Source organism: Neorhizobium sp. T6_25, assembly GCF_002968555.1.
Classification (GTDB): Bacteria; Pseudomonadota; Alphaproteobacteria; order Rhizobiales; family Rhizobiaceae; genus Neorhizobium.
The window spans coordinates 1-57304 of record NZ_PVBL01000014.1; the positions used below are offsets into that span (position 1 = coordinate 1).

General features: G+C 59.1%; 57 protein-coding genes, 1 tRNA gene and 1 pseudogene (1 of these 59 cut by a window edge). 30 read left to right on the forward strand and 29 right to left on the reverse strand.

All coding sequences use genetic code 11. The features are described 5' to 3' along the window. A pseudogene (locus C5L10_RS18780) lies at positions 1-117 on the reverse strand (SAM-dependent methyltransferase); the annotation flags it as partial. Between the two features lie 699 nt (positions 118-816). Here C5L10_RS18780 and C5L10_RS18785 point away from each other — a divergent pair. From C5L10_RS18785 to C5L10_RS18825, 9 genes are all read left to right on the forward strand, one after another. Further along, a complete protein-coding gene (locus tag C5L10_RS18785; protein ID WP_037088200.1) occupies positions 817-1251 on the forward strand; it encodes a DUF2948 family protein in 435 nt (144 codons plus the stop codon). A 67-nt stretch (positions 1252-1318) separates the two neighbouring features. Beyond that, positions 1319-2632: a histidinol dehydrogenase gene (gene hisD / locus C5L10_RS18790; RefSeq protein WP_105430930.1), complete on the forward strand. Its 1314-nt coding sequence runs from the start codon at positions 1319-1321 to the stop codon at positions 2630-2632. A gap of 3 nt (positions 2633-2635) precedes the next feature. Next, entirely contained in the window at positions 2636-3109 is a 474-nt protein-coding gene (locus C5L10_RS18795) for a UPF0262 family protein (protein ID WP_105430931.1), read from the forward strand. Between the two features lie 2 nt (positions 3110-3111). Beyond that, positions 3112-3591, forward strand: coding sequence for a low molecular weight phosphatase family protein (locus tag C5L10_RS18800; protein WP_105430932.1), 480 nt, complete (start codon positions 3112-3114; stop codon positions 3589-3591). Between the two features lie 152 nt (positions 3592-3743). Continuing rightward, a complete protein-coding gene (gene infA, locus C5L10_RS18805) occupies positions 3744-3962 on the forward strand; it encodes a translation initiation factor IF-1 (RefSeq protein ID WP_004435948.1) in 219 nt (72 codons plus the stop codon). A 25-nt stretch (positions 3963-3987) separates the two neighbouring features. Continuing rightward, positions 3988-4608, forward strand: coding sequence for a Maf-like protein (locus C5L10_RS18810; protein WP_105430933.1), 621 nt, complete (start codon positions 3988-3990; stop codon positions 4606-4608). A 130-nt stretch (positions 4609-4738) separates the two neighbouring features. Continuing rightward, the gene (gene yacG, locus C5L10_RS18815; protein WP_105430934.1) at positions 4739-4948 is read left to right on the forward strand and encodes a DNA gyrase inhibitor YacG; all 210 of its coding nucleotides are present in this window, start codon (positions 4739-4741) and stop codon (positions 4946-4948) included. A 164-nt stretch (positions 4949-5112) separates the two neighbouring features. Then, positions 5113-5188 (forward strand) — tRNA-Phe (locus C5L10_RS18820). A gap of 198 nt (positions 5189-5386) precedes the next feature. Next, positions 5387-5755 carry a PH domain-containing protein gene (locus C5L10_RS18825; protein WP_105431044.1) on the forward strand — a complete coding sequence of 123 codons (369 nt, stop codon included), beginning with the start codon at positions 5387-5389 and terminating at the stop codon, positions 5753-5755. A gap of 312 nt (positions 5756-6067) precedes the next feature. Here C5L10_RS18825 and C5L10_RS18830 read toward each other — a convergent pair whose 3' ends face one another. Then, on the reverse strand, positions 6068-7204 hold the full coding sequence (locus tag C5L10_RS18830; protein WP_105430935.1) for an acyltransferase: 1137 nt from the start codon (positions 7202-7204) through the stop codon (positions 6068-6070). A 339-nt stretch (positions 7205-7543) separates the two neighbouring features. On the opposite strand from C5L10_RS18830, the gene C5L10_RS18835 reads away from it, so the two are divergent. From C5L10_RS18835 to C5L10_RS18905, 15 genes are all read left to right on the forward strand, one after another. Beyond that, positions 7544-8344 (forward strand): DUF1796 family putative cysteine peptidase, encoded by an 801-nt coding sequence (locus C5L10_RS18835; RefSeq protein ID WP_105430936.1) that lies wholly within the window; start codon positions 7544-7546, stop codon positions 8342-8344. Between the two features lie 456 nt (positions 8345-8800). Continuing rightward, positions 8801-10585: a hypothetical protein gene (locus tag C5L10_RS18840; RefSeq protein ID WP_105430937.1), complete on the forward strand. Its 1785-nt coding sequence runs from the start codon at positions 8801-8803 to the stop codon at positions 10583-10585. After that, positions 10582-11274, forward strand: coding sequence for a WbqC family protein (locus C5L10_RS18845; RefSeq protein ID WP_105430938.1), 693 nt, complete (start codon positions 10582-10584; stop codon positions 11272-11274). Before C5L10_RS18840 ends, C5L10_RS18845 begins: the two co-directional genes overlap by 4 nt. A gap of 452 nt (positions 11275-11726) precedes the next feature. Further along, positions 11727-12824, forward strand: a complete 1098-nt coding sequence (locus C5L10_RS18850) for a bifunctional 2-polyprenyl-6-hydroxyphenol methylase/3-demethylubiquinol 3-O-methyltransferase UbiG (RefSeq protein ID WP_105430939.1) — start codon at positions 11727-11729, stop codon at positions 12822-12824. Beyond that, on the forward strand, positions 12821-13642 hold the full coding sequence (locus C5L10_RS18855) for a phytanoyl-CoA dioxygenase family protein (protein WP_105430940.1): 822 nt from the start codon (positions 12821-12823) through the stop codon (positions 13640-13642). Before C5L10_RS18850 ends, C5L10_RS18855 begins: the two co-directional genes overlap by 4 nt. Then, entirely contained in the window at positions 13639-14586 is a 948-nt protein-coding gene (locus C5L10_RS18860) for a glycosyltransferase family 2 protein (protein ID WP_105430941.1), read from the forward strand. Before C5L10_RS18855 ends, C5L10_RS18860 begins: the two co-directional genes overlap by 4 nt. Before the next feature lie 393 nt (positions 14587-14979). Then, a complete protein-coding gene (locus C5L10_RS18865; RefSeq protein ID WP_105430942.1) occupies positions 14980-15609 on the forward strand; it encodes a class I SAM-dependent methyltransferase in 630 nt (209 codons plus the stop codon). A gap of 2 nt (positions 15610-15611) precedes the next feature. Next, on the forward strand, positions 15612-16277 hold the full coding sequence (locus C5L10_RS18870) for an acetyltransferase (protein WP_105430943.1): 666 nt from the start codon (positions 15612-15614) through the stop codon (positions 16275-16277). Between the two features lie 161 nt (positions 16278-16438). Beyond that, positions 16439-17215, forward strand: a complete 777-nt coding sequence (locus C5L10_RS18875; RefSeq protein ID WP_245448043.1) for a hypothetical protein — start codon at positions 16439-16441, stop codon at positions 17213-17215. Beyond that, positions 17142-17612 (forward strand): GtrA family protein, encoded by a 471-nt coding sequence (locus C5L10_RS18880; protein ID WP_245448044.1) that lies wholly within the window; start codon positions 17142-17144, stop codon positions 17610-17612. The genes C5L10_RS18875 and C5L10_RS18880 overlap by 74 nt, the downstream gene beginning before the upstream one ends. Before the next feature lie 406 nt (positions 17613-18018). Next, positions 18019-18906: a glucose-1-phosphate thymidylyltransferase RfbA gene (gene rfbA, locus C5L10_RS18885; protein ID WP_105430945.1), complete on the forward strand. Its 888-nt coding sequence runs from the start codon at positions 18019-18021 to the stop codon at positions 18904-18906. Next, positions 18903-20039, forward strand: a complete 1137-nt coding sequence (gene rffA / locus C5L10_RS18890; protein WP_105430946.1) for a dTDP-4-amino-4,6-dideoxygalactose transaminase — start codon at positions 18903-18905, stop codon at positions 20037-20039. The genes rfbA and rffA overlap by 4 nt, the downstream gene beginning before the upstream one ends. 22 nt (positions 20040-20061) lie before the next feature. Further along, on the forward strand, positions 20062-21156 hold the full coding sequence (rfbB, locus tag C5L10_RS18895) for a dTDP-glucose 4,6-dehydratase (protein ID WP_105430947.1): 1095 nt from the start codon (positions 20062-20064) through the stop codon (positions 21154-21156). 213 nt (positions 21157-21369) lie between these two features. Further along, a complete protein-coding gene (locus C5L10_RS18900) occupies positions 21370-22044 on the forward strand; it encodes an AAA family ATPase (RefSeq protein ID WP_105430948.1) in 675 nt (224 codons plus the stop codon). Beyond that, a complete protein-coding gene (locus C5L10_RS18905; RefSeq protein ID WP_105430949.1) occupies positions 22041-22328 on the forward strand; it encodes a hypothetical protein in 288 nt (95 codons plus the stop codon). The genes C5L10_RS18900 and C5L10_RS18905 overlap by 4 nt, the downstream gene beginning before the upstream one ends. Before the next feature lie 253 nt (positions 22329-22581). On the opposite strand, the gene C5L10_RS18910 is transcribed toward C5L10_RS18905, so the two are convergent. Then, on the reverse strand, positions 22582-23487 hold the full coding sequence (locus C5L10_RS18910) for a nucleotidyltransferase and HEPN domain-containing protein (RefSeq protein ID WP_371411955.1): 906 nt from the start codon (positions 23485-23487) through the stop codon (positions 22582-22584). A 780-nt stretch (positions 23488-24267) separates the two neighbouring features. Further along, positions 24268-24531: a hypothetical protein gene (locus tag C5L10_RS18915; protein ID WP_105430950.1), complete on the reverse strand. Its 264-nt coding sequence runs from the start codon at positions 24529-24531 to the stop codon at positions 24268-24270. Positions 24532-25328: 797 nt separating this feature from the next. Between C5L10_RS18915 and C5L10_RS18920 the strand changes: the two genes are divergently transcribed. Further along, a complete protein-coding gene (locus tag C5L10_RS18920; RefSeq protein ID WP_105431047.1) occupies positions 25329-25742 on the forward strand; it encodes a hypothetical protein in 414 nt (137 codons plus the stop codon). A 535-nt stretch (positions 25743-26277) separates the two neighbouring features. On the opposite strand, the gene C5L10_RS18930 is transcribed toward C5L10_RS18920, so the two are convergent. From C5L10_RS18930 to C5L10_RS18965, 8 genes are all read right to left on the reverse strand, one after another. After that, a complete protein-coding gene (locus C5L10_RS18930; RefSeq protein WP_105430951.1) occupies positions 26278-27321 on the reverse strand; it encodes a sn-glycerol-3-phosphate import ATP-binding protein UgpC in 1044 nt (347 codons plus the stop codon). After that, the gene (gene ugpE, locus C5L10_RS18935; protein WP_105401597.1) at positions 27321-28169 is read right to left on the reverse strand and encodes a sn-glycerol-3-phosphate ABC transporter permease UgpE; all 849 of its coding nucleotides are present in this window, start codon (positions 28167-28169) and stop codon (positions 27321-27323) included. The genes C5L10_RS18930 and ugpE overlap by 1 nt, the downstream gene beginning before the upstream one ends. Before the next feature lie 9 nt (positions 28170-28178). Then, positions 28179-29060, reverse strand: coding sequence for a sn-glycerol-3-phosphate ABC transporter permease UgpA (gene ugpA / locus C5L10_RS18940; RefSeq protein WP_105430952.1), 882 nt, complete (start codon positions 29058-29060; stop codon positions 28179-28181). A 65-nt stretch (positions 29061-29125) separates the two neighbouring features. Beyond that, entirely contained in the window at positions 29126-30430 is a 1305-nt protein-coding gene (gene ugpB / locus C5L10_RS18945; RefSeq protein ID WP_105430953.1) for a sn-glycerol-3-phosphate ABC transporter substrate-binding protein UgpB, read from the reverse strand. Between the two features lie 104 nt (positions 30431-30534). Continuing rightward, a complete protein-coding gene (locus tag C5L10_RS18950) occupies positions 30535-31356 on the reverse strand; it encodes an inositol monophosphatase family protein (protein ID WP_105431049.1) in 822 nt (273 codons plus the stop codon). Positions 31357-31385: 29 nt separating this feature from the next. Beyond that, the gene (locus C5L10_RS18955; RefSeq protein WP_105430954.1) at positions 31386-32447 is read right to left on the reverse strand and encodes an ABC transporter ATP-binding protein; all 1062 of its coding nucleotides are present in this window, start codon (positions 32445-32447) and stop codon (positions 31386-31388) included. Beyond that, complete coding sequence (locus tag C5L10_RS18960) at positions 32444-34675, reverse strand: iron ABC transporter permease (protein WP_105430955.1); 2232 nt, start codon at positions 34673-34675, stop codon at positions 32444-32446. The genes C5L10_RS18955 and C5L10_RS18960 overlap by 4 nt, the downstream gene beginning before the upstream one ends. An 81-nt stretch (positions 34676-34756) precedes the next feature. Continuing rightward, the gene (locus C5L10_RS18965) at positions 34757-35785 is read right to left on the reverse strand and encodes an ABC transporter substrate-binding protein (protein WP_105430956.1); all 1029 of its coding nucleotides are present in this window, start codon (positions 35783-35785) and stop codon (positions 34757-34759) included. Positions 35786-35976: 191 nt separating this feature from the next. On the opposite strand from C5L10_RS18965, the gene C5L10_RS18970 reads away from it, so the two are divergent. Next, positions 35977-36978 carry a substrate-binding domain-containing protein gene (locus C5L10_RS18970; protein ID WP_105430957.1) on the forward strand — a complete coding sequence of 334 codons (1002 nt, stop codon included), beginning with the start codon at positions 35977-35979 and terminating at the stop codon, positions 36976-36978. Positions 36979-37018: 40 nt separating this feature from the next. Here the strand turns inward: C5L10_RS18970 and C5L10_RS18975 are convergent, their stop codons facing one another. From C5L10_RS18975 to C5L10_RS19005, 7 genes are all read right to left on the reverse strand, one after another. Further along, on the reverse strand, positions 37019-38878 hold the full coding sequence (locus C5L10_RS18975) for a DUF2264 domain-containing protein (protein ID WP_105431050.1): 1860 nt from the start codon (positions 38876-38878) through the stop codon (positions 37019-37021). A 63-nt stretch (positions 38879-38941) separates the two neighbouring features. Beyond that, positions 38942-40222: a sugar ABC transporter substrate-binding protein gene (locus C5L10_RS18980; RefSeq protein ID WP_105430958.1), complete on the reverse strand. Its 1281-nt coding sequence runs from the start codon at positions 40220-40222 to the stop codon at positions 38942-38944. Positions 40223-40253: 31 nt separating this feature from the next. Then, a complete protein-coding gene (locus C5L10_RS18985) occupies positions 40254-40985 on the reverse strand; it encodes a DUF624 domain-containing protein (protein ID WP_105430959.1) in 732 nt (243 codons plus the stop codon). A gap of 20 nt (positions 40986-41005) precedes the next feature. Next, on the reverse strand, positions 41006-42115 hold the full coding sequence (locus C5L10_RS18990; protein WP_105430960.1) for an ABC transporter ATP-binding protein: 1110 nt from the start codon (positions 42113-42115) through the stop codon (positions 41006-41008). A gap of 9 nt (positions 42116-42124) precedes the next feature. Further along, entirely contained in the window at positions 42125-43297 is a 1173-nt protein-coding gene (locus tag C5L10_RS18995; RefSeq protein WP_105430961.1) for a glycoside hydrolase family 88 protein, read from the reverse strand. Positions 43298-43301: 4 nt separating this feature from the next. Beyond that, the gene (locus C5L10_RS19000; protein ID WP_040125532.1) at positions 43302-44138 is read right to left on the reverse strand and encodes a carbohydrate ABC transporter permease; all 837 of its coding nucleotides are present in this window, start codon (positions 44136-44138) and stop codon (positions 43302-43304) included. 3 nt (positions 44139-44141) lie between these two features. After that, positions 44142-45140 carry a carbohydrate ABC transporter permease gene (locus C5L10_RS19005; RefSeq protein ID WP_205837070.1) on the reverse strand — a complete coding sequence of 333 codons (999 nt, stop codon included), beginning with the start codon at positions 45138-45140 and terminating at the stop codon, positions 44142-44144. A gap of 172 nt (positions 45141-45312) precedes the next feature. Between C5L10_RS19005 and C5L10_RS19010 the strand changes: the two genes are divergently transcribed. The 3 genes from C5L10_RS19010 (at position 45313) to C5L10_RS19020 (ending at position 49283) form a co-directional block, all read left to right on the forward strand. Then, positions 45313-47094, forward strand: coding sequence for a heparinase II/III family protein (locus C5L10_RS19010; protein WP_105430963.1), 1782 nt, complete (start codon positions 45313-45315; stop codon positions 47092-47094). An 11-nt stretch (positions 47095-47105) separates the two neighbouring features. Further along, complete coding sequence (locus tag C5L10_RS19015; RefSeq protein WP_105430964.1) at positions 47106-47894, forward strand: discoidin domain-containing protein; 789 nt, start codon at positions 47106-47108, stop codon at positions 47892-47894. Positions 47895-48227: 333 nt separating this feature from the next. After that, positions 48228-49283 carry a Fic family protein gene (locus tag C5L10_RS19020; protein ID WP_105430965.1) on the forward strand — a complete coding sequence of 352 codons (1056 nt, stop codon included), beginning with the start codon at positions 48228-48230 and terminating at the stop codon, positions 49281-49283. Between the two features lie 267 nt (positions 49284-49550). Here C5L10_RS19020 and C5L10_RS19025 read toward each other — a convergent pair whose 3' ends face one another. Next, a complete protein-coding gene (locus tag C5L10_RS19025; RefSeq protein WP_105431051.1) occupies positions 49551-50288 on the reverse strand; it encodes a FadR/GntR family transcriptional regulator in 738 nt (245 codons plus the stop codon). Between the two features lie 279 nt (positions 50289-50567). Between C5L10_RS19025 and C5L10_RS19030 the strand changes: the two genes are divergently transcribed. Next, a complete protein-coding gene (locus C5L10_RS19030) occupies positions 50568-52223 on the forward strand; it encodes a DapH/DapD/GlmU-related protein (protein ID WP_105430966.1) in 1656 nt (551 codons plus the stop codon). A gap of 23 nt (positions 52224-52246) precedes the next feature. On the opposite strand, the gene C5L10_RS19035 is transcribed toward C5L10_RS19030, so the two are convergent. From C5L10_RS19035 to C5L10_RS33730, 9 genes are all read right to left on the reverse strand, one after another. Further along, a complete protein-coding gene (locus tag C5L10_RS19035) occupies positions 52247-52432 on the reverse strand; it encodes a hypothetical protein (RefSeq protein ID WP_105430967.1) in 186 nt (61 codons plus the stop codon). Positions 52433-52632: 200 nt separating this feature from the next. Then, complete coding sequence (locus C5L10_RS34930; protein ID WP_105430968.1) at positions 52633-52932, reverse strand: GCG_CRPN prefix-to-repeats domain-containing protein; 300 nt, start codon at positions 52930-52932, stop codon at positions 52633-52635. A 214-nt stretch (positions 52933-53146) separates the two neighbouring features. After that, the gene (locus C5L10_RS19045; RefSeq protein WP_205837071.1) at positions 53147-53548 is read right to left on the reverse strand and encodes a hypothetical protein; all 402 of its coding nucleotides are present in this window, start codon (positions 53546-53548) and stop codon (positions 53147-53149) included. A gap of 128 nt (positions 53549-53676) precedes the next feature. After that, positions 53677-54438, reverse strand: a complete 762-nt coding sequence (locus C5L10_RS19050; RefSeq protein WP_105430969.1) for an ABC transporter ATP-binding protein — start codon at positions 54436-54438, stop codon at positions 53677-53679. Continuing rightward, a complete protein-coding gene (locus C5L10_RS19055; protein ID WP_105430970.1) occupies positions 54435-55475 on the reverse strand; it encodes an iron ABC transporter permease in 1041 nt (346 codons plus the stop codon). Before C5L10_RS19055 ends, C5L10_RS19050 begins: the two co-directional genes overlap by 4 nt. Then, on the reverse strand, positions 55472-56494 hold the full coding sequence (locus C5L10_RS19060) for an ABC transporter substrate-binding protein (RefSeq protein ID WP_105430971.1): 1023 nt from the start codon (positions 56492-56494) through the stop codon (positions 55472-55474). Before C5L10_RS19060 ends, C5L10_RS19055 begins: the two co-directional genes overlap by 4 nt. Before the next feature lie 160 nt (positions 56495-56654). Continuing rightward, positions 56655-56891 carry a hypothetical protein gene (locus C5L10_RS19065; protein WP_105430972.1) on the reverse strand — a complete coding sequence of 79 codons (237 nt, stop codon included), beginning with the start codon at positions 56889-56891 and terminating at the stop codon, positions 56655-56657. 181 nt (positions 56892-57072) lie between these two features. Next, a complete protein-coding gene (locus C5L10_RS33725) occupies positions 57073-57261 on the reverse strand; it encodes a hypothetical protein (RefSeq protein WP_172717080.1) in 189 nt (62 codons plus the stop codon). Between the two features lie 5 nt (positions 57262-57266). Beyond that, on the reverse strand, positions 57267-57304 hold the 3' portion of the coding sequence (locus C5L10_RS33730; RefSeq protein ID WP_172717081.1) for a hypothetical protein. 130 nt of this gene lie beyond the right edge of the window; only the last 38 of its 168 coding nucleotides appear in the window; the start codon falls outside the window, past its right edge; the stop codon is at positions 57267-57269.

A 57304-nucleotide genomic window follows, 5' to 3' on the forward strand; every position in this document is an offset into this window, starting at 1 on the left:
CCGGAACAGGCCGAGATGGTCGCCAAGCACGACAAGAACGCCGGACACGCCAGCGCCGAGATCGCCCACCAGCCGACCGACAAGTGCATCGAGTTTCTGCATATCAGGTTCCTGCATGGCACCCTCCATAGATACGCCAGCCCCAGCCCGATGTGTTTTAGCCAAAGCGATGCTACGCCGGGGCGGCACACCGTCAATGAAGCATTCGGACTAGACGACCGATCAGAAGGCTTAACTCCCTGTCTAACGGCAATCCGTTCCGGGCCTCAAATGCCCGCTGACAGCGTAAAGCTGCCGGTCCGCGCACCACCCCATCGCCCTCTCTTGGGCGAGAGATGACCGGCAGGCGGAGTGTGTTCCGGCATCTGCGATGCCCCCAGGCCCCCGGGCCTAGACGGCATTTGTCGTCGTGTTTCGTCAACGACTTGGCAGATTTCTCGCCTCGTCGACATCCCCGCGGTCAAGGTGCCGGGCGATAATGGCCGCATCATCGGATGGGAACCGGGTTCGCGAACCGGCTGCCTCACCAAGGTTCGAAAGCGCCCGTTTCCGATGAGGTTGTCAAAGCGGGGGGTGGAGGGCGCGGAAATCCTCCGCAAACCGCAAGAGACGATCGGGGTAGGCGCAAACCTAACTCACATCACTACCCAATGCTCCTGCCTGCCCCATCCCCCTTCAACCGTGCCGACACATCCGTCGGTGCGGATAAAGGTGCGTTCTGTCTTGCGCTCCGCCGTTGCTTCTTGCCTCGCCACATCCTATCTCAAGTCCAGGAACTTTCGCGTGATACGCGCCTCTGGATGGATATTGGAAGCGATGACCGACTTGAAGCTGCTGGCCCTCGATACGGACGACCTAGGCGTCATTTCCGCCCATATGCAGGATGCGGTCTTCAAGGTGGGCGACGTGCGCTGGTCGCAGCCCGAGCGCAACTTCTCGCTCGCGGCGAACCGCTTCGTCTGGGAGAACGCCGCGGCCAAGCAGCGCAAGGGGTTCGAACGCCGCCGTGCGGCGATCGTCTTCAAGCGGGTCGAGGCGGTGCGCTCTACCGGCATCAACCGCGGCCGCAAGGACGAGGTCCTGTCGCTGCTGGCGATCACCTTCTCGCAGAAGGGTGACGGCCCGGAAGGCACGATCGAACTGGTCCTGTCCGGCAAATCGACGATTGCGCTCGACGTCGAATGCATCGAAGTTGCTCTTGCGGATGTCGGCGGCGCATGGGAAACGGCATCGAAGCCCCGTCATCCCTGATCTGGCCCCTTTGCCCGAACGGCCCGACCGGGATAACATCGTTTTTTGAGCTGGAAGGGATACCCGCTTGGCAATCTGGTTGGATCAGGCGTCGCAGGACTTTGAGGCGAAGTTTTCCGCATTTCTCTCGACCAAGCGGGAGGTCTCGGAGGACGTGAACGCGGTGGTACGCGCCATCATCGACGATGTGCGCGCCCGCGGCGACCAAGCGCTGATCGATTACTCCGCCCGTTTCGACGGCATCGACCTCGCCAAGGTCGGAATAAAGGTGACCGAGGCCGAGATCGACGCAGCGCTTGCCGCGACCGACCGGAAGGTCATCGATGCCCTGAAGTTCGCCGCCGAACGCATCGAGCGCCACCATGCCCGCCAGATGCCGAAGGACGATATCTACGAGGACGCGATCGGCGTCGGTCTGGGCTCCCGCTGGACGGCGGTCGAGGCGGTCGGGCTCTATGTTCCGGGCGGCACCGCGAGCTATCCGAGTTCTGTGCTGATGAACGCGGTGCCGGCGAGGGTCGCCGGCGTGCCGCGGGTGGTCATGGTCGTGCCGGCGAATGGCGGAACGATCAATCCGGCCGTACTGGCCGCCGCCCGCATCGCCGGCGTCACCGAGATCTACCGCATCGGCGGCGCCCAGGCCGTGGCGGCACTCGCCTATGGCACCGAGACGATCGACCCGGTCGCAAAGATCGTCGGCCCCGGCAATGCCTATGTGGCGGCTGCCAAGCGCCATGTCTTCGGCACCGTCGGCATCGACATGATCGCCGGTCCCTCGGAAGTCCTCGTCATCGCCGACGGCGAAAACGATCCGGACTGGCTGGCGGCCGACCTGCTCGCCCAGGCCGAACACGATGCCGGCGCGCAGTCGATCCTCGTTACCGATGATGCCGGGCTCGGCAAGGCGGTGCAGGCGGCCGTCGAACGCCAGCTGAAGACCCTGTCGCGCTCTCAAACCGCAGCGGCCAGCTGGCGCGATTTCGGCGCCGTCATCCTGGTGCCGGACCTGCAGGCGGCGTTGCCGCTCGCCAACCGCATCGCCGCCGAGCACCTGGAGCTTGCCGTTGCCGATCCCGACGCGCTGCTGCCCGGCATCCGCAATGCCGGCGCGATCTTCATCGGTCGCCATACGCCTGAAGTGATCGGCGACTATGTCGGCGGGTCCAACCATGTGCTGCCGACCGCGCGCTCGGCGCGGTTCTCGTCCGGCCTTTCGGTGCTCGATTTCGTCAAGCGCACCTCTATTTTGCGGCTTGGGCCTGATCAGCTCCGCCAGCTTGCGCCCGCGGCGATCACGCTTGCTCATTCCGAAGGCCTCGATGCCCACGCCCGTTCCGTTGCGATCCGCCTGAACGGCTTGCCCCTCGACGACGAGGGCTGACGGATGGGGTCCGCGGTCTACCGTCTCTGCGATGTCGTTCTGGACGACTCGATCGGGCGCTCGACGCCCGATGTGGAACACGAGCGGGCGGTCGCCATCTTCGACCTCGTCGAGGAAAACTCCTTCGAGCCGCTCGGCCATGCCGGCGGCCCCTACAAGCTGAAGCTCTCGCTCGTCGATGCCAAGCTGATGCTCGGCATCACCACGGACAAAGATGAGCAGGTCGCGACCCATATCCTGTCGCTGACCCCCTTCCGGCGGATCATCAAGGATTACTTCATGATCTGCGAGAGCTATTACGAGGCGATCCGCTCCTCGACCCCGAGCCGCATCGAGGCGATCGACATGGGCCGCCGCGGAGTACACAACGAAGGCTCGCAGACGCTGATGGACCGGCTGGACGGCAAGATCCGCGTCGATTTCGATACCGCGCGGCGGCTCTTCACGCTGGTCTGTGTGCTCTATTGGCGTGGTTGAGCATGGAAGCCGTGCTCGCCCTGGAGACAAAAGCCAAAAGGCCGGGCGCCGTTCTCTTCATGTGCGGCTTCAACGCCATCCGTTCGCCGATGGCGGAGGCCATTGCAAAGCGGCTGCTGCCACCCGATATCTACGTCCAGTCGGCGGGCGTGCGCTCCGGCGAGCGCGATCCCTTCGTGGATGCGGTACTGGAGGAGGTCGGGCTTTCGATCGGCCGCCATCAGCCGCGTACGCTGGAGGAGCTCGAGGACGATTTTTTCGACCTGATCGTCACGCTGACGCCGGAAGCCCACCATGCCGCGCTGGAACTGACCCGTTCAAATGCCGTGGATGTGGTCTACTGGCCGACCATGGACCCGACCGCTGCGACAGGCACCCGCGACCAGATGCTGGATGCTTATCGGGAGGTTCGCGACCATCTCTGGAAGTTGATCGACGAGCGCCTTTCCGGCATCAGCCGGCATCCGGCCGAGACCGCCTGAAACCGCTCGTCGCAGGCCGCTTGAACCGACATTGAGAATAGCGCTCAAGCGAGGTTCACAAAGCGGACATGATTGTGTAGTTTCCGCGCAAATTTCCGGGCGGGCGCAAAAAGCGTCCCCGGCCCAACCCAACACAGGAAGAAAAACTATAGATGGCTAAAGAAGAAGTCCTCGAATTCCCGGGCGTCGTGACCGAACTCCTGCCCAACGCGACGTTTCGCGTAAAGCTGGAAAACGAACACGAGATCATTGCCCACACCGCCGGCCGCATGCGCAAGAACCGTATCCGCGTTCTGGCCGGCGACAAGGTGCTCGTCGAAATGACACCTTACGACCTGACCAAGGGCCGCATCACCTACCGCTTCAAGTAATCCTCATCATCCGCGGCGGGCTCTCATGGCGCTGGAACAAAAGCTGATACTGGCCTCCGGTTCTCCGCGCCGCCTCGACCTCCTCAACCAGGCCGGCATCACGCCGGCGCGGCTGATGCCGATGGATATCGACGAGACGCCGAAGAAATCCGAACATCCGCGTTCGCTTGCCCGCAGGCTTTCGACCGAAAAGGCCGAAGCGGCGTTGGCGGGGATCAGAAACGATCCGGCCTGGCGGCACAGCTATATCCTGTCCGCCGACACGGTCGTCGCCGTGGGCCGCCGCATTCTCGAAAAGACCGAATATACGCAGGAGGCCTCGTCCGCCCTGCACCTGCTCTCGGGACGCGGCCACTGGGTCTATACCGGCATCTGCCTCATCACCCCCGGCGGCCAGTTCCGCCAGAAGGTGGTGCAGACCAAGGTGCGCTTCAAGCGGCTTTCCAGCCGCGAGATTGAAAACTATATCGCGTCCGGGCAATGGCGCGGCAAGGCGGGCGCCTACGCGATCCAGGGTATCGCTGGAGCGTTCGTCCAGAAACTCGTCGGCTCCTACACCAATGTCGTCGGCCTGCCGCTTTTCGAGGTGACTGGACTTCTGGCCGGCGAAGGCTTCGACGTGGTGGCGGCCTGGCCGGAGGGCTGATAGAGGCGGGTCCGGACGGCGCAGGCCGATCGAGCAGGCCGAAAGGTGCTTTGGCTGCGCCCGCAGGGTGTCATCGGCGTTGGGAGGCTGCCGGATGCGCCATGCCCCTGTAGAAAGGAGTATTCAAAAGATGACATCAGAACCGATCAAGACCGGCGGCAAGGTCGAGCCGCTCAGGAAGACGAGGCCCTGCCCGGAATGCGGCAGGCCGTCGGCGCGCGACCATTATCCCTTCTGCTCCGACCGTTGCCGCACGCTGGACCTGTCACGCTGGCTGACGGGCGCCTACGCCATTCCTGTCTCCGACGACGAGACCAAGGCCGACAGTTCGGACGATTGAGCCGGGAGGTCGCGCCTGTTTTTGTTCAGGAAATCGCGATTTTCGCAAACCTGTCAAAAAAGTGGGCTCTGGCGCTGGACATGGCCGAACAAGATGTTATAACCCCGCTCGCTCCGGGGGAAACGCCCCCGCCGGTCCCGACCGGAAGGCTTCAAAGCCTCGATGCCCGGATAGCTCAGTTGGTAGAGCAGCGGATTGAAAATCCGCGTGTCGGTGGTTCAAATCCGCCTCCGGGCACCATTTTATCTCAAAGAAATCAAGTGTTTGGCGCAGTTGGGCTTATCAGCATGTTGCAAAAGATTCCCAATGATTTCAACGGGTGTGCAGGTGGTGCAAACAAGTCCGTGCAACACGAGACCGATTAGCCATGCGGCGGGCGACCTTGCCGGCGACGCGCTTCACTCCTACCTTTCCACGAAAAAACGAGGGATGGGTGATATGGGTATCTTTGACGGCCTTCTCGGGCATGGATCGACGGTAGACCCAAACGACCTGAAGCGCCGCCTAGACGGGGTCTTGATTGAGGGCGAAACGCCGCAATTGGTCTTCAAGGTGATTCGCGACTTCTTCGTCTTCACTCAGTCCCGCATCATCCTCGTCGACATCCAGGGCATCAAGGTCGACTACACGTCGATTCCCTACAAGGCGATCACCCGCTTCTCGGTCGAAACGGCTGGGACGTTCGATCTCGATTCTGAGCTCAAGATTTGGGTTTCCGGCTCCAGCGCGCCTATCGCCAAGACACTTAAGAAGGGCACGGACGTCCGTGGCATTCAAAGAGCGCTGGCGAGTGGAGTGCTGAAGTAGGCGGGTCGGGTCTAAGCTGGATCCCGAAGCCTTACGCCACCGTCTATGAATTCGATCCCTGCTGTATCGAGGGCTGTCCTCGATCGCTTGGAGGTAGTCGAAGCATTTCTGATAGTCGGCGCGCGTCCGGGGAGCCAGTTCGGTGCGTGACCTACCCATTCCGGTATTTGGTGATCACTATTCCCAGAGTAACCTGGTTTGGCCCGCACCTGTTCCTTGATGTCTAAATCAGTCGGCAATCCATGAATCAGATTAAGCTCAAGTTAGGACCCCAAAGGGGCCACATGCGGCAATCCGTCCACTGCCTAGAACCTAAGCGGTTGGCCCCTTCGCCAGCATTCTCAGCCGTATCGCTCCAACGAACCGCATGACGAATGATGCGGCCGCCTTGCCGATTGATCGGGAGATTCTGACAGCGACATTGTTTATCGCTATCATAGGCAGAGCCACAACTATCGAGACGACAACCACGAGGACGCCGATCGCCAGTTTTAGTGGTTCCGAGAATCCGAAGTTTCGCGTCAGAGGTTCACCAATCAGCAACATAACCGGGCCGTGCACGAGATAGAGCGGGAAGGATATCTCTCCCAACATCTGCGAGAAGCGGCATGAGAGAACGTTATTGACTGGGGTCGACGCAACGCATCCGAGCGTTAGGGCCAAAGCCGCGAGCATGTTCCACTTGTCGGCAATCGACAGCAGAAACGCCGGCGCGCATCCGCCTATCAAGAGAAGGGCAACAGCTACTGCTTCAGGTATCCTCTGTACCCATTCGCGTTGAATGGCGAACGCGATGACGGCGCCGAACAAAAATAGAGAAGAGAGCCGGAATGCGTCCGTTGCTCCGCGATCCATGATCAGATAGGCGATAAGCAATATTGCTACCATCCCCTGAGGGCGGCGAGCAATGGTGAGCAGGATCGCAAAAAGCAGCAGCGATCCGAAGAGCTCTATGCTCATCGTCCAAAGGGCCCCGGCGTATGTCCATCGCAGGCTGTAATTGAAGAACACATCGAACAGTGAGAACTGCACGACGTGAGCTAGTGTCGTGTCAAAGTCGAGAATGCGGCCCCAGGGCGCCATTCTCTGATCCGCAGGAGCCAAGAGCCCCAACTCGATCACTACGTGCACTGCAAGACAGAGGGTCAGGATAGGAATGGCTAACCGGAAATATCTCGAAGCAGCACTCGCTATGAGGATGCTGTTGTCGTTCGACGCCAGATACCCGATCGACAGCGAGATTCCCGATACTGCAAAAAAGATCAGCACCGCGAACGGGCCGTTGAAGGGCAAGAGATGGCGCAGAAATTGGCCGCTAGCTGCAGTGACGGGCAAACCTTCGGAGAACACGTGATAAAGTACGACGAAAACGGCCCCCCATCCGCGTAGGCCGTCCAGAACCGGAAGCCGGCTGCTTTTGCACGGCTCAACAACCGTCTCGTAGCTCATCGAAAATCCCGCATAACAAGACGTCTGCTTATGCCGGTTCCCTTCACCAACATCAATCCCAAAAGGGCATTCCAATTAGCGTCATCACTGCCCGCAGTACGCAACGGTAAACAAGGTGGGATCTCATCCTGATCGTTGTGCTATACTGCACAGATCCGCGGCTACAAAATCGCGTGTCAACGAAGGCTGCAAGGATCTCTGAATTCGTCTACGATTGCTCGATCGTCTAGCCGTCAGAGATGGCGAGAAACCGTCGACAGGGGCGATAGGCACTAAGCGCAGGCGAGCCGAAGGCGTGGGCTTGACGCCACCTATTTGGAGTGTATTGCTGGGTCTTCAATGGAAGAGAGCGTGCTTGGGATGGGCGGGACGCTAATAGTGTCTATGGGCTACAACTGTTACGTTAGTTGGACTCTCAGAAAGATCGGGATTCAGAAAGGCTCTTACCCGATAGATTGGGTAAATAGCTTCCGCTTCTCGCGCCTTCTTGATTTCATTGACGAGTTCTCTATCGACAGCTTAAAGGGTTTCGAGCCGTCCCCCATAGATGCAGACGCCGCAAGCGGAACCTCTTACTACATCACAAGATATGCCATGCGCTTCCCTCATGAGCATGACGTAAATCCGGAGATCAGCATCCGGGAGATCGGCGAGAGATACGCACGACGCTTCGATCGTCTAAAGGCTCATTGTAAGGCGGCGTCCCACGTTGTCTTCTTACGGACGAATGCCGTCAGGTCATACAATCTAGCGCCTGAAGATGTCGATGAATATTCGCCAGATGTGGTTTTGAAAGCTGCCAGGGTTCTCCGCGATTTAGCAGGACACAACAGGTTCACGTTGGTGATTTTGCGAGAACGCCTTGAGGTTCCCGCCATCGATGCCCCGTTCGTCGCTCAAGCCGATCTTTTGGTGCCCTTTGAAAACGGATTCTACGACGCTGACGTGAGTCAGCCGCGTAAATCAGACGCCTTCGATTTCTTTAGAAACGGGCTGACCCCCATCCAGAAGGCTAGGTCGACGGCCGAAGTTAAGAAGGCACTGGTTGGCCTATCCGCGACATCGCAAATGAGGCCTGATCGCGCGCAAGGATTTCGTTGGCTCGATCTTCTCCAAGGACACCGGTCACGAAAATCTTGAGGGTACCGGAAAACTCAGAAGTGCTCCGGACGTTTGATGCCGATTCCTACAGCCGCGCAGCCGAGCGGCTGCGGATAGGCGACGTAAAGGCTTCCGCTTCGATGTCGCTGCGCCGTAGCCAAATTGCAAACTTGCTTCATGAATGTCGGGGATGATCGACCGTTCGGCGTTCTCGTCCCCGGCGGCCCTCCACTGTGATGTCACTACCGGTACATGAAGGGCGCAGATTCAACCTGTACCGTTAACGCTCACTCCGCGAAAAGCCATTCTTCCCCCTAATCGAATGGATGGAATCATCAATGGAAACGCAGTAAGAGGTCTCACCTACTCAGGATGGAGCCGGTGATCGTGGGTAGACAGATATGAGTTCCTTCAGTCGATCGTTGAGCAGTGAGTAGTCGAGTGCCCCTAAGAGAAAAGAACAATAGTTCGGTTGTGGCCCTTTCGCGCTATGCAATGATGATCGTCACTGTGATGGGCACGCTCGCGATCCTGAGCTGGATTCTCGGATATACGTCCTATGGACTCGACTTTACTGATGAAAGCTCTTACATAGTTTGGATGTCAAACCCGTTCAACTACCAGGTTTCGGCATCACAATTTGGTTTCATCTATCGTCCTCTTTATATCCTTGTGGGTGGTGATATCGCCGCCCTGAGGCAAGCCAACATAGTAATCACCTTCGGACTGGGATGGGCTTTGGCTCATACCTACCTGACGTCACTGGCGCCTGAGGTTCAACGAGGACGCGTCGCTCTGCATGTCACTGCCGCAGGGTTGGGTGTCAGTTCGCTCATCCTGTTCGATACTTGGTTGGCTACCCCAAATTATAACAGCCTCGCATTTCAGGCACTCCTGACCACTGCGATCGGTCTGCTTCTAGCCGAAAAAGCAAACACTCATAAGAGCTCAGCGGGATGGATCATTATTGGTATTGGTGGTTGGTTGGCCTTCATGGCTAAACCAAGCACGGCAGTTGCATTGGCGGTCGGTATCTTCATTTGTCTCCTGGTGTCACGCAAGCTCTCGCTTCGATTGATGTTGCTTATGGCGGCGACTACTGTCGGCCTTCTTCTGTTTAGCGCACTGATGATTGACGGATCTATATCGGGGTTTGCAAAACGACTGCAGCTTGGGGTCGATTTTGCCACATATCTCGGTGGCGGTCATACCGTGAGACAGATTCTACGGATCGACAATTTTCGAGTTCGTACGCCGGGCCAACTAGCGATTCTTTTTGTCGGATTGTCGACACTCGCGGCGATTTGGGGTGCCTTGTCAGAAAAACCGAAAGGAGTGATCGCTTCCCTATTCATATCTGCTGGATTTTTTGCCGCCACTGCATTACTGGCCTTTGGCCAGGTTCGCGCAACTGCTGGTCTGGGAGAATTTGAGGGACTTTTGACGTTTGGGGTTGTATTTGCCGCCGTTTTGACGGGTCTAATATTCGGCAGACCGAAGCCCTTGATAAATATCTCCGCGGCGCAATGGGCCGTGGCCCTCCTCTTTCTTGTAATGCCTCACCTTTATGCGTTTGGAACCAACAGGAATTATTGGGAGAATGGAGCCTGGGCGGGAATCTTCTGGCTGCTTGCGGGTACAACGCTGCTGCGGCCAGTTGTTCGTAAACGTGGAAGCTGGTCATTTGCGTTACCGCTTGCGCTGGCTGCTCAGACTGTCACGGCAGTTCTCCTGCAGACGGGGCTTGAGCAGCCACAGCGCCAAACTCAGCCACTCAGACTCAACGAAACTACTTTGGAAATCGGGCCGCATCGATCCGCATTGGTACTATCAGCGGGGTCCGCGACTTATATAGCTGACGCCGTGGCTGCTGCTCAAAGCAGCGGCTTCAAACTCGGCACTCCCGTTATCGATCTATCAGGCCAGTCCCCTGGCATCCTTCATGCTATCGGGGCCGAGAGCATCGGCCAGGCTTGGACCATAGGCGGATATCCGGGCAGTCTTAAGCTGGCCAAAGCAGCGCTGGAACATGTTGCGTGCGAAAGGATTGCAGCAGCTTGGATTCTGTTCGAGCCCGGCGGTCCGCGCAGCATTCCGGTGGAACTGATGCCGAGTTTGGGAGCAGCTTTTCCTGAAGCCTACCAGCAGGTAGGTACCTGGCGAACAGCCCCAGGTGCAGGCGGCTATGATGGTAGCCGTACTCAAGAGCTTTACAAACCGACGGCACCGAGTGAGGTTTTGAACGCCTGTCGAGCTATTCGAGCGAAGGAAATGAAGTGAAGAAGGTGGCCATCGTCCAGTCAAACTATATCCCGTGGAAGGGTTATTTCGATATGATCGCTGCTGTGGATGAGTTTATCCTCTACGACGACATGCAATATACGCGGCGTGATTGGCGCAATCGCAATCAGATCAAGACGCCACAGGGGGTTCAATGGCTCACGGTCCCCGTTCAAGTTAAGGGAAGGTACCACCAGAAAATCCGAGAAACTGAGGTAGAAGGCTCCGAATGGGCGAGCGTCCACTGGAAGAGTCTGATCCAGAACTATCGACGTGCTCCACATTTTGAGGAAATTGCTATGTGGCTGGAGCCCCTTTACCTAAATGAACCGCCAAGCTACCTTACCCCGCTCAATCGTCGATTCATCGAAGCAATCTGCAATTATCTCTCAATCCAAACTACAATTTCCCACTCATGGGACTACACTTTAGTAGATGGAAAAACGGAGCGTCTGGCTGCGCTTTGTGCTCAAGCGGGTGGCACGGAGTACGTATCTGGCCCCGCGGCAAAAGACTACGTAGATGAGGAAGTCTTTCAAGAACGAGGAATAAAGCTTACATGGTTTGACTATGCCGGCTATCCTAGGTACCCCCAGCTCTGGGGTGAATTCGTTCATGGAGTGACGATCCTCGATCTTCTCTTTAACTGTGGAAGGGACTCGCGAAATCACATGAGGTACTTAAAATGACTCTGTCACAGCGTCAAATTTCGGGCCCGCTGATGAATTGCGATGCTCGAGGATGGCGTAGCTGATTCGGCACCGCTAAGTTTCGAGACTTTTGCCAATTCCCCGGAACTAAGGAACGAGGGGTGATCGGCGCTTCGCCATGTGAATACCGTGGGTGAGGAATTTGATCCTGCGTGAGAGCCGTGGGTTGACACTTGGACCGTTCGCGTGCGTTTCCGGTGCCGCAATACTCTTTAGAGCGTTCGTGTGCGCGCGAGGAAAGAGGAAAGTGTACCGGCTATTGGCGCCAACCTCCCACATTTTTAAGGCTTGCGCGTGGTGGCAAGATTGCGATATTGCGGACCGCTAGCAAGCATTGCGGGGGACTTCGCTTGACGGAATATTTTTCTAGCTGTCCCGCATGTGGATCAGCAGATTGTAGGAATCTACCCATTCCGCATGCAGCCCGCTCGATGGTTAGCGACGGCAAGGTGGTATCGAATCCTCTTGAGCGCAGTTCTTGTAACAACTGCGGCCATGGCTTCCACGCAAAGAATTTTTCAGAAGAGCAAATAAAAGAGATTTATGGTGCCGATTATTCGATCGGCCTGCGAGACCCGGTAGCGGAGGCTGCGCGCTCTGCCGAATATAGCCGTCAGATAGAAGCTTTCTTGACGCATCAGCTGGGGAATGAAGCAAATTTCGCCAAAATCATAGAGTTTGGATGTGGCAGCGGTACGTTGCTCAGTCAGTTGACCGATAGGCTTGGCGCTCAAATTGCGACCGGCGTGGAGCCTAGTTCCCGGGTAGCCGCGAATGCGCGTTCTAACGTGGGAGATCGAATCTCCATCCACCAGGGTTTTGCTGAGCAGTTCGAGGAGGCCGCCCCCGATTACAATCTTTGCCTGTCAGTTAACGTGATCGAGCACACACGTAATCCCCGCGGTTTTTTACAAGCATGCCGGCGCGTCATCCATAAGACGGGAAATATTGTCGTCATTTGTCCCGACGGAGAGATTGTGGGGTCGGAATTGCTCTTTTACGATCACATTTCCAACTTTACACCCGCTTCCTTGGCGATGATGGCGGCGGGCGCAAACCTGCGGATTGTCGCAAACTCCCCTTTAACGGGCGGCCTGCAGGGCTTTAGGGTTTACCTGCTGCGGTTCGGCGACGCTGACCTTGACAATCAGGCTCGCGGCTTCGAGGTTCTTTCTCAAGAACGCGTAGAGTATGTCAACACCTGGAGCAAGGTACAAGACACGACCAGCGGGGCGCTCAAGGGCCGGAAGTATGGCGTCTTCGGCACGGGTGAGTATTCAGACCTTCTTCATGCCTATAGCCCCTCCGTGATCGAAAACGCAGAGTTTTTTGTAAGGGATCAACCGGTAGAGGCGGATTTCTATGGTAAACCCGTTGTATCAGTCAAAGACTTCTTAAGCCTTCCAAGATTGCCTCTGATTGCGGCTGTGCATGAGCGAAGCTGGCCGCTTGTCCGAGATCGTTTTAGATCGGAGGATGTCCAGATCTTTCATTCTCTCGAAATCGCAAGGCAGGATCTGATCCCATGACGGAAATTTCTCGCTACGGCGTTATTGCGGCCACTGAAGCAAACGACATTTACGATATCCTGGCCGAGGAGGTCAGGCTACTGGGATACACCACGCTAGATTCCGGATTGACCGCGTCTCAGCTCGATGAACTCTCGCGGTTGTTCAATACAGCGGAGTTAGAATACGATACCGAGGCATCAGGACAAGGTTATGATCTTAACAAGATTAGCGAGCGTGATACGATTCGCCTCCTTCCGATGGTACGCCCCAAGTTCTGGGAGGTCGTTTTCAATCGGCCACTTCATGACTTATTGTCGCGGCTCCTTGGCGGTTACTTTATCCTGAACCAAGTGAACGGCCTGATAAACCGTGGCCACCAAAGCAAATATCACCAGGCCCAGTATCACAGAGATTTGCCGTATCAACATTTCACTAGCTCTCGGCCGCTCGCTATCAATGCACTCTTTGCATTAGACGACTTTACCATCGACAATGGCGCCACACGCGTGATCCCTGGAACCCATCATCGTGAAGCGTTTCCACCTGACGAAGTGGTTCGGCGTTTGGAGACCCATGTGACCGTCAAACGAGGAACGTTCATTGTCTTGGACTGCATGGTTTACCACGCGGGCAGCACCAATAACACCGACAAAAATCGTCGCGCCATCAATCACGTCTTCACGATTCCTATGCTGCGTCAGCAATTCCATATTCCTTCTGTGCTGGGCGAAGCTCCAGATTTTACAGACCAGCAAAAGAAAATACTGGGTTACGGCCTGGAAGAATTCCGTTCAGTTGGGGACTGGTTCAAGTCTCGGTTGCCGAAAGTCAAATGAGTTCCATGACACGCAAGTTATCCATTGTTACCACCCTATTTAGGTCAATGGACACTATCGATGAGTTCATCCAACGTGCCTTGGCTGCGGGAGAAGCGGTGTCGGATGATATTGAAATCGTGATTGTCGACGATGGCAGTCCAGACGGTTCGGCGAACATCGTACGAAATTGGGTTGAGCGCGACGCTCGGATTTCGCTGTTATGCTTGAGCAGAAATTTCGGGCATCATAAAGCAATGCTCGCCGGTTTGGAGCACGCTCAGGGCGACTTAATATTCCTAATTGACAGCGATCTCGAGGAACCACCCGAGTTGCTTTCGGAAATGGCGCAGGTTCTGCAGAGAAAAGCCGTTGATTGCCTGTACGGGCTGCAGGAACGTCGGAAAGGCGGCCGGATGGAGCGGATATCCGGGCACGTTTTTTATTGGCTGTTCTCCGCGTTGAGCGAAGTACGCATACCCGAAAACGTATCAACGATGCGATTGATGACCCGTCGTTATGTATCCGCTCTACTTAAATTTCGCGACAAAAACCCTGTTTTCGTTCCACTTAGCATGCTCGCCGGCTATCCCCAGGCGTCGTTCCCTTTTGTGAAAACCAGCACTTCGGATACGACCTATTCGCTAGGAAGGCGAATTGCTCTGACCGCCCTTGCGATTACGACGTTTTCGGCCAAGCCATTGATATTAATGCTATGCTTCAGCTTGATGACGGCTCTCTTAGGTATCGTTTACGGCGGGTTTGTTGTGTTGCGGGCGCTGACCGGGCCGGTCCAAGATGGTTGGTCGTCCCTTATGGCCGTCGTGGTCTTTTTCTTCAGCTTGAATGCTGTTTTTACGGGGCTGATGGGCCTTTATGTTAAACAGATCCTCGAAGAGGTGAAGGATAGGCCCCGCTCAATCATTCAAGATATCTATTCTCAACGACACTCTTCGGAGAACTAGCCGAAAATATTCTCGCGCTTTACAAAAGTTGGGGGACTTTCCAACGTCGCCCGCCGGGCGGTAGGTTGTCGCGCTGCGGTGGACGAGATATTGCCGGAGTGACTACCAAGTGGCATGACCCACACCGGAGTTCATTTTGACGATCGTCCGAGTCAATCGCAGATACCTCGTCAGGTGAGTATTCGGACGGGGCAATCGGCTCACCGCAAATGACCAAATGGGGACACGAGATGTTGCTGGTCCCTCACAAATGCGAGCGCCCAGAGCGGTATCGACGACCGGACGCGGGGCCGATATTTCCTTGAATGGCGGGGCTGGAAATGCATTCATAAGAATTTTCGGGGCCAATCAGCGCCGTTAAACATCAGCGCCCTTACAGGTGGTAGGACATTCATGGTTGAATCGAGTAATGACATCCTGAAGGATGTCGCTAACTATTACGCGGAGCGGATCGCCGAACATGGCCAAACGGCAGCGGGTGTAGACTGGAACAGCCAGGCGGGCCAGCTCATGCGCTTTAATCAACTTCTCAAGGTGGTCGATTCTTCGCAACCGTATTCTATCGCCGATATAGGATGCGGATACGGAGCCTTGCTTGACCACCTCTCGCAGTTGGGACATACCACCCGGTATATAGGTGTCGACATTGCACTGCCGATGATTGAAGCAGCCCGTTCGCGCATCGCCGCCTCGCAGAACGTCACCTTTAGGTTGGGTAACTCGCCAGGTGAGATCGTCGATTATTCCGTAGCGTCGGGAATTTTCAATGTGCGCCTTGGTCGGACGGACGAGGAGTGGCTTGCATATCTGGTGGAAACACTGGACATGATGAATATATCCACCCGGGCAGGTTTTTCTTTCAATTGTCTAACATCCTATTCTGATGCAGACCGGATGCGGAGTGATCTTTTCTATGCCAATCCGCTGGACTTATTCGATCTTTGCAAACGGCGCTATTCCCGGCAGGTGGCTTTGTTGCATGACTATGAGCTCTACGAGTTTACGATGATTGTGAGGAAGTAGCTATGACGCAGAAGCTCATCATTTTTGGGGCAGGTGATATCGCTCAACTCGCGCATTACTATTTCGAAAATGACAGCGATTATGATGTGGTCGCGTTCACTGTGGACGAAGCCTATTTAACTAACCGAGAGTTTTGTGGCCTGCCGGTGGTTGCCTTCGAAAACGTCCTTGATCGCTATCCCCCGTCTAACCATGCCCTTTTCGTCGCGCTCAGCTACTCCAAGCTCAATCAAATCCGCAAGGAGAAATTCGAGGCCGGGCTTGCTCTCGGTTACGATCTTGCAAGCTATATCAGCTCTAGCGCAACGGTCCTCAACGGGCATTCCTTCGGACGCAATTGTTTTATTCTTGAAGACAATACGATCCAACCATTTTCGCATATTGGCGATAATGTCACGTTGTGGAGCGGTAACCACATCGGTCATCATTCGGATATCGGAAGTCACACGTTCATTTCCTCCCATGTTGTGGTGTCCGGTGGGGTCAGGGTTGGCGAGCAGTGTTTCATAGGGGTCAACGCCACGCTTCGCGATCACGTTAGTATCGGGGCAAGATGCGTTATCGGTGCCGCAGCGCTCATACTGTCCGATGCCGAGGCTGATGGAGTCTACGTAACTGGCGCCTCTGAACGCTCACGTGTTCCCAGCTCAAAATTGCGCAAGATATGACCGGCAGATGGGTTAAAACCGGGCTGCTCTTCAAACCCTCCGGTTTACACCCGAAGCTGAGGAGCCACGCTGCCAATCCGCTCGCACTTCACCTCGAAGGTGACACATACAGGGTGTTTTTTAGCGGGCGTGACAGTGAGAATCGTTCCTCTGTGGGCGCCGTGGATATTAATCTCTTAACGCGGGAAATCATTCACGAACACAAGCAGCCCTTTCTGCTTCACGGCGCTGGCGGCAGTTTCTTTGAAGCGGGTATCAGTATCGGCAACTGTTATTCTGTTGGTGCGCAGCGCTATATGCTGTTCATGGGATGGCAGACGCCTCCGGGAGGGCATTGGCGAGGCGATATCGGCCGCATAATGGTTCGGCCTGATCTAACCCTTGAAATGGACGGCGACGTAGCGTTTATGGCCTCGGATGAAGAGGATTCGGTCAGCCTTTCCTATCCATGGGTTGAAAAGACAGATAATGGAACGTTCAAGATGTGGTATGGATCTACCGTAGCCTGGGACGCGGGCAACGGCGAAATGCTCCATGTTATCAAATCCGCCAGTTCAAGGGATGGCCATATATGGCACAAGGAAGGTGCGGCAATTCCCTATGAAATAGGCAGAGCGCAAGCTTTTTCGAGGCCGACGGTTCTCATTGATGCGGTGGGGGGGTACCGGATGTGGTTCTCTTACCGCAGCGGTCAAGGCGAAGCCTATCGTATCGGGTATTCTGAAAGCCGCGACGGAATCGCGTGGACCTTGAAATTGGACCAGGTGGGTATAGACGTTTCCGAAAACGGTTGGGATAGCACGATGATCGAGTACCCTTACGTATTTCGGCACGGGCACAATACATATATGCTATACAACGGCGATGGCTACGGGAAAACAGGTTTTGGCTTGGCCGTACTCGACGATAATAAGGTGGAGAAATCTGATTTTCTCTAGAAATAGTATATTTCAGCTGGTTCGTTTTGGGGTCGTCGGCTTGTTGACGAACGCCTTCGGATATATCCTCTATCTTATAGCCACCTTTGCTGGGATTCCGCCAAAGTTGGCAATGAGTATACTTTATTTGTTGGGAGTTTTTATGAGCTTTGCTGCTAACCGGCGATGGGTTTTCATTCACGCTGGCGAGCAGCAGGGCGCCCTATTCCGATATGGAACCATCTATGGCATTGGTTACGCGCTGAACTATAGCATACTCTATGTGTTTGTGGATAAGCTCCATTACTCTCACATATACGTGCAAGCATTTGGTATAATTAGTGTGGCAGCATTCGCATATGTGGCGTCCAGCATTTATACCTTCCCGTCCACCAACAAGAGAAAACAAAACCAGTGAGCTGCCGTTGTTTGGTAGATGCGATTTTTTCGCACATTGACGGCTGCAGTACTTGTGGATCGCCTCGTATCGGTAACGATATTCGGCTGGCAGTGGCCGTCGTCTCAATAGAGCGACGATTAGAAGGCGCAGATTATCGCGGAAGTTGCGAGCTGGCGTGACGGTTTGCTCTGTGGTGCGGCGTCATGGGTTGACGCCGAAGGCTGCTAATAGCCCTTTCAGATGGGTATTGCGTGCGGAAAGTGCTCGTAGTCAGAACTGGTTTGGATCTGCCCCCGGTGGGCCACGACTGCTTTTAGCCAGAAAGACGTGAATCTAACAAATCCTTCCCATCTTTTCGAGCGTGAGATAGCTATTATCCAATCGAGGCTGATAGTGCCGCCGCGGTCGGCGAGGGGAGACATGAATGAAAGCGATTGTTCTTGCTGGCGGCGCGGGGTCGCGCCTGTATCCTCTGACCAAAGTCTCCAGTAAGCAGCTTCAGGCTGTTTTCGATAAACCTATGATCTATTATCCTCTGACCGTTCTGCTTGCGTCGGGGGTCAGGGAATTTTGCCTCATTGCGACGCCGCATGACCTGCCCCGGTATCAGAATTTGCTTGGGGATGGCAGCCAGTGGGGAGTAGCAATCCAGTATCGCGAGCAGCCGAGACCCGAAGGGATTGCACAGGCGTTCTTGATTGCGGCGGATTTCGTAGGCTCCGATGATGTCATCCTGATGCTGGGCGACAATATCTTTTCCGGTGGGGACGACTTCCCGCGGGCAGTCTCCAGCTTCACGGGTGGTGCAACAATTTTCGCCTACCATGTCAAGGATCCCGAGCGCTATGGCGTCGTGGAATTCGACCGGAACGGAAAGGCAATCTCCATTGAAGAAAAGCCTCAGCACCCCAAAAGCAGCTACGCGGTGCCTGGCGTGTATGTCTACGATAACAGCGTGCTGGATATTGCGAAGGCAGTGAAGCCATCCGTCCGTGGGGAACTGGAGATAACGGACATCAATCTGGAATACCTAAGACGCGGCAAACTACAGGTGCGGCGCTTGAGCCGCGGCTTCGCCTGGCTTGACGCCGGTACCAGTACCGCGCTGCACGAAGCCTCTTCCTACATCGAGGCGATCGAGCGCCGGCAAGGCGTGAAAATCGGCTGTCCTGAAGAGGCGGCGCTGGTGAGACGGTTCCTCAGCATTGCCCAATTTGAAACCTTGATTGAGCGCATGCCGATATGCGAGTACAGCGACTATCTGCGCGGCGTCGCCGACGAGTGGCACAGGCTTCAAGAGGATAAGCAGTGAGCGAGAAGATCCCGTTCAACCGACCGTTCATGACGGGTAAAGAGCTATACTACATCGCGGAAGCGAAGTTCGGCAACATGCTTGCTGGTGACGGGCCTTTTACGAAGCGTTGCCATGAGTGGCTGAAAGACAAGAGTGGATGCGTCAAACCGCTGCTGACGCACTCATGCACCGCCGCCTTGGAGATGGCGGCATTGCTTCTCGACATCGAGCCTGGTGACGAGATCATCATGCCCTCGTACACGTTCGTCTCGACCGCCAATGCATTCGTGCTGCGCGGCGGCGTTCCGGTGTTCGTCGATATCCGGGAAGACACCTTGAACCTGGACGAACGCCTGATCGGGTCGGCTATCACTTCGCGCACCCGCGCCATCGCCCCGGTCCACTATGCGGGTGTCGCCTGCGAAATGGACGCCATCATGAGCATTGCCAAACGCCATGGCCTCAAGGTCGTGGAAGATGCGGCACAGGGCGTAATGGCAACTTATAAGGGCCGAGCACTGGGCAGCATTGGTGATCTCGGGGCCTACAGCTTTCACGAAACCAAGAATGTGATTTCAGGGGAAGGGGGAGCCCTGTTGGTGAACGACCCCGCTTTGGCGGTGCGCGCCGAAATCATCCGCGAAAAAGGCACGGACCGCGGACGTTTTTTCCGGGGTGAGGTCGACAAATACACTTGGCAGGAGGTCGGTTCTTCGTTCTTGCCGGGCGAGCTGATCGCGGCTTTCCTATGTGCCCAGCTTGAAGAAGCCGAGCGCATCACCAATCATCGCTTGGGTATCTGGCAACATTATCACACGCTTCTGGAGCCGCTCGAGGCACGAGGATTGCTTCGCCGGCCCATCGTCCCGGATGAATGTCAGCACAATGCCCACATGTATTACGTTCTGCTGGCACCGGAGATCGATCGTCAGAAGGTACTCAATGAGCTTAAGAGGAGCGACATCTTCTCGGTCTTCCATTATGTGCCTCTGCACTCTTCGCCCGCCGGAAAACGGTATGGCCGGGCGCAGGGTGACTTGCGGGTGACCAACATCCAGTCGGAAAGGCTGGTGCGTCTGCCCTTGTGGGTTGACCTGACTGTCCAGCAGCAGGAACACGTTGTCAGGGTTTTGAAAGATGCCATCGGCTGACCCATCAAGAGTGTCGAGGGCAATGAAAATTCTGGTGACGGGTGGGGCCGGTTTTATCGGGTCGGCAGTTATCCGCCACATCATCCACAATACCGGCGACTCGGTGTTCAACGTCGACAAGCTGACCTATGCCGGAAACCTCGAAAATCTGCGCGAGGTTGATAGCTCTGACCGCTACACATTCTCGCAGGTCGATATCTGCAATCGCGGCGAGCTGGAACGGGTATTTGCTCAGCACCGTCCCGACGCTATCATGCATCTTGCGGCAGAGAGCCATGTTGATCGTTCCATCGACGGTCCCGCGGCCTTTATCGAGACCAACATCATCGGCACCTATACGCTGCTTGAGGTAAGCCGAGCTTATTGGGTGGGACTGGAGGCCGAGCGCCGGCAGGCCTTCCGCTTCCATCACATCTCTACCGACGAAGTTTACGGCGACCTGCCTCACCCGGCCGATACCGTTGATGCCCGCCACCACCTTTTTACCGAAAACACCGGCTATGCCCCCAGCAGCCCATACTCGGCGAGCAAGGCCAGTTCCGACCATCTGGTTCGCGCCTGGATGCGAACATATGGTCTGCCGGTTCTGGTGACCAACTGCTCCAACAATTATGGCCCTTACCACTTCCCGGAGAAGTTGATCCCCTTGATGATCCTTAACGCGTTGGAGGGGAAGCCTCTGCCGGTCTATGGATCTGGCGATCAGATACGGGACTGGCTTTACGTTGAGGACCACGCGCGTGCGCTTCACAAGGTGGTCAGCGAAGGCCAGGTTGGGTCGACCTATAATATCGGTGGCCACAATGAAAAACAGAATCTTGAGGTTGTCAGGACAATTTGCGATGTCCTGCAACAGCTGGTTCCTCCCGGTGTCGGCCATCCTGTCAAAGAATACAGGTCGCTGATCACCCACGTGCATGACCGGCCTGGACACGATCGCCGATATGCCATCGATGCGGGCAAGATCAAGCAAGAGTTGGGTTGGCAGCCTACCGAGACATTCGAGACGGGCATTCAAAAGACTGTACGGTGGTATCTGGACAATTTGGACTGGTGCCGTCACGTACAGGACGGCAGTTATCAACGTGAACGTCTGGGGCAGGTCAGGCAGGTTTGATTGACGACTAGCTACGTTGGGACCGCTCCCGGGAACTGAGCTGGCGGGGGCCATCGCATTTTGCGCCCTATCCGAAACAATTTCGAGCAGGTTTTTACCGTTGACGCATCAACGTTAATGCAAAAGAACGCACTTGATGCGTCAGCGTTAACGCGGTAGCATCGTGATGCTTCGGCAAGCATCCTAACGCATCCAGCGTCAAAGGAGACTCCAGTGCCTGTTATCACCGTTGCCAACCCTAAGGGTGGAGCCGGCAAGTCGACGACGACACTCGTGCTCGCAACCACATTGGCCCAGCAAGGCGCTAGCGTCGTCATCTTGGACTGCGACCCGAACAGGCCGATCGAGGGCTGGAGGCGGGGAGCCTCAAAGAACCCTGTCATCGTCGACGGTGGGGTCACCGAGAGCACGATCACCGCCAAGCTCGACGAGTATCGCAAGAAATACCAGTTCGTGTTCGTGGACCTTGAGGGCACAGCCAGCCGTCTGATGTCTCGAGCGCTCGCCAGGGCGCAACTTGTCGTCATCCCCATTCAGGCCAGCCCGACCGACGCTGAGCTGGCAGCGCGAGCCATCCATCTCATTCAAGAGGAGGAGCAGGCTTTCGAGAAAACGATCCCCTACCGGATCCTGTTCACGAGGACGTCCCCGGCGATCGCCACCAAACTCGAAAAGCAGATTACCAGCCAGCTGGCGGCGGGAGATGTGCCCACGTTCCGCAATCATCTGTACGAACGGTCGGCGTACAAGGCGCTCTTCTTCCACCAGCTCGACCTGGTCGAGCTCGATCCATCCGAGGTGAACGGGCTGCCGGCGGCCAGGGACAATGCCCTGCGGCTCGCCGAGGAACTCGTCGATCTCGTCGCCAGCGTGAGGGCAGCAGCATGACCGGTAAGAACCTTGGCTTTGGCAAGCTTGCCGATATCAAACCGGACACTGAATCTGAACCTGGGATCTCAGATCGGAAGATTGACGAAATCGGCGAGCGCCACGGGTTCATGGCCCGCGAACCGGTCCAGAAACTGAGCCGCCGGAAGCCGGCAGAGCCGTCGGCCAACCTCAATATCCGCCCGTCGATCACCACGTTCAATCGTTTCCTGCAATTCTGCGAGCGGAACCGGATGTCGTATCCCGAGGGGCTGAAGGAACTGATGGACAGGGCAGGGGTATGATTGACGCAACAGCGTTAACGCACATGAACGCGTTTAGGAACAATTCTCCGATCCTGTTCCTCGTTCGCGGCGGATAAAGATCCACTACCTGATTTATAGACAAAAACACACACTCTGGTTCTCGAAGAGCCCAATCTTTGCGCATATCGCAAAGCCTGTCATCGGATCCCATCGGCCGGCCAGGTGAGGAGGCGTCGAAATTGAACTCGTTGGTCGGCCGAACCGAAGCCGTTCGCCCGAGTTTCAGTTCGGCTCACGCTCCTTGCAGTCTTTCAAGATGTTCCCTGCAGACATGGTCCACCCGTTCCAGCAATATGGAGGTTCGCTCTTCCAGCCAGGCGAGCGCCTCCTCGCTGATCTCGTAGTGTTTGGAATAGCGTGCCTTTACATAAGCCTCGTTCAGCGTGTTGAACCAGGCGCGCTCGCGGTGCTGATCGCGCGGGAACGCCTCGGCCAGGCGCCGGTCCTGCTCCTCGGCAAGGGAGCGCAGGAACTTGATGTTGTGGGAAGGCGGACCGTAGTTCGTGAGCGTCAGTAGGACGCAGGCATATGCTTGTTCAAGCGATTGATGGAGCTCGAATGCGGCAACGCGCAACTCTTCTTCGCTTAGATAAAAGCCAAATCCCTTTAGGAACGTTCGCGAGAGTTTAGACCGTTCTTCGAAATGACCTTTGGCCACACGCAACCGATCCGCTGGCGACAGCGGTTGCGGCTCCGCGAGCGGCTCATCATCCAGCTCATAAAGAATAATGCCTTCCTTGCGAATGTCGCAGAAGAAGTATTGTCCCTCCTTCAGGTAGGTGTTCACCTCGCGCCTGGAATGGACGATGAAGCTGACTGGTGTTTCGATCGACTTGTCGCGGATCAGCCGGTCGGCGGCCTTGTACCAGTAGTCGCCGAATTCGCAGAGCCTGCGGTCGTTGACGATGACCAGCAGATCGAAATCCGACCGGTAACCCTTCATCGTGAACGGCTCGTCGACCCATCCACCCTTGGCATAGGAGCCGAACAGGATGATCTTCAGAATCCGGCCGCGCTTCTTGAAATCGGCCGTACCCTGTTTCAGGGCGTCCTCGAATTCCTCGTGGAGGATCTCCAGAACCTGGGCCAGTTCGCGCTGTTTGCGCGGTGGCATATGATCGAGGGATGACTTCATCATGAACGGCGATGACCTCAGGAAGGACTGGGGCGACTGGTGCGATACGACTGGTTGCGTCGCTTGTTTCTACACACACCGCAGGGCGCGGGGAAGCAGGATCAGCAAGATCGCAGGACCGGCCCGTGCTGTCCGCTCTTGGTCGCGCGGTCGTGTGCAAGTGGCACGACTTCGTGGGCATTGATCAGGTCGCGGCAAGCCGCCATCCGGATCGTTGATCGAGCGCAACCGGCCGACCTGCTGCGTGTTTGCAGGTTGAAGCGGAGCTTGAGGAGGGACTGGAGCCCCACCATACGAGATGCCTACCGAAATCCTCTGCTTCGATTGGGCACTATCCAGATATCTCTTAAACGCCCCTGTGATCAACAGGCAAAGGTCATCAGCGCTCTTCTCGGGACGACATGGTGTGCGCTTTAGTCAATAAGCTAGGTGTAAAACCGCGCGGCCGACCGTACGCGCGCATCGCTTGATTCCGTCAACGCTCCAGAAGACATCGATCCGCCGATCCTGTCTGCTGGCTCCGGTTTTGCGCTGCCGCGGTTTCGACGAAGCGGATGCCGCTTCGCCAGAGTCAAAATCCCTCAGCGCTCGTGCCCGTCGAACCCGCCTGCATTGGACGCTGACGGTTGCGCCAGGAGCTGGAAACACGCCGCAGGCGCCGCCCCGGCTGAGCCGGAGCACCGAGTTGCGATTCACCCTGCGCGACGCCGTGCTACTCGGCGCACCGCGCGATCTTCGAGGACCGGCTAAACGGCTTGCCCCGCACTGCTGCAGCCCCTTGCGCTAGACGAAGCCGTTTGGAAAGCTCGTATCAAGAGGGGGTGGCGTGACTGGCGCGATAGCGGACTGCGCAATCAGATGATGGACGACGGCGCGTCGAAGGTACCGGTTCAAATCGCCGTTGCTGGCGTGGTCGAGCGTCTTCAGCGAGTAACCCTCGTCGAGCGCTGACTGTCGTAGGCGGCCTGAGAGAGAAACCACATCATCTGCCAAGACGTTGGTTCGCTCTGAAATCCAGTCTTCCAGCCAGTCGTCGATGATACGCATATTGTCACCTTCGGAAACTCATTCCTGCTCCGCAAGGCCATAATTCCTAGAGCGGCATTGGGTTCCGGCCCCGGCGCCTTCCTCCAGCCCCGCTCCCCCTCGTTCATATGCTGTACAGGTAGATTGCAGACAATGGCGGCCCCAGATCGGATAACTTTCAGTCATGAGAATGGAGGCGCACACTGTTGGATGCTCGCTGCAAAGAAATTTTCACCGCCTACATCGACCGTGAATACGGCGACTCGCCATTGGCCATTGAGGAAGCGCTTTGCCTGGCGTTCGAGCAAGGCACTCAGGCGGCGAAGCGCCGAGGAGATGCGAGCTCCTGTCCCTACAGCGCAGTGTCTGACCCAGAGCCTTTCCTGGCGTGGGTGGAAGGTTTCGAGTGCTGTTCTATTCGATGAGCCTGCTGCTGGGCGCGCGGTATCGGGATGGCTAATACGTCGGCCGTGTCGGGACAGGCTTTCAGCACGACGTTGCCAGATCGCCGAAGAAGCAGCTCGACGAGCTCAAGCCGAAGCTGCCGCCGGTGGAGGCGACGGGAAGAAGCTGGAACTGACTGCTCCCGCGATTGTCGCGAAATCGAGTACCGCGCGTGGACGAATGACGAAAGGCTGCGGCACCCGTCATTCAAGGGGTTGCGCGATCTTGATGATACTTCCGACGTTCATCGGCTGCAGGATCAGGTTGCGGCAAGATTCCCAGCCGCTCGGACTGTAACAAGTTTTTGCGTTTGGCGGATTGATTTCTCGTCAGGATAGAATATCGCTTAGGAAAATCTCAGCCGGGGGTAGATGATGAGAAATACGATTGCCGCTTTCACGCTTGCCGTGTTTTCCATCGGGGCAAGCGGACTGGCGGAGGCTTCCGACAGTTTCAAAAAGCAGTCCCTCTCCAGAACCGTCATGAGCGGTGTCCGCACAAAGCTGGGCCAGCACTGGCATATCAACAACGATTGCAGTTTGGCTGACGTACCGGTTGTCCGCATCGTCGAACCGCCCAAACACGGACGCCTTGAAATCGTCCGTCAATCGGTCTTCCCGACCTCGTCAGGAAAACTTGAGCGATGCCGCACCGTTAAAGTCATGGGCCTGGTTGCTTATTATACCGCCAAAGCGGGCTATGTCGGAGAGGACAGTTTCGTGCTGAGATCGCCCTACGGGGAAGGGAAAATCGCAGATACCACGATGAACGTGACGGTGCTGAAGTAGCGAGGTGACCATTCGCCTCCTCGAGGTCGGCTCGGGGCACCAAAGAGCGCCGACAATCCAGCGCTTGTTGTTCTTCTCGAACGCCGGGATGTCCTTGTTTTCGACCTCGAAGCAATGGGGGTAATGCGTGCTCATCCGATCGGGTGCGGAGTGCCGCAGCGACGTCGATGACCATCAGCTTGGCAATCCATTCTCGTCGTACCCAAGATTCTCATCGGCGGACTGCGTGTCGAGAACAGGCAAAGCTGCCTTATGGACGTCCGAGCGAGTGCGATGCAAGCGCTCCATCAGTGCCGCACGCATTGCGAGGGTAATGCTTTCACCTGTCCGGGCGGGAAGTGCGCACCAGCCGTTGCATTTCCGGGTCGCTCGAGGCCACAGTGGCTCCTTCTGCCGAAGTTGCCAGTTTCTGCCCATGTAGCCAATGGGCGGCAGAAAGGCATGGCACGCTTGGGCTGCAAAATACACACCTGAAGAGGATGCCGGAGCGGTCAGCCGGGGATCTTCCAACGGAACGGGTGTTGGCAGACGTCCGTCAGACCCTCTTTCCGGCCGCATCGAACAGATGAAAACGGCTGGCGTCGGCCGTCAGGGCCATGGTCTCGCCGATCTGGATGGCGGAACGGCCTGGGACGCGGAAGACGACGGGACTGCCATCGGCGGTCAGGGCATGGACGTAGCTTTCGGCGCCCACCAGTTCGACCGCGGCTACCTGGACTTCGGCCCTGACGGGGCCGACAACGTTGCCATTGGCGATCACGATGTCCTCCGGGCGGATGCCGATCGTGGCGGCACTGTTGGGCAGTCGCGCCTCGGGCGACATCTTCCAGCCGGTGCCGTTGCCGAGTTTCATGAGGTTCATGGACGGCGAGCCGATGAAGGTGGCGACGAACGTGGTCTCGGGCTTTTCATAAAGTTCGATCGGCGTGCCGACCTGCTCGATCCGGCCGGCATTCAAGACGACCAGTCGGTCCGCCAGCGTCATCGCCTCCATCTGGTCGTGGGTGACGTAGATCGAGGTGGTGGCGAGCGAACGCTGCAGGCGGCGGATCTCGACCCGCATCTGGACGCGCAGCTTGGCGTCGAGATTGGAGAGCGGCTCGTCGAACAGGAAGGCTGACGGTTTACGCACGATGGCGCGGCCCATGGCGACGCGCTGGCGCTGGCCGCCGGACAACTGCCGCGGCTTGCGTTCCAGGAACGGCTCGATCTCCAGCGCCCGGGCGGCCTCGGTGATGCGCCGGTCGATCTCATCCTTCGGCGTGTTGCGGTTCTTGAGGCCATAGGCAAGGTTCTGCCGCACGGTCATGTGCGGATAAAGCGCATAGTTCTGGAAAACCATGGCGATGTCCCGCTCTGCCGGTTCCAGCTCGTTGACGCGCTTGTCGGCAATCGTCACCTCGCCCGAGGAAATGCCTTCGAGACCCGCCACCATGCGCAGAAGGGTGGATTTTCCGCAGCCTGACGGGCCGACCAGCACGATCATCTCCCCGTCTTCGATATCGAGCGATACGCCCTTGATCGCCTCGATATTGCCGCCATAGACCTTGCGGACGTCCTTCAGTTCAATTCTTGCCATTACTTCTCGGTCTCCACCAAACCTTTGACGAACCAGCGCTGCATCAGCACCACGACGATGACGGGAGGAATGATCGCCAGGATCGCGGTGACCATGACGTAGTTCCAGGGGGTTGAGGCATCCGCGAAATCGACCATGCGGCGCAGGCCGATGATGATCGTGTTCATCTTCGCGTCATTGGTGACCAGCAGCGGCCACAGGTATTGCGTCCAGCCGTAGATGAACAGGATGACGAAGAGTGCCGCGATATTGGTCGTCGACAGCGGTAAAAGGATGTCGCGCATGAAGCGGAACGGCCCGGCATTGTCGATGCGGGCAGCCTCGACCATCTCGCCCGGGATCGTCAGGAAGAACTGCCGGAAAAGAAAGGTGGCGGTGGCAGAGGCCATCAGCGGCAGCGTCAGCCCCGCATAGGTATCGATCAGGCCGAGATCGACGATCACCTTGTAGGTCGGCAGGATGCGCACTTCGACCGGCAGCATCAGGGTGATGAAGATCATCCAGAAGAAGCCCATGCGGAACGGAAAGCGGAAGAAGACGATCGCAAAAGCCGACAGGAAGGAGATGACGATCTTGCCGATGGCAATCGCGATCGCCACCACGAAGCTGTTGAACAACAGCCGCTCGAGGCTCACCCCGACCACCCGCTCGACGCCGCCGGAGATGGATTCGGTGTAGTTCTCCATCATGTGGCCGCCGGGCAGCAGCGACAGCGGCGGACGGATGATGGCGCTCGACGTCGCCGTCGAGGCGATGAAGGTATAATAGATCGGAAAGGCAACAATGACGATGCCGAGGATCAGCATCAGGTGCCCCATGAGGGTGGCGAGCGGGCGATTCTCAATCATCGGATCACCTCAACCATAATGCACGCGCCGCTCGACGAAGCGGAACTGGAAAGCCGTGAGTGCGATGACGATGACCATCAGCACCACCGACTGGGCGGCGGACGAGCCGAGGTTGAGGTTCACGAAACCATCATTGTAGACCTTGTAGACCAGCGTCTCGGTCGCCTTGGCAGGGCCGCCGCCGGTCACCGAATGGATGATGCCGAACGTGTCGAAGAAGGCGTAGACGGTGTTGACGACAAGCAGGAAGAAGGTCGTCGGCGCAAGAAGCGGGAAGACGATTGTCCAGAAGCGGCGGCTGCCGCGGGCGCCGTCGATTGCGGCGGCCTCCAGCAGCGATTTCGGGATCGCCTGCAGTCCGGCGACGAAGAACAGGAAATTGTAGCTGATCTGCTTCCAGGCGGCGGCAACCACGACCAGCACCATCGCCTGATCGCCGTTGAGCAACGGGTCCCAGGCGACGCCATTGCGTCTGAGAAGATAGGCCAGCGTCCCCATGGCCGGATTGAACATGAACAGCCACAGCATGCCGGCAACCGCCGGCGCCACGGCATAGGGAATGATCATCATGGTGCGGTAGAAGCCCTTGCCGCGCACCACCAGATCCGCCGCGGTCGCCAGCAGCAGCGCCAGGCCCATCGAGAGCAGGGCGGTCGCAACGCTGAAGACGATCGTCACCTGCAGCGCATGAAGGTAGTTCTCGTCCGACAGGATCAACCGGAAATTTGCCAATCCGACGAACTTGCTCTGCAGGCCGAACGGGTCTTCCCGCATCGCCGATTGATAGAGCGCCTGGCTTGCGGGCCAGAAGAAGAAGATGATTGTCAGGACGATCTGCGGCGCGACCAGGAAATAGGGCAGGATCTTGTTCGGAAAGACGACGCTTTGCACGGGCGGGCTCCCTTGGAATGCGAATGAGGCCGTCCGCGTCGGCTGACGCGGACGGCCCTTGTTGCTTACTTGCCGATTGCCTGCTGGATGGCGGCATTGCCGCGTTCGACAACCTTGTTGAGCGCCGTCTTGGCATCCTGTTTGCCGGCCAGCATCGACTCGAACTCCTCGTTCATGATGTCGCGGACCTGCGGCAGGTTGACGAGGCGGACACCCTTGGAGTTTTCGGTTGGCGCCTTGCCCATCATCTGCAGCAGCGGCGCCTGGCGGCCGGGGTTCTTGTCGTAGAAGCCGGACTTCTTGGTGTCCTCATAAGCCGCCATCGTCACCGGCATATAGCCGGAAACCTGGTGCAGGCGGGCCTGGATCTTGGTCTGCGACAGGAAGTTGAAGAACTCCGCCGTGCCCTTGTATTCCGCGTCGCTCTTGCCGGCGAAGACCCAGAGGCTGGCACCGCCGGGAATGGTGTTCTGCGGCCGGCCGGCGCCCTCGTAATAGGGAAGCTGACCGATGCCGTAGTTCATGCCGGTCTTGATGATGTCGCCGAGACCGCCGGAGGATTCCGTCATGATACCGCATTCGCCCGACGTGAAGAGCTGCTTGGCCTCTGACGTGCGGCCGCCATAGCGGAAGGTGCCGTCCTTGCCGAGATCGGCGATCGACTGGAAGTGCTTGACGAAGAACTCGGAGTTGAGGGCGAGCTTCACGTCCACGCCGGCCAGCCCGTTTTCGTTGCTGCCATAGGAGACGTTGTTCCAGGCGGCGAGATTTTCGGTCTGGATCCAGGTGAGCCAGGTCGAGGTCATGCCGCAGGGGGCAGCGCCGCTGGTCTTGATCTTTTTGGCGGCCTCGAACACCTGCGGCCAGGTCTTCGGCGGGTTGGCGGCATCGAGGCCGGCCTTCTGGAAGATATCCTTGTTGTAATAGAGGATCGGCGACGAGGAATTATAAGGGAAGGACAGCATGGTGCCGTCCGGCTTCGAATAATAGGCGACGATGCCGGGCAGATACTGCGACTTGTCGAACTTGTAGCCGCCCTTGGTCAGCACGTCGGCGACTGGCACGATGGCGCCCTGGGCGCCCATCATCACGCCGCTGCCGGCGTCGAACACCTGGATGATCGCCGGCGGCTGCTTGGCACGGAAGGCAGCGATGCCGGCATTCAGCGTTTCCGGATAGCTGCCCTTGAAGACGGGAACGATCTTGTAGTCCTTCTGGCCTTCGTTGAATTCCTTGGAAAGCTGCTCGACGACCTCGTTATTGGCGCCCGTCATGGCGTGCCACCATTGGATTTCGGTGACGGCCATCGCGCTCGACGCCATGAGCAGCGATGTGGTTGCGGCAATTGCTGAAGCAAGAACGATTTTCATGGATGTTTTCCTCCCTTGACCATGAACCGAAGATAAGGTCCGACGAGGACCCTTTTCTGCGCGCCGCCGGACCTTACGGCTCGGACGGCGCGTGATTGAAGCGGTTACGCAGCCGCCGAATCCCCTGCGCCGACACCGGCGATGCGTTTGAGATCGCTGACCGCGCCCGGGCCGGCGGCAAGTACCGGGGCGCCCTTGGTGAGCCGCCCGCCTTCCGTGGGGAAGGGCAGGAACCAGCCGCCTGCCTCCTCGATGATGCAATAGCCGCCGAGGCAGTCCCAGGCGTGCATATAAGGCTCGTAATAGCCGACCAGCCGGCCGGCGGCGACATAGGCGAGCATCAGCGCACCCGATCCCAGCCGGACGAAATTGCCGCCGCCTTCGAGGAGATCGTTGACGATCTTGCCGACCGCGGCCGGCGTGACATGGTGGTTGGCGCCGATGCCGGTCAGCCCGTTGCGGATCGTCTTGCGGCCATCGAGCGAAAGCCGCTTGCCGTTCAACGTGGCGCCCTGTCCGGCCGCTGCGGAATAGATTTCTTCGTAGCAGGGCACGAAAATGACGCCGACGACCGGCTTCTTGTCATGGAGAACTGCGATCGAGACGCACCAGTTCGGCATGCCGCTGACAAACGGGCTGGTGCCGTCGATCGGATCGACGACCCAGGTATAGCCGGAACGGCCTTCGGCAAGCCCGTATTCCTCGCCCAGGAAGCCGTCGTCCGCGAATGTGTCGGACACCCGGTCGCGGATGAGGTTTTCCACCTCCCGGTCGGCGATCGAGACGACATCCTGCGGATCGCCCTTGGTTTCGATGACCAGTGTTTCGCGCCGGCTGAAATAGTCGAACGCGACCTTTCCCGCTTCCCGCGCGATCGTTTCGGCAAGCGCGTGGCGATCCCTGATTTCCTGTTCGTTTTTGTTCATGAAGAAACCGTGTCCCTGTCTGCAGACGTTCATTCCGCGATGATGGCGATGCCGCGGCTCTTGAGGCCGATGGCGACCTGTGTGCCGGGAGGAAGAGGGCGGTCGACCGACGGGTCGACGATGAACAACGTCCCGCCGCTCGTTTCCGCCTCGTATTCGATATGGTCGCCGAGATAGGCCGTGTGGCTGATCCGCCCGGAAAAGGCGGCGCTTTCGGCGGGTTCGACGGTGATGGCGCTCGGTCTGACCGCAAGCTTGCCGCGGCCGGTCCTTGCCCCGCGCGCCGGCACGACATGCCTCAGTCCCTCGATGCTGACGGTCGCCTGCGCGCCAGAGATGTCGATGATTTCGCAATCCACGACATTCGCCTCGCCGATGAAGTCGGCGATGAAGGATGAGGCGGGCGCCTCGTAAAGCTCACGCGGGCTGCCCTCCTGGGCGATGCCGCCGTCTTTCATGACGATGATCTTGTCGGAGACCGCCAGCGCCTCGTCCTGGTCGTGGGTGACGTAGACGGCGGTGAACTGCAGGCGCTGCTGAAGCTCGCGGATCTCGGTGCGGACGCGACGGCGCAGCCGGGCATCGAGGTTGGACAGCGGCTCGTCGAGCAGCAGGACCTGGGGTTCGAGGACCAGCGCGCGGGCGACGGCGACGCGCTGCTGCTCGCCGCCGGACAGTTCGGCGGGAAGACGACGCCCCATGCCCGCAAGGCCGACGAGTTCGAGCCCGTGCTCGGCCTTTTCACGCGCTTGCCTCCGGCTCAGTCCCGATGACTCCAGCCCGTAGGCGATATTGTCGAGCGACGTCATGTGCGGGAAAAGGGCGTAGGACTGGAACACCATCGAGACGTCCCGCTCGTTGGCCGGCAGCATGGTGACGTCCTTGCCGCCGATCAGAATGCGGCCGGAGGTCGGGTGTTCGAGGCCGGCGAGCATGCGCAGCGTCGTGGTCTTGCCGCAGCCGGAGGGCCCGAGCAATGTCACCAGCGTGCCGGGCTCGACGGTCAGCGACAGGTCGTGAATGGCCGTGAAGGCGCCGAAAGTCTTGCGGACGTTCTGGAAAACGACCGATCCGGCATTTGCGGGTCTCATGCGATTTTCTCCTGCGGGAGGGACGTCGGGACACGGGCGAGTTCGGCCGAGATGCGGTTTTCGCGCCTTAGCCGCCGCTCGCCGACGATCAGCTGGAAACCGGTGATGACGGCGATCATCACCACGATCAGCATGGAGGAATAGGCGATTGCCACGCCGTATTCACCGTTCTCGACCAGCCCGACGATATAGGAGGTCGCCATGTTGTACTGGGCGCTGACCAGGAAGACGACGGCGCTGATCGAGGTGATGGCGCGCACGAAGGAATAGACGAGTGCGGCGGTGATGGCCGGCCTCAGGAGCGGCAGGATAACCTTGCGGATGGTGCGGAAGCTGGTTGCTCCGAGCGTCATAGAGGCCTCGTCGAGGCTCTTGTCGAGCTGGCTCATGGCGGCGATGCCGCCGCGCACCCCGACCGGCATGTTGCGAAAGACGAAACAGGCGACGAGGACCAGCGCCGTGCCGGTCATTTCGAGCGGCGGCAGATTGAAGGCCATGATGTAGCTGATGCCGATCACCGTGCCGGGAATGGCAAAACTCATCATCAGCGCAAATTCGAAGAGCTCGCGGCCGGCAAATTTCTGCCGCACGATCACATAGGCCGTGGCCAGCCCGACGGCGGCGGTCAGCGGCGCCGAGATCAGCGCGATCTCCATCGTCGTCCAGAAGGAATTCCAGGCAACCCCGGTCCACACCAGCGAACCGTCGCGGACGGTGACGGAGAAAGCCTTGGCGTAATGGGCAAGCGTCAGGGTGTTGTCGAGACCCCAGGTCTTTACGAAACCACCGAAGATGATCATGCCGTAGACGACGAGCGTGAAGATCATCCAGGGGATGACGAGCGCATGGACGGCAATCGAAAGCGGGCGGGGCAGCGCGATATGGGCGCCGCTGTCGCCCTTGCCGGTGACGGTCGCGAAATTCTTGCCCGAAAGCCAGAGCCGCTGCGCCAGGAAGGCAGACAGGGTGAAGCAGAGCAGGATCATCGCGAGCACCGCGGCGCGGGCCGGATCGTTCTGCGAGCCGACAACGGCAAAGAAGATTTCCGTCGAAAGCACGCCGTGACTGCCGCCAAGCACCAGCGGGTTGCCGAAATCCGCCATGCTTTCGATAAACCCGATCAGGAAGGCGTTCGCCAGCCCCGGCTTCATCAGCGGCAAGGAGACGCGCCAGAATGTGCGCCAGCGGTTTGCGCGCAATGTCTGGGAGGCCTCCTCCATCGAGGGGCTGACGCCTTCGACGACGCCGATCAGGACGAGAAAGGAGATTGGCGTAAACGAGAGAACCTGGGCGATCCAGATGCCGGTGAGGCCATAGAGCCAGCGGCTCGGCTCTATGCCGAAGACGGACGAAAGGCCCTCGGTGACGACGCCGGCACGGCCGAACAGGAGCGTCAGCGCCAGGCCGATGACGAAGGGCGGTGTGATGATCGGCAGCACGGTCAACAGCCGCAGGCCCTTCTTGAAGGGAAAATGCGTGCGGGTCGCGACCAATGCGAAGGCGAGACCCAGCAGCGTTGAACCTGCAGCCGTCATGATCGCCAGGAAAAGTGTGCGCCAGGCGATCCCGCAGCGTGTGCCGCCGGCAAGACAATCGAGGCTCCAGATCGAGGATTCGGCGATGTTGCGGCTGAATCCGTCGAAATTCACCGAACCGTCGAAATCCTGGAAGGCGCCGATGAACATGCTGCCGATCGGATAAAAGACGAAGACCGCGACGAGGAAGATCAGCACCGAGATGGTCGAGACGACGAAGGCGTCGCCGCGCATCACGCCCCTTTCGGCAAGGCCGAAGGAAAATATCAGGACGAAGACCACGGACATCAGGACGGCGCCGGCACCCATCGACGACTGGCCGCCGGCGAGCTCACCGAAGAGCGTCTGGGTGATCGCCCAGTTCCAGCCGGTATTGCCGATTGCAAGCCCCTGGAGCGCGAGAAAGACGATGCCGAAGCCGCCCGCCCAGGCAAGCAGCGCGCCGCGCCGCATCGGGTCGGTCACCAACCGCGCCGCGGCCGCTCCGAGAAGTGCCAGCAAGGCAGCCAACAACCAGAGCCGGCCGTGCACGAAGATCTGCAGCATCCCGGGAGCAGCCGAAGCCGCCCCCGGGAAGTCCCCCAGCCAGGAGAATGACAGAAACCCCTTCTCGATCCGGTACCATGGCAAAACGACCAAGGCCGCGGCGCCGAAGGCAAGGACAAGGTCAAGTCTGCGATTGCGATTGTCCATGGCAGGCCGCGACCTCAACGAGAGCATGGAAAGTCCGGTCGCGCCACAGGCCAAGCCGCAGCGCGACGATGGCGATCGGGATCAGTTGGCACTCGCGCCGATTTCCTTGTCCCAGCGCTCGAGCAGCTTCTTGCGGGTGTTCGGGTCGCCATATTTGGTGAAGTCGTAATCGATCAGCTTGATGTCGGCGAATTTCGGCGCTTCCTTCGGCACGTCCGCCTTGGCATTTGACGGAAGCTGGAAGGATTTCGCCTCCTTCATGTGCGACTGCACGTCGGCCTTCAGCGCCCAGTCATACCACTTCTTGGCGTTTTCCAGATTGCGAGCGCCCTTGACGATCGACATCGAGCCGATTTCGTAGCCGGTGCCCTCGCAGGGCGCGATCGACTTGACCGGGAAACCCTCGACCGTCTGGGCCACCGCATCATGCATGAAGACGATGCCGATCGCCGTCTCACCGCGGGCGGCGGCCTTGACCGGCGCCGAGCCGGACTTGGTATATTGCGAAATATTGGCGTTGAGCTTCTTCAGATAGTCATAGGCCTTGTCTTCGCCCATGATCTGCACGAGCGTCGCCAGCGCCGTATAGGCGGTACCGGAGGAGTTCGGATTGGCCATCTGGATCTCGCCCTTGAACGAGGCGTCGAGAAGGTCGGCCCAGCACTTGGGCTCCTTGTAGTTCTTCTGCTTGAAGAGTTCGGTATTGTAACCCCAGCCGAGCGCGCCGGCATAAACGCCGACCGTGCGGAAACCGGAACTTTCCGCCTGCTTCTTTGCCCAGTCGTTGAGCTCCCCCAGAAGCGGCGACTTGTATTCCTGCGTCAGCCCCTCGGATGCCGCCTGCAGATGCGGATCGCCGGTCCCGGCCCACCAGATATCGGTTTTTGGATTGCGCGCCTCGGCGCGGATCTTGGCATAGGTTTCTCCGGAAGACAGGCGAACCATGTTCACCTGAATGCCGGTATCCTTCTGGAACATCTGCTGCATCATTTCGCAGATGACCACGTCGGCAGAGCAGATCAGGTTGAGTTCTTCCGCGGCACGAGATGCCGATACGTTCATAGTCAAGCCGGCCGCCAGAGCGGCAGCGGCTGTGAGAGCCAAGCGCATGATTATCCTCCCAGATTATGGTGACGCCTCCACATCACCCGCCTTTGCAAGCGTGTGCAATGGTTCCATGGAGTTGGGGACCTTGTCAATAACAAATTGCTAAAGAATACGATCGTCAGCCGCATTTCTTGTCATCTGCTTGTTGCACTCGCTTGCAAAAATAGGCATTGATTGAGGCGAGGGAGAGGGCGATGAGCCGCAGGATTTTTGTCAGCGCCAAGGAAGTCGCTGACCGGGCTGGTGTGTCCAGGTCGGCCGTTTCACGCACGTTCACGCCGGGCGCAAGCGTTTCGGAGGAAACGAGGCGACGGGTGATCGAGGCGGCCGAGGCGCTGGGATATCATGTCAACCACCTCGCTCGCGGGCTGATGCGCAACGAAAGCGGCATCGTCTGCCTGATCGTGTCCGAGCTCGACACGCCCTACCGCGCCAGCCTGATCCGGGCGCTCACCGGCCAGCTCCAGGGTGCCTCGAAGATCGCCATGCTGATCAATACCGACCGCTCCGACGACAGCGTCGACCAGGCGCTTCGGCAGGCGATCAGCTACCGCGCCGACGCGTCGATCATCCTGTCCGGCATGCCGGACAGGTCGATCACCGATCTGTGCCTGAAGAGCGGACAAAGGCTGGTGCTGATCAACCGCGACGAGGATCGCGACGGCGCCCTGATGATCAACCTCAATGATCGCGACGCGGCCCGGCGCAGCTTCATCGCCTTGTTGCGCGCCGGCTGCCGCAACTTCGCCTTTGCCAATTCGGAAGCGATGACGCCGAGCCTGATGGCCCGCGAGGAGGGTTTTCGCGCCGCCGGCCGCGAACATGGCTTGGAGGTGACCGTCGAGCGTTTCGGCTCCACCACCTATCAGAGCGGCGCGGTGCTGGCGCAGCGGCTGCTTACCCGCGAGACGCGGCCGGATGCGATCTTCTGCGTCAACGACCTGCTTGCCTGCGGCTTGATGGATGCCGCTCGGTTTCAGTTCAACCTTGCCGTCCCGTCCGAACTCTGCGTCGTCGGCTTCGACGACATCGAGCAGGCGTCCTGGACCTCCTACAATCTGACCACCTTTGCCCAACCCGTCGACCGGATTGCAGCCGAAGCCGTGGCCTGGCTCGATCAGGCCACGCCGGCTCAGACGAACTCGCGAAGACTTGAGGCGAACCTCGTCTGGCGCGGATCGGTCAGGGGCGGATGAAGCGGCAGGCAAGCATAAGGACAGGCCGCCGTGGCCTGCCTCACCTGGCGCCGGTAAGGTTGAAGGCGGGGATCACCTGTCCTTGCGCACGGAACAGCCGCTCCAGTTCCGCCACATCTGGGCAGGCCGGCACAGACTGCAGAAAGGCGGGGGCCATCTCGGCATTGGGCAGCGCGATGACCGCCGCGGCAAGCAGTGTCGTCCCCGCCTCGATCTGTCCACGCAACTGCGGAAGAAGCGTCTTTGCGTGAACGAGATTGCTATTGGCGATCGGGCTCATGGCATGGCCCTCTCGCCGGAAGGCAGGTGAAAGCTCGATGATTGCGCTGGTGTCGGTCTGACCATACCACACGGCCAGACCTTCGCCGTGGCTGGCGATATCGGCCTGGAAATCCGCCTGTTCGATGGCAAAACCGCCCTCCGTCGTTTGCAGCGCGCGCGGCGAGACGATGCGGTGGATGCGGATATGCCAGGGGTTGGCCGGCACCAGCCAGGTCTCCACAGCAACGTCGCTCCAGGGCTTCCAGCGGGAATAGAGTCTGTCGCCGGCGATCAGCGCCTGCTCGAGCGTTTCGCGCATGCGGAAATGCACGCCGTCATCGGAAAGGCCCAGCATGCCGTCAAAACTTGCCGCCGCGAAATGCCGGTCGTTGGCCTCGATGTTGAAGGCGTAGCGGGTGGAATAGACGAATTTCGAATATTTCTCATGGGCGCCGCGCATCCTGTCGTGCTGCTGCCCGGAGGCGAGGACGACCACGTTGCCGGGTGTATGGATGGCGACCATGCCGGGTTCCTTGAGCGGAACCGGTTCCGCAAAGGCGGGTGCCGGTGCTTCTTCTGCCAGCCAGAACGGATGGTCGGCGGGCAGCGCCAGGGGGAGAAAGAATTTCAGCGCCCAATAGGGCGAGCAGGCCGAATTGTAGCTCTCGCTCATCAGGAGATTGGGATAACCGTAGCCGATCGACAGAACCCCGTCGCGGTCGGCGATCGGGAGCTTCGACCACCAGCGGATATGGCGCATGTAATAGCCCTTGATCTCGGCCCAGGGCAGGGCCTCGACGCCCGCAAACGCCAACGCGCCCCAAAAGCCGCCGGCGGCAAACCGGTATGTCTGGCTGCGCCCGAAGGCAAGCGCGGCGCCGTCCGGGCCGAACCAGTGGCGGATATCCTGGGCAAAGGCACGGGCACGCTCGCGATAGGCATCGCCGCGCGCAGTATCGGCCTTCGCGAGCACCGAATAGATCAGCGCATAAAAATGCAGGGCGAAGGGGATATAGTGGTCGACGCGCTTGACCGGCCCGTCGCGATACCAGCCTTCGCCAAGCCGGAAGGCCTCCGTCTCGTCGAGATAGGTATCCGTCATCGATCGGTCGAAGCTTGCGCCGACGCGCGTCAGGCCGAGATCGATGAGAACCCGGAAGAATTTCCAGTTGTTGTCGATGAATGCCTTGTCGCGGGCCGACACGAGATAGGCAGCGACGGTTTTCTTCTGCCCTTCGCCAAGCGGATCCCAAATATGTTCGGGCACCATGGCAAGCGCAAAACCGACTGCGGCCAGTTCCACCTGGCGCTGGTCGCGATCGGCGATATCGCCCCAATATTCCGGATGAGAGGGATCGGTGCCGTTTGCAAGGCCGCGGCGGTAGAGGTCCCAATGCGGGAAGTCCTGGCCTCCGGCTGCAAGCGGCACGATCCCCCAGAGCGGTCGGGCAAAACCTTCAAGGTCGGCCGCGGCACGATCGAAATGCGCGCCGGTCGCGCTCAGGCGGACGCGCGCGCCGCCTTCGGAAAAATAGGCAAGAAGCGGCTTGAACAGATCCAGTACCGCTCTGCCGAGATCGGCTCGGGAAAGAAGGGGGTTCCCGCAAAGGGGATTGGCTTGGACTGGGTCGTAGATCACGGGCAAACCATTCTTAATCGAAAAAAAGACCCGCGGAGGACGTGGTCTCCGCGGGTCGGGTTGTTACTTGATGGCCTTCACGCCATCGGTCATTTCCTTCAGGCCGTCATCAATCGAGATGTTGTCGGTCATGATCGAGTCATGCGCACGGTTGAGGACAACTTCGATCTTTGCAGCATTCGGATTGACGGCCATTTCCAGGAAGGACTTGCCCGATTGCAGCGCGTCCTTGCTCGCCTGGTCCTGGGGGAAGCCCGGCAGCGATGCGATCTTGGCGGTGACTTCCGGGGTGCGGACGGTCGGGATCGTGCCGGTGCCGGCGATGATGGCCGCGCCTTCCGGGCCGGTGACGAACTTGATGAAGTCGAGCACCTCGGCCTTGTGGGTGGAGTTGGCATTGACAGCGAGACCGGAAATCTGCGCTGCGGTCGTGCCTGCTGCAACGCCATCCGGATGCGGGAACTTTACGATCCCCCAGTTCTTGCTCTTCGATTCGCCTGAGGCGACCTTGGCGATCTGGGTGCCGACGAACCAGGTACCCATCGGCAGCATGCCGATCGTGCCGTTGAAGAACAGGGCCGAGTAGTGGGTATTGGAGGTCTTCAGCGACGCATAGGACGGAACGACGCCGGCCTTCTGCAGGGCAAGCGCGCGCTCATACCATGGCTTGAGGAAAGCGTAGTCCGGACCCGCGAGCGTCTGCTTGCCGTCGAGAATGCCTGGAAGCTGGACCGTGGAGCGCCATGTATGGAAGAGCGCGCCATAGGTCTTGTTGGCGCCCATGCCGCCGGCGAGCTTTGTGGCGATCTGGTCGAACTGCGCCCAGGTCATGTCGTTGGTCGGGTAGGTAACGCCCGCCTTGTCGAAAATGTCCTTGTTGTAATAGACGACCCAGAAATCCGAGCGGAACGGCAGGGCATAGATCTTGCCGTCGATCTTGAGCTCGTCGACAAGGCCGCCGAAGGAGGCCGGGTCGATCTTCTGTTCCGTCATGAAGCCGGAGAGGTCCAAGATCGAGCCGGCGCGGACGAGGTTCGTATAGTTCGGAACGTCCTTGACGGTGACGATGTCGATATCCTTGGAGCCGCCCGCGAGCTGCGTGGCGATCATCTGCTGGTAGTCCTGCGAACCGAGGTCCACGGACTCGAACTTAACGTTCGGATTCTTGGCCTGGTATGCGGCCATGAGCGGCTTGTAATAAGCCACCTTGTCCCAGTCCCACAGCGCCCATTTGAGCGTCACGGCATTGTCCGACTGTGCGTATGCCGATCCTGCGATCGACGTCGCCATGGCGAGACCCGCCATCGCGAACCTCACCGATCTCCCGAATTTCCCCAAATACATTTCCGTTCTCCTTCCCTGAAGTGTCTCTGGATTAGATATGCTTAGCGTCACCAGCCTGCGGTTCGCGATGCGCCTGTATTGCCATTGGCAGGGCTAGAACCATGACCGCTGCCCGATGGACGCCGAATGTGACGGCGAACATTCCGAGTGAAAAGTTGAGGGTGGCCGGCATGAACACGGACACCGGATAAAAGACGATATGCGCAAGCCAGAGCGCCGCCACCAATGCAAGCGCGCCGATCGCCGGCAGCGGACGCACGACCGATGCAGTGGCTGCCAGCCGCAGCAGCACTGGCGCCGAAAGATCACGCATCACCATCAGCACGACGAGGTGGCAGGCCACCACGACGATGAAAACCGTGGCGATCAGCGCAATCGTCAGCGGCAGGGCGAGCACGAGATTGTCTTTTGCGGTCGCGGCATAGGTGACGATCGCATAAACGCCGAGGCCGATCGCGAGGGTAAAGGCCAGGCCCCACGCGGTCGCCCGCCAGAAATACCGGAAAAACGCTTCGGCGAAATCGCGCAGGAGATAGGTGTTGCGGTCTTCGACGAAGGCGACCGAAATACGGGCGGTCGCAGCGATTGCAGCGGGGATGGTGACGACGAAGAGCGCGGCCAGAATGAACAGGATGTTCAGTTTGACCATCTCCCACCACTCGCGCGCGACCGTATCGGCGAAAAGGGCAAGACCGGTCTTCTTCGGCGCATTCTTCGGAATGCCCGGTCCTTCCTTCGTCCACATGTCGCGCAGCCATTGCATGGCCGTTTCCTCCCGCTCGCCTAATAAAGGATCGAGCGCTCCGTTTGCCTGTCGAACAACTGCATATTGGTGGTGTCGACGACCAGCTTGACCTCGTCGCCGATCGCGCCCTTGAACCGGGGCGACACGCGCGCGATCAGGCTGCGTCCTCCGGCGACGATATTGAGGTGGATTTCCGAGCCCATCGGTTCGGCGAGTTCCATGACGGCGCCGAAGGGCGCAAGGTTTTCCGGCGCGATATCGGCCGGCGGCAATTCGTGAAAATTCTCCGGCCGGATGCCGATGACCAGTTCGCGGCCTTCGTAGGGTGCGATGCGGCTTTTGTCGAAATGGGCCGGCAATGGCAGTTCCCGCCCGTCGAACGAGGCGAAATACCGCTCGCCGCGCCGCTCGATCACCGATGGCATCATGTTCATCTGCGGCGCGCCGATGAAGCCGGCGACGAACATGTTGACCGGTCGATCATAAAGGTTCTGCGGCGTGTCGACCTGCTGGATATGCCCGTCCTTCATCACCACGATGCGATCCGCCATGGTCATCGCCTCGATCTGGTCATGGGTGACGTAGATGAAGGTGGCATGCAGACGCTTGTGCAGCTTGGTGATCTCGGCACGCATGGTGCCGCGAAGCTTGGCGTCGAGATTGGAGAGCGGTTCGTCCAGCAGGAAGACTGCCGGGTTGCGCACCATGGCACGCCCGAGTGCGACGCGCTGGCGCTGGCCGCCGGACAGCGCCTTCGGCTTGCGGTTGAGAAGGTGGGTGATGTCGAGGATTTTTGCAGCGTCCTGAACCTGGCTGTCGATGAAATCCCGGGACACTTTGCGAAGCTGCAGGCCGAAAGCCATGTTCTTGTAGACGGTCATATGTGGGTAAAGCGCATAGTTCTGGAAGACCATGGCGATGTCGCGGTCCTTGGACGGCACATCGTTCATCAGGTCGCCGTCGATCTGGAGCTCGCCGCCGGAAATCTCCTCCAGCCCGGCGATCATCCGCAGCGTCGTCGATTTGCCGCAACCCGAAGGGCCGACCAGAATGATGAATTCCTTGTCGGCGATCTCCAGGTCGATGTCATGGACGACAGTGAGGGCGCCGTAGGACTTGTTCAGTTTTTTCAGTGAAATGCTGGCCATCGGATTCTCTCACCAATAGGAAGACCAGGCGCGCGCGAGGCGCGTCAGGGCTTCCATGTAATAATAATCGCCCCAGGAGACGCACTCGTCGACGCCTTCGCCGCGGCAGGTATTGTAGGGCGATTTCTTCGAATAGGTTCCGTGGAGGACAAGGCCGTTGGACATGGCCGGATCCTTGACCGCGTAGTGCTCGGAGAGGCTCTTCATCATGCGCCGGGCAAGCTCGCGGTAACGCGCGCCGACATCGGCCTCGACAAGCTCGGCCATTTCGAGCAGCCCGCAGGCGACGATCGAGGCGGACGAACTATCGCGCGGCTCACCATCTTTCTCGGAGAACACAAGGTCCCAGTAAGGCACCATGTCGGCCGGCAGCTTCTTCAGATAAAAATCGAGAAGCCGGTCGAACGTGTTGCGGTATTCGTCCAGTGGCTCGTAGCGATAGGAAAGCGCCATGCCGGCAATGCCCCAGGCCTGCCCGCGCGCCCAGAAACTGTCGTCCTTGTAGCCCTGCTTCGTCGCACCACGCACGGGCGCACCGGTCACCGGATCCATGTAGAACGTATGATAGGTGGAATTGTCCGGCCTGACCGAGTTTGCCAGCGTCGTGCGGGCGTGGATGAGCGCGATGTCGCGGTATTTGTCATCGCCGGTCTCGCGGCTTGCCCAATAGAGCAAAGGCAGGTTCAGCAGGCAGTCGATGATGTAGCGGTATTCCTCCGCGACGCCCTTGCGGCCCCAGGCCTGGATGAACTGGCCGATCGGCTGGAAGCGCTCGATAAGCTGGTCCGCGGCCAGGATGGCGGCCTTGCGTCCGTCCTCGTCGCCGACCAGCTTCCATGCGGCGATGCACGACGGCGAATAGAGAAAGCCCATATCGTGGTGGTCGGTCTCGATGCGGTTCTCGATCCGGTGCAGGAAGCTTTGCACCTGGATCTGCGCTGCATGCTGGAAAATCTTGTCGCCCGTATGCTCGAACGCCAGCCAGATTTCTCCCGGCCAGAAACCTGCGGTCCACTGGGTATTGTCGACGGCGGGATAGAAATTGCCGACGCTGGAATGGTTCTGGGATGCGTAGGTGAAGGCCGGCAGATTGCGCCGGATCTGGGCGACGGCGAGATCGAGCGCTGCCTTGACCTCGGCATCGGTGATCGGTTGGGGAGCGATCTGCATAACTTCATTCATGACGTTAACCCTTGAGGCCCGACGAAGCGACGCCTTCGACGAAGAAGCGCTGCAGCGACAGGAAGACGATCAGCACGGGAATGAGGGCGACGACCGATGCCGCCATGATCAGCCCGTACTCGGCGGAATATTGCGAGATGAACATGCGCAGGCCGATCTGGATCGTCTTCAGCTCCGTCTTGGTCAGGTAGATCATCGGACCGAGGAAGTCATTCCAGGTGGTGACGAAGGTGAAGATGGTCAGCGTCGAAAGCGCCGGCTTCGACAGCGGCAGCATGATGCGCGCCCAGATCTGATATTCGTTCATGCCGTCGATGCGCGCTGCTTCGCAAAGTTCCGTCGGGATCGACATGTAGAACTGCCGCATGAGGAAGACGCCGAAGGCGGTGAAGGCCTGCAGGCAGATCAGCGCCAGATGGGTATTGTTCAAGCCGAATTCGCGCATCAGCAGGAACTGCGGCACCATGTAGACCTGCCAGGGCATGGCGATGGTTGCGATATAACCGAGGAACAGCGTGTTCTTGTAGGGGAAATCGAGCTTGGCAAAGGCATAGGCCGCGAAGCTCGAGGTCAGCAGCTGCAGCAGGGTGACAATGATCGTCAGCTTCGATGTGTTGTAGATGAACAGGCCAAGCGGGATCTTCGTCCAGATGTCCACGTAGTTCTGCCACTGCGGTTGCGACGGAATCCACTCGATCGGGAAGACGAAGACGTCCCGGCTGAGTTTCAGCGAGGCGGACAGCATCCAGGCGAAAGGCATCAGCATCACGGCGGTGATGACGATGACCGTCGCATAGACTGCAATGCTCTTGGCGGTGACCTTGCGTCCGGCAATCTTCACGGATCAATCCTCCTTCTGTCGGCGGAACTGGACGACCGTGACCGCCAGTACGAGAAAGAAGAGAACGAGCGCAATCATGCTGGAATAACCGAGGTCCCAGGAAATGAAGGCTTCGTTGTAGATGTGATAAACGAGGACCAGCGTCGAGGTGCCGGGCCCGCCCTGGGTGATCATGTAGATCTGATCGAAGACCTTGAATGACTGGATGGTCAGCATGACCGTGACGAAGAAGGTCGTCGGCCCGAGCTGCGGCACGGTGACATAGACAAATTTCTGCCACGCATTGGCGCCGTCGAGATCGGCCGCCTCGTAGAGCTCTGAATTGATGCCCTGCAGCCCTGCGAGGTAGATGACCATGTAGTAACCCATGCTCTTCCAGACGCCGAAGAGGATGACCGTCACCATCGCCCAATGCCGGTCGGCTGCCCAACCCGGCATGTCCTTGGGGTCAAGGCCGAGCGTATAGAGGATCATGTTCACCGGCCCCATTTCGGGGTTGAAGATCATGTTCCAGACCACGGCGACGGCAACCAGCGAAGCGACGTAGGGAAAGAACATCGCCGTGCGGAAAAAGTCGCGCCCGAAGATCTTCTGGTTGAGCAGGATCGCCAGGCCGAGCGCGCAGGCGAGGGTCGCGGGGACCGAGACGACCGTATAGATGATCGTGTTCCAGAAGGCGGCAATGAAGACCTTGTCTTCGAACAGCCGCCAGAAATTGTCGAGACCGGCGAAGGTGATCGCATTCGAGCCGTCCCAATGCATGAATGCCAGCACGAAGGCGAACAGGATCGGGCCGAGCGTAAAGACGGCAAAGCCGAGGAAATTCGGGGCGATGAAGGAGTAGGCGACCAGCGCGCTCTGTATCTTGCGCCGGCGGCGCGACAACACCTTGCTCGACCGCCGGGACGCGGCCGGCGCATCACCTGCGGCGATGGTCGAATTCGATATGGACACTTTATCCCTCCTCGAACCAGGATGCTCCGATCGATGCCCAAGGGCCATCCACGACCGCCCATTGTGTCACGAGCGTGCCGCCTCCCTATCGAGGGGATAGCACATCTCTCACATTGGTCAAACAAATTTATGGATAAATCATATGAATTCTGTAGTCATCTTAAAATACGTATGATAGGTGGCGAATGAGGTCGTTTATCGGTCGCATGGAGGAAGGTTGATGTTCAGCGAGATCGCCGGGTCGTTGCCGCCGGTTTTGGCGGACTTCATGCCCGGCGCGCCGATCGGCGATCGGGCCGCCTGGGATGCCGTATCGGATGATATGCGTTCCGCAGTCATCGGGGATGCGGAGGCGGCGCTTGGCCGGCCGTGGTCGGTCATCAAGGCTTCTGACTATCGCGAATATTCGCTGAACGGCAATCGCTTTCGCTTTGAAGCGCTGTATTTTTCGCGGCGGCGGATGTTGAACGACCTGGTTCTTGCCGAGCTGCTCGAGGGCAGGGGACGTTTCATCGATGCAATCATCGACGGTGTCTTCCTGATCTGTGAGGAAAGCGGCTGGCAGCTTCCGGCTCACAACGCCTACGAGCGGGGCGGGCAGCGGTTTGCATTGCCCGATCCGGAGCAGCCGGTTGTCGATCTGTTTGCGGCGGAGACGGGGGCCCTTTTGGCGACCGTGGCTGCTCTGATGAAGGATCGGCTCGACCAGGTCAGCCCGCAGGTCGTCGCCCGGATCGAGCGGGAGGTCCGGGTGCGCATATTGTCGCCCTATCTCGACCGGCACTTCTGGTGGATGGGCAACGGCACGGAGCGAATGAATAACTGGACGGCGTGGATAACGCAGAACGTCCTGCTTTCAGCCTTTGCCCTGAAGACGGAACAGGACCTGCGGCGGCAGGTCGTCGCAAAGGCCCTTTCCAGCCTCGACGCCTTCATCAAGGATTATGCGCAGGACGGGGCCTGCGAGGAGGGCGTGGTCTATTATCGGCATGCGGCGCTCTGCATGGCCGGGGCGATGGTCATTCTCGACACGGTGGCGCCGGCTTCGATGACGCCGCTCTGGAAAGCTCCAAAAATCCGCAACATGGCGGAATATATCGTCAACATGCATGTGGCCGGCCGCCGGTATTTCAATTTTGCCGATTCCGCCGCGGTAATAGAACCCTGCACCGTGCGCGAATATCTGTTCGGCAAGGCCGTCGGGTCGGATGTCCTGGCGGCATTCGCCGCGCGTGACCGCATGTCGTCGGAGCGCAAGCATCTGCCCGAGGAATGGAACCTCTGGTACCGCGTGCAGGAACTGCTGGTAACGCCGGCAGCCGGCGGAGAACCGACGCCGGCAGGCGACGCGTTTTATCGGGGAATTGGCCTGTTCGTTGCCCGCGACGACCGCTTTGCGCTCGCCGTCAAAGGCGGCAATAACGGGGAAAGCCATAACCACAACGATGTCGGCAGCCTGACGGTCTACAAGGACGGCAAGCCGTTCCTGATCGATATTGGCGTCGAAACCTACACGGCAAAAACCTTTTCCTCCGAGCGGTACGATATCTGGACCATGCAGTCCGGCTTTCACAACCTGCCGACTTTCGGTGGTGTGGGCCAGGCCGCCGGCGCGGATTTTTCGGCGCGGAATGTCCAGGCCGAATTCGCCGAAAAACAGGCGCAGATATCGCTGGACATCGCGTCCGCCTATCCGGCCGAGGCACGTGTGCAATCCTACCAGCGAACCGTCACGCTTCGGCGCGGGCAGGAGATCGAGGTCGTGGATATCCATGAGGGCGAACTGCCGGCGGTGCTTTCGCTGATGACCTGCGTCGAACCGACCATCGGCCGGGCCATTCATTTCGACGGTCTCGGCTGCATCGACCTTGAAGGGGCCGGCAAGGTCGAGGTCGAGGCAATCGACATCGACGATGCCCGGCTGCGTATCTCCTGGCCCCCGAGAATTTACCGACTGCGCATCCCCTTTGCCGGGACCTGCCTGAAACTGCGGATCGTCTGAGGAGGACGAGCATGGAACTGACACTGAAAGTCGTAGACGGGGCGGGCGAGGTTCGCGCCAGGGCAACGGGCACGGACGAGACATATCTCGTTTTTCGCGACAGCTACAACGAAGGCGATCAGGTCGTCGTCGAAGGGTCCGAGCCGGGATATCTCATGCTCGCGCTCGACGACGCGATGACGCCTGCGATCGTCTATATGAAGGGGCAGAGCTATGCGCTCGGGGTCCCTTTTGGTCCCAAGCGCATTCCTTATTCCCCGCGGGCCTTCGAAGGCAGGATCCACAGATTATGCGTCCGCAAGGCGCGCCCGGAGGAAATCGCGGCGCGCCGGAACCTGGCGTTCAATCCATGGGACGACCACGCCAATGCCTCCATCTTTCCGCACGCCAAGGCAAATGTGGAGACACGCGGGGAGGCGGTCTTCGCCGCCCGCAACGCCATCGACGGCGAAAAGGCGAACGACGATCATGGCTTCTGGCCCTACACGAGCTGGGGGATCAATCGCGATCCCGATGCGACGCTGACGCTTGATTTCGGGCGGCCGGTAAAAATCGACGAAATCGTCCTCTACCTGCGAGCGGACTTCCCGCACGACGCTTGGTGGGAAAAAGCCAGCGTCACCTTTTCCAACGCCGAGACCGCATGTTTCTCGATGGTCAAGACGGGTGCGGCTCAGAGTTTCCCAGTGAGGGAGCAGACTGTGGAATGGATCAGGCTGCACAGCCTGATCAAGGCCGACGACCCGTCGCCCTTTCCAGCGCTGACCCAGATCGAAGTCTGGGGACGCGAGGCGGATTAAGTGAATCAGCGCCGAAGGTTGCCCCTATGATCGGTCCCGTAAAGCCTTGATCTACTGAGATGCAATGCAGATGGGGTGAGGTCACGATCGGCGCGGATGATGCCCCCGCCTTCGTTGCAAGTTTGCAAGTAAGGTCCGGCGCTTGCCGTCTTTTCAAATGGGGTCAACCTTCGGTGCTGTTTCACAATTAAGAGGAGAGGGTTCGCAGGATGATTACGGCGAAGACCGATCTTTCCCGCAATTGTTCAAAGTGGGTTTATTGGATGGAAGTGGATGGATTAATGGATGCCGTTGTGCCATATCCTTTGTGGATGGAAATGGATGGACTAATGGATGCCGGCCCTCGACCTATCCAAACTGCGCATCACGCCTGAAATCCTGTCGCTGATCGCCGAGATTGACGAGTTCAAAGGCGCCTGGCGAGCGTTGGGACGGATCGCGCCCGACCGACTGTCCAGTCTGCGCCGCGTTGCAACGATCGAGAGCATCGGATCGTCAACCCGTATCGAGGGAGCAAAACTGAGCGACCGCGAGGTCGAGAGGCTACTCTCGAACCTGCGCATCGGCTCTTTCACCAGCCGTGACGAACAGGAAGTCGCAGGCTATGCCGGGGTGATGGAAACTATCTTTTCCGCTTTCGAAGAGATCCCCCTGAACGAAAACCATATCCGCCAACTCCATCGGGACCTGCTCATTCACTCGACCAAGGACGAGCGGCATCGGGGAAGTTGGAAGACGCTCTCCAACAACGTCGAAGCGTTCGACGAAGATGGCCGTAGCCTTGGCATCGTCTTTGCGACGGCATCGCCTTTCGATACGCCGGGCCGGATGGCCGACCTGGTGGCCTGGCAACAAGCTCAGGAGAAGGATCGCACGTTTCATCCGTTGCTCATCGTGGCGGTTTTTGTCGTCGTTTTTCTGGAGATCCATCCATTTCAGGACGGCAATGGCCGGCTCTCGCGCGCCCTGACCACCTTGCTCCTGCTTCGGGCCGGTTATTCCTATGTGCCCTATAGCTCCCTCGAAAGCGTCATCGAGCAAAACAAGGAAGCATATTATCTTGCACTGCGACGGACACAGGGCACGATCCGAACCGATGAGCAGGATTGGAATCCGTGGGTCGAGTTCTTCCTGCGAAGCCTGCAGCGGCAGAAACAGCGGCTGGAGCGCAAGATCGAGCGCGAGCGCATCCTTCTTGGTGATCTGCCGGAGCTGTCCATCGCAATTCTCGAATTGGCCCGTGAGCGTGGAAGAGTGACCGTGATGGACGCGTCCAAGGCCACAGGCGCAAGCAGAAATACCGTCAAGGATCATCTGCGCGCATTAAACGAGCAGGGACATCTAACCCTTCATGGAGCAGGCCGCGGTACCTGGTACGGCCTGAGCTGACCAAGGAAAATAACCGGCGGACCGCCAGCGTGTGTATCAGCGTCGGAGGTTGACCTCTATGATCGAGCCCGAAAAGCCTTGATCTACTGAGATGAAATGCAGATCGGGTGGGGCCACGATCGGCGCCGACGATGCCCCCGACCCTCCTTGCGAGTTTGCAAGTCAAGTCAGTCCCTTACCGCCTTTTCAAACAGGATCAACCGTGCTGTTTGACAGCGGATTGGGGCCCAGGAGCCAGGTCGGCCATGCGGCCGACCTGCTGCGGCATCAGCTTGAAAACGCCTTGAAATCCCTCAGTACATCCCGGTAGCGGATCTGGCTCCCTCTCAGATGGTCGCGCATGGCATTGCGCGCCGCCTCCTCGTTGCGATCCGAGATCGCCACGACGATCGCTTCATGTTCCGTATGGATCATGCGGCGGTAGGCGGTCTGTTCACCGGACCGTTCGCCGGGCGTCGCCCTCGATTGCGGAATGGCCGCGGTGCCGTGAAATTCCAGATGCTGCCGGAACAGCGGATTGTTCGTGGCGTCGGCGATGGCGAAATGCAGCGCAAGATCCGCCTCGCGGATCGATTCGTTCTGCTCGATGCATTGCAGAATATGCCGATGACAATCGAAGATAGCCTCTTCCTGGGCCGGAGACCGGCGCATTGCCGCCAGACCGGCAGCCTCGATCTCAAGCGGAGCCCGCACCTCGAGCACCTCCAGATCCGACGATACGCGCGCCCGGTCGATTTTCCGGCCGGGAGGGGTCGGCGCATCCTGGCTGAGCACATAAATTCCCGCCCCCTGCCGCACCTCGACGAGCCCGTCCGATCTGAGCGCCGCGACTGCTTCGCGGACCACCGTACGGCTTACGCCGTGGGTTTCCGTCAGTTCGACTTCGCTGGGGAGTTTGTCGCCGGGCAAGTATTGGCCGCTGGCAATCGCTGTTCGAAGACTTTCCCCGACCCGTGACACCAGCGATCCCGGTCCCTTGTTCCGCTCCTTGGTCTGGGTTGTCACGCTCAATCCCCGCTGCAACGACACGACGCGTCCGCGCCGTATTCATCACACGTGTATGACAAATTTAGGCTCATATCAATGCGGGAGTGAATTCCGTTTGCCTTGGGAGACATTGATCAGGTCCGATGGAGGTCGAAAACAAAAGCTGGACGCTTAAATTCGTCTGCTGTATTTCCTCAAATCGGCGAGTGTCAAAAATTGGTATGATGACATCGGCCGTCGCTTTCCGACCCTGTCGGCCTTTTCGAGCATGAAGCCGGCGCGCAAACGAGTGACGAGATGCGGACAGATCCAGACGTTTCCAAAGCCGAGTTGGATCGGGAAGCCAGGCTGCAATTCCTCACCTGGGAGCGCAGGCCCGCGGATATTGACAGCGATCCCCAAAAGAAGCTGAAGGAAGAACTGGCGCGGTCCGCCGGGGCGCAAATCGCAGACAGCGCTTATATCGCAAGCGACGCCCGCATTTTCACCTCATCCCTGATCCTCGGCGAGCGTTCCTGGATTGCCGGGCACGCGCTCGTGCGGGGAGACGTGGAAATCGGCGCCCATTGTTCGGTCAACCCCTACGCATGCATCTCCGGAAAGGTCCGGTGCGGAAACGGCGTGCGTATTGCTTCGCTGGTGTCGATCGTTGGTTTCAATCATGGCTTCGACGATCCGGCCATACCGATCAACGATCAGCCTCACGAGACGCTTGGCATTACGATCGGCGATGATGTCTGGATCGGTGCCAATGCGGTCATTCTGGACGGGGTGACGATCGGCAGGGGTGCGGTCATCGCCGCCGGCGCGGTTGTCACCAAGGACGTTCCGGATCTGGCGATCGTAGCGGGCGTGCCGGCCAAAGTCGTGCGCCGTCGCGGGGAAACGGCAGCGGCGGGAAAGTCGCGTCGGGCCGAGGTCGAGCAGGCGTTGCTGCGGGTCGGCAGGATAGCGGAAGCCGAGTGGCGGGATGTGCGGGAACGGCATCTGACGCCCGAGGGTTATCTGTCGCCGGATGCCGATGGCATGGCGCGCATGAGCGTCAGGCATGAATGCGATGCGATCGAGATCGCCGCCGGTTTTGGAGAGCAGCCGTCAGGGCATGAGGCAAAGGCGATCGTCGATCGTTTGCAGGCGCTGCAGGACCCCGCGACCGGATTTTTTCCCGATCCGTTTCGGTCACCTGATCCTGCGAACAACATCCGCGACGATTCGCCGGCTCTTTATAACGTACTGGCGGTCGGTTATGCGCTGGAGATACTCGGCGCGCATCCCTCCCGCCCCATTTCGGGCGTCGAGATGGACGCTGTTGAGCTTTGTGACTGGCTGGAGGCGTTGCCCTGGAGCACCCGGGCATGGTGGTGCGGTGACCGGGCGGACGCCATCGCCACCGCGCTTTATTTCAACGCCCGGTATTTCAGGAGCGGCAGGGGGAAGGAAATCCTCTTCGGCTGGCTCGCGACCCATATCGATCGTTCGACCGGACTATGGGGGAAGCCGACCGCCGAACAAGGGCTGCTGCAGCCGGTCAACGGCTTTTATCGCCTCACACGCGGAGCTCATGCCCAGTTCGGCATCCCGGTTCCTTTCCCGGAAGCGGCGATCAATTCCGTCATGACGCATTATCGAAACAACCGCGGTTTTTCCGGGCCAACCTATACGGCCTGCAACCTGCTCGATACGATCCATCCGCTTTGGTTGTGCCTCAAACAGACGGATTTCATGCGCGGCCAGGCGGAAGCCGTGGCTGAGGACATCATTTTGCGTTCGCCGGGCCGGTGGCAGGCAAAAACGGGCTTTGCCTTCGCCGACGGTCAGACAGGAAGCCTGCAGGGCACGGAAATGTGGCTTTCGACCCTGCATCTTGCCGCGGACCTATTGGGCCTGGCTGATAATTTCCCCTTCGTTCCCAAAGGGGTACATCGGACGCGACCGGCGGGAATGGGACTGTAGCACTTACAGGCGTCGATTGTCGCCTAGCGGAATCGCGGCGGTCGTGGCGGCGAGTTCGAGTAGATTTCATGCACCGGCGCGTGCTTCCCCAACAGCCTTAACATCTTTTTTTCGTCCTCCAGCCGCATGCCGTTTTTACGGCAATGTTCGGCGACGTCGTGGTCGCGTGGCCCGGGAATTCTGACCTGCCGATTGGTATCCTTTTTCATGACGCTTCCTCCTGACAATACAACGCTCCCAGCTGGGAAATGTTCGTTAGCAGTGGCTAAAATTCAAGTCCTGCCGTCAGATTCCGCTGTCGCGTGAGAGAAGATATTGTCCGAATAGGCGCAACTGGGCTCAGACAAGCGTGTCGCTGACCTTCCCATCGAGAAAAAGCCCCTCTGCTGAGCAGAAGGGCTTTCCCGTATCAACGCCAATCCCGGCGATCGCGCCAGTCGCGATGGCCTCGCCATTCCCAGCGAGGCGGTCCGCGGTGGTCCCACCGATCCCGCCGATCCCATCGGTGGCTGTAGCGGGGCGGCGGCCGCCAGCGGTTGGGGCGGCAATCGCCCCACCGGTTCAAGTGGTAACCGCGGCCGCAAGCCCAATCGACCGTTTCGGCGGTTGGTTTTGCCGGCACGGCAATGGTTCCGATCGGCATGGCATTTGCCGCGCCTCCAAAAAGACAAGCTGCGATCAAACTGGCCGCTAAGACTATCCTGCGCATCGGTTCCTCCAGAGTGCACACGCTGACAGATTGCGGCGCGGTCCTTGAACCGTTGCTGAAGTCCGCATTCATCTGCGCTTCAGCTTATGTAGATTTGATCGACGGCGGACGTTGCGGGCGGCTGCTCAAGTCCGGACGGGCTTTCCTCCACCAAAGTTGCGGCGAGCCGGTGCGAACGTGGACCAATCTGGTTTCCATCTGGTCTGAGCCGGCCTCAGCGATAACGTGAGCGGTCCCGGCCGTCTTCGCGAGAGTCGGAATCGTCCGAAGACGTTCCTCGCTCAAGCCGGTCCAGCACCTGAAGGAGAAGATCCGCGCAATCCTTTGTCGGTTCGCCGTCGGCGCAGCGCAGGTCGATCGTGGTTCGCCCGTTCTCGATGCGGAAACGCGCGCCCCGCTCCCGTGGCGCTCGACGATCGGCCATCGGTGGCATCCGCCACTCGTCTCCATCCCTGTCGGCGGCCGGTTCCTGAGGATCGGGCGGCGGTGTGTTCGCAGCGCGATCCCGCTCAGCCTGTGGCGGGGCGCTGGGAGTTGCGTTAGGCGGTTCCTGCGCGAGTGTCAGGTTGGCCGACAGCGAAAGAACGGCCGCTGCCGTGATGAGAAGAGGTTTCATGTCGGGCCCTCCGGTTCCGGGTGACCAACGAACAATGACGAGGGTTTGTTTGTTCCAGCCGGCGTCCGCCTAACGGCCGCAGCTCTGTTCACGCAGGCCTGCGGCCGAACACCGTCGTCGGTGGATTGTCAGACGAGGTAGTGGATATGGGGTCGTGAATGGTGCGGCGAGGCTTCTACCCGTGCTTCGACGCAAAATACGTCCCGCAGCAGAGCTTCGGTCAGCACCGCTTCGGGTTCCCCGCCGGCGACGATCCTGCCGTCCTCAAGGACGATCAGCTGATCGCAGAACATCGCTGCATGATTGAGATCGTGAAGTGCGATGATACTCGTCATCGGCAGGCCGGAAACCAGCCGCATCAGGCCGATCTGATGCTGAATGTCCAGATGGTTGGTCGGTTCGTCGAGGATGAGTTCCTTCGGTGATTGCGCCAGCGCCCTGGCAATATGGGTCCGCTGCTTTTCGCCGCCGGAAAGGGACTGCCAGCGGTCGTTGCGCTTGTGGGCCATGCCGGCGCGTAGAAGAGCGGTCTCGACCGCTTCGTCGTCGGTGAGCGACCAGCCGGAAAATATCGACCGGTGCGGAAACCGCCCGAGCTTCACCACGTCGACAACCCTCAGATTGGCATTGGTCGTGGCGTGCTGTTCAACGAAGGCGACCCGCTTTGCGATCGAACGCCGCCCGATCGTCTTGAGATCCTTGCCCTCGAGCATGATCGAGCCCGAATGCGGCAGTTTCAAACCCGCGAGCAGACGCAGGAGCGACGTCTTGCCCGAACCGTTCGGCCCCAGAAGGCCGAGCGTCTTGCCCGGCTGTGCCGCGAAGGACACGCCGTTGAGAACGGTCTTCCGGCCAATTTTCCAGGTGAGGTTCTCGGTCTTGATGCTCATGACGCGCGCTGGAACCGGTAGAGGATGATCGAAAAGAAGGGCACGCCGACCAGCGCGGTGACGACGCCGATCGGCAGGACCTGCTGCGGGATGAGGGTGCGTGACGCGATGTCCGCCACCACCATGAAAACGGCGCCGATAACGGCGCAGGCCGGAAGCAGGCGGACATGCAGCGGCCCGACCACAAATCGCGCCACATGCGGTACGACGAGGCCGACGAAGCCGATCGAGCCGACCATGCTGACGATCGTCGCCGTCATCATCGCCGTCAGGGCGAAAAGCACGATGCGTGCCCGCGCGACATTGACACCGAGCGACGCCGCCGCTTCGTCGCCGAAGGCAAAGGCATCGAGCACGCGGGCATAAAGCAGGCAGGCGACCAGCGCGATGCCGACGATGATCGAGACCAGCGTCAGTTCCGGCCAGCGCACGCCCCCGAAACTGCCAAGCAGCCAGAACATCACGTCGCGCGCCTGCTGGGCATTGCCCGACGTCGTGACGATGTAGGAGGTCGAGGCATTGAAGAGCTGCGAAGCGGCGACACCGGCAAGGATGGTGCGGTCCGCACCGCCGCGCGTGCCGTTGGATAACAGCGCCACGAAGAAGAAGGCCGCGAAGGCGCCGGCAAAAGCCCCCGCCGACAATGAAACCGCGCCCGCGCCAACACCAAGGATGACGATCGCCACGGCTCCGGTGGACGCGCCGGCGGAGATGCCGAGAACATAGGGCTCGGCCAGCGGGTTGCGCAGCAGCGACTGCATGATCGCTCCCGACAGGGCAAGACCCGCACCGCAAAAGGCCGCGACCAGCGCCCGACTGAGACGGTAGTCCCAGATGACTGTCTCATGGATGCGGTTGAGCCCTACCGCCGTCCATCCCAGCCGGTTGGTGACCGCAGAAAAGGTCGTCGCGAGCGGGATCGGCAGATCGCCGATCCCGACGCTGATGCCGACGACGAGACCGATGGCTGCAAGCGACGCCACCAGCACGGCTGCGAAGGTGAAAAGCTGCTGAAGGGAGCGGCGCTTTTCCGTCACTTCAAAAGACCGAGGGCCTTCAACTGTTCGGCCACTTGTTCGGCGCCATAGATCGTCCGCACGGTCGGGTTCATGGCCTGGCCGTCCATCACCACCATTGCCTTGGTCTTCACGGCGGTGATCTGGCTGACGGCCGGATCGGTGGTCAGGAACTTGATCTTTGCTTCGGGCTTGTCGAGTTCCCAGCGGTTACGGTCCAGATTGGCGACGACGATCACGTCCGGATTGGCAGCGATGATGCTTTCCCAGCCGAGCGTCGGCCATTCGGCTTCGGCGGTGACGGCATTGCGGCCGCCCAGGACATCGGCGATGAAGCCGGACGCTGCGTTCTTGCCGCCGAGATAGGCATCGGCCGACGGGCTGGGGCTGGAGAACCAGAAGACGTAGGAGAGGCTTTTGCCGTCCTTCGAAACGCTGGAGCGAAGTTTGGCCTCGCGTGCCTTGAAGTCGGCGATCAATGCCTGGCCGCGATCGGCGACATCGAAGATCTGCGAGAGTTCGTCGATTTCCTTGTAGAGCAGATCCATGTTCCAGAGCTGCGCGCGGCTGCCGTACTGGTCCTTGACCTCCTTGGTGCTGAGGCAGGTGCTGGGCGAGAGATAGGTCGGGACGCCGACCTTGTCGAAGTCCTCACGCTTGGCGACCTTGCTGCTCGGGCCGACCAGGCTCGGCAAAGCGGCCGCCACGAAATCCGGGTTCTCCGCCAGGATCGATTCGAAGGTCGGGAATTCGACGCTCAGAAGCTTGACCTTGGCATTGGCGTCGGCAAGCTGCGGCAAAACCTTGCTCGGCCAGAAGGCGGTGCCGGCCATCTTGTCCTGGAGGCCGAGCAGCAGCAGGATTTCGGCGCTGTTCTGGCCAAGCCCGATTGCCCGCTCGGGCGCCTTCTGAAAGCTGACCTGCGCGCCGCAGTTTTCGATGGTCAGCGGGTACGTCGTCGATGCGAATGCCGAGGAAACAGTGAAGCTGGATGCAGCAGCGATCAACAGCGCGGTCAAGGTAGATTTCAGCGTAAGCATGGCAGGTCCCGGTTCAAGTCTGCCATGGCGAATAACCGTTCCTGCTCGTTTTAACAAGACAAGGCCAGTCACCTTTGATGTCGCAAGCTGACATCCTGCCAAAGGCGACATCGTCGCCCGCCTCGCAGGTCCGGGCAGCGGCCGAGCTGAAACAAGCCCGTCAGACCAGGTTGCGCCGTTTTGCCTTGATCAGGGCTGCGAGCTCCTCACCGCTGATGATCGGTTCGGGGATCTGGCCGCAATGAACGAAGAGCTCGATGGCCGGAAGCTCGCCGATATTCTTTCTGCAATAGGCCAAGGCCTTTTCCAGCGAGACGAAGGTCCGGCTGGGGACGTCTTCTGACCAGCAATGCACCGTGGCGGGCACACATGCATATCCCGGATTCCGGTCGGGCATTTTTCGGGTTTCCTCGGCGTATCGTTCTGATGCGAATTTTGGTCACAATTATCATATGATAAGAATGCGCGTTGGGCTTAGCTGGTCGGGTGGTTAGCGATCTGACACCCGCAACGCGGCAATTTGAACGGCCTGCGCCTCATCTTTCCGGGCTAGGAAGGAAGGCCCTGCGGGGGTGGCGTCAGGTGCCGGCATAGATCCCATAGAGCGCGACGAATGCGTAAAGGCAGAAGGCCGCGACCGCGACGCCGGCGATAAACATCACCAGGCCGCGGCCGGCAATGACTTTTCGTTTCTTCTGGGGTTCGGGATCCGCCGACGGCGACAATCCTGTGGGTGTTTCGCTCCTTGGCGTTTCGCTTGGCTTCATCGTCGTCACTTCGTCTGGTCGATGGCGTGCGGAGACGGCGGTG

Excerpts from the sequence above, each read along its gene's own strand:
- C5L10_RS19035 (WP_105430967.1), bottom strand. The coding sequence starts at position 52,432 with ATGAAAAAGGATACCAATCGGCAGGTCAGAATTCCCGGGCCACGCGAC.
- C5L10_RS19010 (WP_105430963.1), top strand. The coding sequence starts at position 45,313 with ATGTTCAGCGAGATCGCCGGGTCGTTGCCGCCGGTTTTGGCGGACTTC.
- C5L10_RS19045 (WP_205837071.1), bottom strand. The coding sequence starts at position 53,548 with ATGAAACCTCTTCTCATCACGGCAGCGGCCGTTCTTTCGCTGTCGGCC.
- infA (WP_004435948.1), top strand. The coding sequence starts at position 3,744 with ATGGCTAAAGAAGAAGTCCTCGAATTCCCGGGCGTCGTGACCGAACTC.
- C5L10_RS19065 (WP_105430972.1), bottom strand. The coding sequence starts at position 56,891 with ATGCCCGACCGGAATCCGGGATATGCATGTGTGCCCGCCACGGTGCAT.
- C5L10_RS19015 (WP_105430964.1), top strand. The coding sequence starts at position 47,106 with ATGGAACTGACACTGAAAGTCGTAGACGGGGCGGGCGAGGTTCGCGCC.
- C5L10_RS18880 (WP_245448044.1), top strand. The coding sequence starts at position 17,142 with ATGGCTACGGGAAAACAGGTTTTGGCTTGGCCGTACTCGACGATAATA.
- C5L10_RS18905 (WP_105430949.1), top strand. The coding sequence starts at position 22,041 with ATGACCGGTAAGAACCTTGGCTTTGGCAAGCTTGCCGATATCAAACCG.
- C5L10_RS19020 (WP_105430965.1), top strand. The coding sequence starts at position 48,228 with ATGCCGGCCCTCGACCTATCCAAACTGCGCATCACGCCTGAAATCCTG.
- C5L10_RS18915 (WP_105430950.1), bottom strand. The coding sequence starts at position 24,531 with ATGCGTATCATCGACGACTGGCTGGAAGACTGGATTTCAGAGCGAACC.
- C5L10_RS18920 (WP_105431047.1), top strand. The coding sequence starts at position 25,329 with ATGAGAAATACGATTGCCGCTTTCACGCTTGCCGTGTTTTCCATCGGG.
- C5L10_RS18990 (WP_105430960.1), bottom strand. The coding sequence starts at position 42,115 with ATGGCCAGCATTTCACTGAAAAAACTGAACAAGTCCTACGGCGCCCTC.
- C5L10_RS18985 (WP_105430959.1), bottom strand. The coding sequence starts at position 40,985 with ATGCAATGGCTGCGCGACATGTGGACGAAGGAAGGACCGGGCATTCCG.
- C5L10_RS18835 (WP_105430936.1), top strand. The coding sequence starts at position 7,544 with ATGGAAGAGAGCGTGCTTGGGATGGGCGGGACGCTAATAGTGTCTATG.
- ugpB (WP_105430953.1), bottom strand. The coding sequence starts at position 30,430 with ATGAAAATCGTTCTTGCTTCAGCAATTGCCGCAACCACATCGCTGCTC.
- C5L10_RS18830 (WP_105430935.1), bottom strand. The coding sequence starts at position 7,204 with ATGAGCTACGAGACGGTTGTTGAGCCGTGCAAAAGCAGCCGGCTTCCG.
- C5L10_RS34930 (WP_105430968.1), bottom strand. The coding sequence starts at position 52,932 with ATGCGCAGGATAGTCTTAGCGGCCAGTTTGATCGCAGCTTGTCTTTTT.
- rfbA (WP_105430945.1), top strand. The coding sequence starts at position 18,019 with ATGAAAGCGATTGTTCTTGCTGGCGGCGCGGGGTCGCGCCTGTATCCT.
- C5L10_RS18825 (WP_105431044.1), top strand. The coding sequence starts at position 5,387 with ATGGGTATCTTTGACGGCCTTCTCGGGCATGGATCGACGGTAGACCCA.
- C5L10_RS18955 (WP_105430954.1), bottom strand. The coding sequence starts at position 32,447 with ATGAGACCCGCAAATGCCGGATCGGTCGTTTTCCAGAACGTCCGCAAG.
- yacG (WP_105430934.1), top strand. The coding sequence starts at position 4,739 with ATGACATCAGAACCGATCAAGACCGGCGGCAAGGTCGAGCCGCTCAGG.
- C5L10_RS18785 (WP_037088200.1), top strand. The coding sequence starts at position 817 with ATGACCGACTTGAAGCTGCTGGCCCTCGATACGGACGACCTAGGCGTC.
- C5L10_RS18995 (WP_105430961.1), bottom strand. The coding sequence starts at position 43,297 with ATGAATGAAGTTATGCAGATCGCTCCCCAACCGATCACCGATGCCGAG.
- C5L10_RS18980 (WP_105430958.1), bottom strand. The coding sequence starts at position 40,222 with ATGTATTTGGGGAAATTCGGGAGATCGGTGAGGTTCGCGATGGCGGGT.
- rfbB (WP_105430947.1), top strand. The coding sequence starts at position 20,062 with ATGAAAATTCTGGTGACGGGTGGGGCCGGTTTTATCGGGTCGGCAGTT.
- ugpE (WP_105401597.1), bottom strand. The coding sequence starts at position 28,169 with ATGATTGAGAATCGCCCGCTCGCCACCCTCATGGGGCACCTGATGCTG.
- C5L10_RS18870 (WP_105430943.1), top strand. The coding sequence starts at position 15,612 with ATGACGCAGAAGCTCATCATTTTTGGGGCAGGTGATATCGCTCAACTC.
- C5L10_RS18860 (WP_105430941.1), top strand. The coding sequence starts at position 13,639 with ATGAGTTCCATGACACGCAAGTTATCCATTGTTACCACCCTATTTAGG.
- C5L10_RS18840 (WP_105430937.1), top strand. The coding sequence starts at position 8,801 with ATGATGATCGTCACTGTGATGGGCACGCTCGCGATCCTGAGCTGGATT.
- C5L10_RS18850 (WP_105430939.1), top strand. The coding sequence starts at position 11,727 with ATGGTTAGCGACGGCAAGGTGGTATCGAATCCTCTTGAGCGCAGTTCT.
- C5L10_RS19060 (WP_105430971.1), bottom strand. The coding sequence starts at position 56,494 with ATGCTTACGCTGAAATCTACCTTGACCGCGCTGTTGATCGCTGCTGCA.
- C5L10_RS18795 (WP_105430931.1), top strand. The coding sequence starts at position 2,636 with ATGGGGTCCGCGGTCTACCGTCTCTGCGATGTCGTTCTGGACGACTCG.
- C5L10_RS18855 (WP_105430940.1), top strand. The coding sequence starts at position 12,821 with ATGACGGAAATTTCTCGCTACGGCGTTATTGCGGCCACTGAAGCAAAC.
- C5L10_RS18965 (WP_105430956.1), bottom strand. The coding sequence starts at position 35,785 with ATGCGCTTGGCTCTCACAGCCGCTGCCGCTCTGGCGGCCGGCTTGACT.
- C5L10_RS19005 (WP_205837070.1), bottom strand. The coding sequence starts at position 45,140 with ATGGCCCTTGGGCATCGATCGGAGCATCCTGGTTCGAGGAGGGATAAA.
- C5L10_RS18950 (WP_105431049.1), bottom strand. The coding sequence starts at position 31,356 with ATGAACAAAAACGAACAGGAAATCAGGGATCGCCACGCGCTTGCCGAA.
- C5L10_RS18970 (WP_105430957.1), top strand. The coding sequence starts at position 35,977 with ATGAGCCGCAGGATTTTTGTCAGCGCCAAGGAAGTCGCTGACCGGGCT.
- C5L10_RS18910 (WP_371411955.1), bottom strand. The coding sequence starts at position 23,487 with ATGATGAAGTCATCCCTCGATCATATGCCACCGCGCAAACAGCGCGAA.
- C5L10_RS18800 (WP_105430932.1), top strand. The coding sequence starts at position 3,112 with ATGGAAGCCGTGCTCGCCCTGGAGACAAAAGCCAAAAGGCCGGGCGCC.
- C5L10_RS18930 (WP_105430951.1), bottom strand. The coding sequence starts at position 27,321 with ATGGCAAGAATTGAACTGAAGGACGTCCGCAAGGTCTATGGCGGCAAT.
- C5L10_RS19030 (WP_105430966.1), top strand. The coding sequence starts at position 50,568 with ATGCGGACAGATCCAGACGTTTCCAAAGCCGAGTTGGATCGGGAAGCC.
- C5L10_RS18810 (WP_105430933.1), top strand. The coding sequence starts at position 3,988 with ATGGCGCTGGAACAAAAGCTGATACTGGCCTCCGGTTCTCCGCGCCGC.
- C5L10_RS33725 (WP_172717080.1), bottom strand. The coding sequence starts at position 57,261 with ATGAAGCCAAGCGAAACGCCAAGGAGCGAAACACCCACAGGATTGTCG.
- C5L10_RS18865 (WP_105430942.1), top strand. The coding sequence starts at position 14,980 with ATGGTTGAATCGAGTAATGACATCCTGAAGGATGTCGCTAACTATTAC.
- C5L10_RS19050 (WP_105430969.1), bottom strand. The coding sequence starts at position 54,438 with ATGAGCATCAAGACCGAGAACCTCACCTGGAAAATTGGCCGGAAGACC.
- C5L10_RS18960 (WP_105430955.1), bottom strand. The coding sequence starts at position 34,675 with ATGGACAATCGCAATCGCAGACTTGACCTTGTCCTTGCCTTCGGCGCC.